Below are 57,509 nucleotides of genomic sequence, written 5' to 3'. Positions count from 1 at the left end.
GGGCAGCCGGCCGGGTGCGGCGGTCCGGTTGCCACCCCACGAATCTACCCGCGGGCACCGACACGGTCCGCGCACGGCCCCGCAGGCGGCGTTCCCACCCGCTCGCCTACCCACTCGGAGGGCTCACACCGCGCCCTCGTCGTCCTCCTCGTCGTCGGATTCCGCCAGGACGGGCGAACCGTGGTGGGACCAGACCTTCCAGCCCTCCGCGGTGCGGCGGAAGACGTTCGTGGCCACGACGAGCTGCCCCACCAGCGGGCCCAGCTCCGCGCCGTCCTCGGCGGGGCCGCCGCTGAGGATGTTCTCCGTACACGTCACCAGCGCCGTGTCGGCGACGACGGAGACCTTCACGTCGGTCAGGAAGAACTGGATGTACTCGGTGTTCGCCATGATCAGGGCGTACGAGCGCAGCACCTCGCCCCGTCCGGTCAGCACCGGCCAGCCCGGGTGGACGCACGAGACGTCGCCGTGCCGCTCGTCGAGCCACAGGTCGGCGATCTCCTCGAAGTCGCCCCGCTCCATCGCCTCGTAGAAGGCGGTGTTGGCCTGCTCGACGGCCTCGGTGTCGGTGCGCGCGCCGCCGCTCACGAGGCGGCGCCCTCGACGGCGCGGGCCACGCGGACCGCGTCCGCCGTCGCCCGCACCTCGTGGACGCGGACGGCCCAGGCGCCCTCGTGCGCCGCGATCGCGGAGACCGCGGCCGTGGCGGCGTCCCGCTCCCGGGCGGGCGGCGGGGCGTGCCCCTCCCCGGCCAGCACCCGGCCGAGGAACCGCTTGCGGGAGGCGGCGACGAGGAGGGGCCGGCCGAGGGCGCGCAGGTCGCGCAGGTGCGCGACGAGGGCCAGGTCGTGCTCCGCCTGCTTGGCGAAACCGAGCCCCGGGTCGACGATGAGCCGTTCGGGGGCGATGCCGCCCGCCACGACGGCCTCCACGCGCGCGTGGACCTCGGCGACGACCTCGGCGACGACGTCGTCGTACACGGCGAGGCTGTTCATCGTGTCGCTGAAGCCGCGCCAGTGCATCACCACGAACGGCGCCCCCGCGGCGGCGACCGCCGGGATCATGCCGGGGTCGGCCTGGCCGCCGCTGACGTCGTTGACCAGGGCGGCGCCGGCCTCGATCGCCGCGTGGGCGACCGAGGCGCGCATGGTGTCCACGGAGACGGTGACCCCCTCGGAGGCCAGGCCCCGCACGACCGGGACGACCCGCCGCAGCTCCTCTTCCTCGTCGACGCGGGTGGCGCCGGGGCGGGTCGACTCGCCGCCGACGTCCACCAGGTCGGCGCCCTGGGCGACCAGGTCCAGGCCGTGCTTGACGGCGGCGGTGGTGTCGAACCAGCGCCCGCCGTCGGAGAAGGAGTCGGGCGTCACGTTCACCACGCCCATGACCGCACAGCGGTCCCACTCCGGCAGGCCCTGGACCGTGCCCCGTCCGCGCAACGTACTCATGCACCCAGCCTAGGGGGTGTCGTCCCGGTGGGGTCGGGGCAGCGGGGTCCGGGCCGTGCCGGTGCAGGCCCGTCGTGGTGGTGGGGCGTCGGGGATCCCGGGGCCGGGTGGGGCGGGGTCCGTGACGGCGCCGGTGCCGGTCCGTCCGGCGGGTGGTCTCTCCGGGGCCGGTGGGGCGGGTAGGGGGGCGCATGGGGTCACCTCCGCAGGGCCGGCGGGCTCGGGCCCCGGCGGAGTCACCCGCCCGCCTCCGCCGACTCCTGGGGGGCGCCGCCCCCCGTACGACCCCTCCCGGCCGTCCGCGACCGGGGTGACCGCCCGCCGGACGGGCGGGATGCCGGCGCGGCCCGTCAGGCCGCGCGCATGCCCTGTTCGCCGGTGGTGGGCGTGATGTGGGCGCAGGGCCGGGCCGTGCGGGTCGCGGCGCGGCGGAACGGGCGGGGCGGCGTCAGGTTCACGAAGCCCTCGGCCTGCATGGCGGCGAAACCGATGCGGGGCAGGTCGCGGCTGCTGCGGTACACGACGAAGCGCGGCTCCCAGCGGGGCTGGAACTTCGCGTTGAACTTGTACAGCGACTCGATCTGGAACCAGCGAGACAGGAAGACCAGCAGGCCGCGCCAGAGGCGCAGCACCGGGCCCGCGCCCAGCTTCTCGCCGCGGGCCAGGGCGGAGCGGAACATCGCGAAGTTCAGGGAGACCCGTGCGACGCCGAGCTGCGGGGCCGCCTGGAGGGCGGCGACGATCAGCAGCTCGTTCATGCCGGGGTCGGCGGCGCGGTCACGCCGCATGAGCTCCAGCGACATCCCGTCCCGGCCCCACGGCACGAAGTGGATGATCGCCTTCAGGTCGCCGTAGGGGGAGGTGTCGGTGGTCTCGTCGGCCTTGTGGGCGGTGGCGATGACGGCGTCGCCGTCGCCCGGGTCGCCGATGCGGCCGAGGGCCATGGAGAAGCCCCGCTCGGTGTCCGTGCCGCGCCAGGCCGCCGCGGCCAGGCGGATGCGCTCCAGCTCGCCGTCGGAGAGGTCACGGACACGCCGGACCCGCGTCTCGTAGCCGTTGCGCTCGATGCGCTTGACCATCTGGCGGACGTTCCGCATGGCGCGCCCGGAGAGGGAGAAATCCGGGACGTCCACCACCGCCTCGTCCCCGAGCTCCAGGGCGTCCAGGCCCGTCTCGCGGGTCCAGACCTGGCCGCCGGTCTCGGAGCAGCCCATGACGGCGGGGGTCCAGGAGTGGGCCTTGGCCTCGTCCATGAACCGCTCGATCGCGCCGGGCCACGCCTCGACGTCGCCGATCGGGTCGCCGCTGGCGAGCATCACGCCGGAGACGACGCGGTAGGTGACGGCGGCCTTGCCGCTGGGCGAGAAGACGACCGCCTTGTCGCGGCGGAGGGCGAAGTGGCCGAGCGAGTCACGTCCGCCGTGCCGGGCGAGCAGCTCGCGCAGCCGCGCCTCGTCGTCCTCGGTGAGCCGGGCGACCGGGTGCTCGGGGCGGAAGGCGAGGTAGATGGTGGTGATGGCGGTGAGCAGGCCGAGGGCGCCGAGCGAGTAGCCGACGGTCCACGACACGCTGCCGCCGTAGGCGACGGGTCCCTCGACGCCGAACAGGCCCAGCAGGACGTGTTCCAGGCGGTCGCTCAGACCGGGGTCACCGACCACCTTGCCCGGGTGGGCGCTGACGATGACCAGGCCGAGGCCGATCGAGCCGGCGCCCATCAGGACGAAGTTGGCGAGGGCGCGCCAGCGGCTGCGCGGGTCGGGCAGCGCGGCGAACTCCTTGCGGTGGCGCAGCAGCAGGGCCAGCAGCGCGAGGGAGAGCAGCACGCCGACGACGGAGTGGCGGTAGAGGAACTGCGCCACGGCGCCCGCGGGGAGCAGGACGACCGCGGCCCGCCAGGCCCGCCGCTTGTGGCGCTTGAGTCCGTGGGCGAGGAGCAGCAGGAGGACGCCGACGCTCAGTGCCAGCGCGGCGGACAGCGGTCCCAGCGTGCCGGGCAGCACCTCCACGACGTCGTGGAAGCGGCTCGCCCGGAAGCGGGGGAAGACCCCGGCGGCGATGTCGATCAGGCCGATGAAGGTGCACGCCGCGCCGACGAGCGAGGGCACCTTCTCGGCACGCGGTCCGCGCAGGACCCGGCGTACCCGAGCCGGAACCGATCCCGACTTATCCCCATCTACCGTCACAGACATGGCTTCCCGTGGCTCCGCGAGAGATCGACGTGTCCCTTCGGCCCGAGCTTCTCGGCGCCGGACAACCGGACTATGTGCGCCTTCTAGGACGGCGTGCCCGGCCGGGGGGTTCACTCGCGGCCCGGAAAATCTCGACCGCTCGACTGAAGAAGAAGGCTTGGACGACGCATGGGTCTCACCAGTAACAAAGTCCTGGCGCTCGCCGTCCTCGTGGCCGTGGTGCTGTTCGCCCTGACGGTCCGGCTGTGGCCGCGGCTCGCGCGGCGGGGCCCGAAGGCGGTGCTCGGCAGGGTGGGCCTGCTCCTGGTGACCCAGCTGTCGCTCTTCGCGGCGGTGGGGCTGGCCGCGAACAACTACTTCCTGTTCTACGGCTCCTGGGCGGACCTGCTGGGCCAGGAGCAGGAGATGGGCGTGGTCGTCGACCACTCGGCGGGCAGCCGTGACGTCCGGGTCGTCGAGAAGCGCGGCATGGACGTGCCGGGCGGCCACCACCCGGCGACGGGCGGTCAGATACAGAAGGTCGTCGTGGAAGGGCCGCGCTCGGGCATCGAGAGCCCGGCCTACGTGTACCTGCCGCCGGAGTACTTCCAGCCCGCCCACGCCCGCCGCACCTTCCCGGCCGCCGTCGTGCTGACCGGCTACCCGGGCACCGCGGAGAACCTCCTCAAGGGACTGCGCTACCCGCGCACCGCGTACGACCAGGCCAAGGCGGGGAAGATGCAGCCGATGGTCCTGGTGATGCTGCGGCCGACGGTCGCGCCGCCGCGGGACACCGAGTGCGTCGACGTGCCGGGCGGGCCGCGGACGGAGACGTTCTTCGCGCGGGACCTGCCGGAGGCGATCTCGCGGACGTACCGGGTCGGCACGAAGCCGCGCAACTGGGGCTTCATCGGCAACTCGACCGGCGGCTACTGCGCGCTGAAGATCGCGCTGCACCACCCGGACCGGTTCGCGGCGGGCGCCGGGCTGTCCGCCTACTACAAGGCGGCCGAGGACGTCACGACCGGCGACCTCTTCCGCGGGGACGCGAAGCTGCGCAACCGCGCCGACCTGCTGTGGAGCCTGGACAACGTCCGGCAGGGGGCGTCGTCGTTCCTCGTGACGACGTCACGGCAGGGCGAGGGGAACCTGAGGGGGACGCGGGACTTCATCGCGAAGGTGAAGGCCCCCGCGCGCGTGTCGTCGATCACGCTGGACAGCGGCGGCCACAACTTCGGCACGTGGAACCGCGAGATACCGCCCGCCCTGGTGTGGATGAGTGGGCGTCTCAGCGCGGTCTGAGCGGCCCGAGCGGCTCGGGAGGGGGTGGGCGCGGGCGCGGTTCAGCGGGGTGCCGTGCCGTCCACCGAGCGGCGCAGGGCCTCGTGGAGCCGGTCCGGGGTGATGACCCCCGCGTAGCGCCCGCCGTCGGCCGGGTCCACGACGGCGACCCAGCCCGCGTCGTACCGGAGCATCGTCGAGAACGCCTCCTTCAGCGAGCCGCCGAGCGGCACGCGCGCGTCCATGGGCCGCGTCCGCTCGCGGACCGTGGCCGGGCCGGCCCCGGGGGCCGTCTCCGGGTCGGCGGGGAGCCAGCCGTACGGCCGGCCGTCGGCGTCCAGGACCACGCAACGGCCCTGCCCCGCGCGCGGGAGGGGGTCGTCGAGCCGGACGACCGGCGGGTGGTCCAGGTGGCCCTCCTCCACCGGCGTGACCGCGAGCCGCCGCAGGGCCCGGTCGGCGCCGACGAAGTCCGCGACGTACGGGGTGGCCGGGGCGCCGAGGACCGTGGCCGGCGTGTCGAACTGCTCGATCCGCCCGTGTCCGTAGACGGCCATGCGGTCGCCGAGCCGTACGGCCTCCTCCAGGTCGTGGGTGACGAACAGGACCGTCTTGCGCACCTGGGACTGCAGCTTGAGGAACTCCGTCTGCAGGCGCTCCCGCACGACCGGGTCGACCGCGCCGAACGGCTCGTCCATCAGCAGGACGGGCGGGTCGGCCGCCAGCGCCCGCGCCACGCCCACGCGCTGGCGCTGGCCACCGGAGAGCTGGTCCGGGTACCGGTCGCCGAAGGCGCGCGGGTCGAGGCCGACCAGGTCGAGCAGTTCCGCGGCGCGGGAGCGGGCCGCGGCGCGGCCGGTCCCGAGGAGGCGCGGCACGGTCGCGGTGTTCTCCAGGACCGTGCGGTGGGGGAAGAGGCCGACCTGCTGGATGACGTAGCCGATGCCGCGCCGCAGGGCCACCGGGTCGGTCGTGGCGACGTCCCGGCCGTCGACGAGCACCCGTCCGGAGGTGGGCTCGACCAGCCGGTTCACCATCTTCATCGTGGTCGTCTTGCCGCAGCCCGACGGACCGACGAGGGTGACCAACTCGCCCTCGGCCACCTCGAACGACAGGTCGTCGACGGCCGTGGTGCCGTCCGGGTACCGCTTGGTGACGTGCTCGAACCGGATCACTGCTGCTCCCCCTCGTGACGTACCGACCCTGTCACACGCCGGTTCCGCGACGTGTGGGGCTGTGTGGCGTGTGGTGACGCAGAGGCCCATGGTGCCCTCTTGGCGGGTTCTCCGGTGATTGTCGGTGGTGCGGGTTAGGGTCGTTTGCGGTCGAACACCACATCGAGGCGGGGAGGTGGGGGAGCGATGAGCGGATGTCTCGCGGCGAACGCGTGGATCTGCCCGGAGTACGTGAGCTCCCGTGCCCAGGAGCTCACGGACGCGACCGTCCAGCACGTGTGGATCACGGTCGTCTCGGTGCTCGTCGGGCTCGCCGTCGCCTTCCCGCTGGCGCTGCTGGTGCGCGCCCGGCCCGCCTTCGCGGGGCCCGTGCTCGGGCTGACGACCGTGCTGTACGCGGTCCCGTCCCTGGCGATGTTCTCCCTGCTGCTCCCGCTCTTCGGGCTGTCGGCGGCGCTGGTCGTGACCGGTCTGGTGCTGTACTCGCTGACGATCCTCGTGCGGAACATCCTGGCCGGCCTGGCGGCGGTGCCCGAGGAGACGCGTGAGGCGGCCCGCGGCATGGGGTACGGGCCGGGGCGGCTGCTGTGGGAGGTCGAGCTGCCGCTCGCGCTGCCCGCCGTGCTGGCGGGCGTGCGGATGGCGACGGTGTCGACGGTCGCCCTGACGACCGTGGGCGCGCTGGTGGACTACGGCGGTCTGGGCACGCTGATCACCAGTGGACTGAAGAGCTTCTTCAAGGCCCAGGTGCTGACCGCCTCGGTGCTCTGCGTCCTGCTGGCGGTCACCGCGGACGCGCTGCTGCTGGCGCTCCAGCGGCTGCTGACGCCCTGGACACGGGCGCCCCGCGCGCGGGGATGCGCGTCACCCGGCCCCGCGTCACCCGGCCCCGCGTCACCTGGCTTGGCGTCACCTGGTTCTGCTGCGGCCCGTGACGCCGTGGGGCGTGATGCTGCGGCCCGTGACGCCGTGGCGCGTGATGCCGTGCGGAAGGCGGACTGAGCGATGGGTGTGGTGGCCGACGCCTGGGCGTGGCTGGCGACGGGGGCGAACTGGCAGGGCGAGGCGGGAGTCTGGCACCGGCTGGGGGAGCACCTGTGGTTCAGCGGGGTCAGCCTGGCCCTCTCCTGCCTGATCGCCCTGCCGGCCGCCTTCTGGCTCGGGCACGTCGGCAAGGGCGGCGCGCTCGCCGTGAACGTCTCCAACGTCGGCCGGGCGGTCCCCACGCTCGCGGTGCTGGTGCTGTTGACGCTGACCCCCCTCGGCAGACAGGGCGGCGTGCCGACGATCGTCGCGCTGGTGCTCTTCGCCGTGCCGCCGCTGCTCACCAACACCTATCTGGGGATGCGGGAGGTGGACCGGTCGGTGGTCGAGGCGGCCCGCGGCATGGGCATGTCGGGCGGTCAGCTCTTCCGCACGGTCGAGCTGCCCCTGGCACTCCCCCTGGTGATGACGGGCCTGCGGCTGGCCGCCGTCCAGGTGATCGCCACGGCGACGCTCGCCGCGATGGCGGGCGAGGGCGGCCTCGGACGGATCATCACCGCGGGTTTCCACACGTACGACACCGCGCAGGTGTTCGCAGGGGCGCTGCTCGTCGGCGCCCTCGCCCTGCTCGTCGAGGGCGTGCTGGCGGCGGCGGGCAGGGCGCTCGCGGGCCATGGACGGAAACGGACGGAGACCTGAATCGTGAAGAGCAGAACCATCCGCGTGGCCGGGGCGGCCCTGGGCGTGCTCGGCATGACCGCGGGGCTGGCCGCCTGCGGCGGCAGCAGCCTGGAGGAGCGCGGCGGTGCGGCGGGGTCCGGTGAGCCCTCCGGCGCGGCGAGCGGCGGCACGGTCGTCGTCGGCTCGGCCGGGTTCACCGAGTCGCAGATCCTCGCGGAGCTGTACGCGCAGGTCCTCGCCGACGCCGGGTACCGCACGTCCATCAGGACGGTGGAGAACCGCGAGTTGTACCAGCCATCCCTGGAGAAGGGCGAGATCGACGTCGTACCGGAATACGCGGCTACGCTTGCGGAATTCCTCAACGCGAAGGTGAACGGCCCGAAGGCGCCACAGGAGAAGCCGGTCGCCTCCAGCGATGTCACGGCCACCGTCGCCGCACTGGAGAAGCTCGCCGGGCCGCGCGGACTGAAGGTCCTCCCGGCCGGCCGCGCGGTCGATCAGAACGCTTTCGCCGTCAGCCGCGAATTCGCCGCGCAGAACAAGCTGCGGACGCTTTCCGACCTCGGCCGGTCGAAGGTGAAGGTGAAGATCGCGGCGGGTGACGAGTGCACCGTACGGCCGTTCTGCGCACCCGGGCTCAAGTCCCGGTACGGGATCGACGTGACGGGTGTCGACCCCAAGGGCGTGGGCACCCCGCAGGCCAAGCAGGCGGTGAAGGACGGGGTCGACCAGCTGGTCCTCACCACCACGACGGACGCCACGCTCGACGCCTTCGGCCTGGTGATCCTGGAGGACGACAAGAAGCTCCAGAACGCCGACAACGTCCTGCCCGTCGTCAATGCGCGGGACGCCGGATCACCGGAGATCGCCGCCGCACTGGGCAAGATCACCAAAACGCTGACCACCGCCGACCTGGCCGAGTTGAACCGCAAGGTCGACGCCGAGCGCGCGAAACCGGTGGATGTCGCCAAGGAGTACCTGGGAGAGAAGGGGTTGCTCCGCCGGTAACTGCGAACGCCTTCCCGAGTACGCACGAGTCGGCCGGTCGGCCCGGCCCGCAGCACGTCGGCGAAACATTGCCGGGCCGACACCCCGAACGACGCCTACGCACGGTAAATTTCAGGCCATGCCACGTGGACGCCACCGCCATTCCCCGCCCCTGCACCGGCTTCTGCCGCCCTCCGCGGTGGCCGGAGCGTCCGTCCTCTGCGCGTCGGGCGCCTGGCTCCTGGCCGATCCGCTGGCGCTGCGCCTGCTCGTCGCGGCCACGGCGGCCGCCGCCGTCACGGGCGCCGTCCTCATGCGGGCCTGGGACCGCACGGCGGGCCGCCGCGTCGCCGAGCTGACCCGCGCCCGCGCGAGCGACCAGTGGAAGACCGACGAGCGCATAGCCGAGCTGGAGGCGGACCTGGAGGAGTCCCGCGCCCTGCGCGCGAAGCTCGACGCCAAGCTGCGCGCCAAGCGGGTCGAACTCGCGGGCCTGCGCAACGAACACGCCGGACTGCTCCGCCGGTACGCCACCGCCGAGACCGAGCGGGCCAGCGCCCTGGAGGGCCGCCGCCGACTCGCCCTGGGAACCGCGGCGGGCACGGCGGGCACCCCGGCCGCCGGCGCCTCCGGTCCGCAGGGGCCGGAGGCCGCGTCCACGGTGTCCACCGCGTCCACGGCGTCCGGCTCCCCGGAGTCCCTGGCGGCCTCGGCGTCGCCCGCCGGTTCGCCCTCCGCGCCGACCGGGGCCGACTACCTGCGCGCCGCCCAGGCCCTGCGCCGGCTGACGCGCAACGCCGCCGCGCAGGAGGCCCGCCGGATCGCGGAGACCGCGCCGCGCCCCACCGCCGGCACCCCCGAACGGGCCCCGGTGGCCACGCGCCCCGTGTCCGCCGCGGCCGCCATCGTCCCGTACGCCGCCCAGCGCCGTCCGGCCCCCCGGCTGGAGGGCGGCTTCGACTTCTTCGGCACGCAGAAGGGCGCCGGGGGACAGGCCGGTGGTACGGGAGCGGCCGGTACGGGGCAGGCCGGTAGCGGAGCGGCCGGTACCGGGCAGGGCGGTGCGGGACAGGGCGGTGCCGGCGGGCCCTCGGCCGCGCTGGAGGCCGCCGTCCAGCAGGAGGACCTGGCGGACGTGGTCGGCGCGGAGGCCCTCGCCGCCGAACGGCCGGACGGACGGCGCGACACGGAGCAGGCCGTCGGCCAGGTCATCGACCTGACCGCGCACGACGAGACCGAGCAGCTGGACGTGGTCGAACTGCGGGACGCCGTCAGCTCGTAGGCATCACCCATCGGGTGAGGCGGCGTCAGGAGGCGGCAGCGCCGTCAGGTGGCGCCCCGCGCGGCACGGACGACACGGCGGCGGCCGGGGAGGAATCCCTCCCCGGCCGCCGCCGTCCGCGCCTACTTGTCGATGTCGCCGACGACGAAGAAGAACGAGCCGAGGATCGCCACCATGTCGGCGACGAGCGTCCCCGGGAGCAGCTCCGCCAGCACCTGGATGTTGTTGTACGAGGCGGAGCGCAGCTTCAGCCGGTACGGGGTCTTCTCGCCCTTGGAGACCAGGTAGTAGCCGTTGATGCCGAGGGGGTTCTCCGTCCAGGCGTACGTGTGGCCCTCGGGGGCCTTGAGGACCTTCGGCAGGCGCTGGTTGATGGGCCCCGGCGGCAGCTCCGCGAGCCGGTCCAGACAGGCGTCGGCCAGCTCCAGCGCGTTGTGCGTCTGCTCCAGCAGGCACTCGAACCGGGCCAGGCAGTCACCCTCCTGCCGGGTGACGACCTTCAGCGCGTCCTGCAGCTCCCCGTACGCCAGGTACGGCTCGTCGCGCCGCAGGTCGAAGTCCACCCCGGAGGCGCGGGCGATCGGCCCGCTCACCCCGTACGCGTGCACGGCCTCCGGGGACAGCACGCCCACGCCGCGGGTACGGCCCCGGAAGATCTCGTTGCCGAGGACCAGCCGGTCGTACACGTCCATGCGGGAGCGGATGGCGGCCACCGCCTGGCGCGCCCGGCCGAGCCAGCCCGCGGGCAGGTCCTCCTTCAACCCGCCGACCCGGTTGAACATGTAGTGGATCCGGCCGCCGGAGACCTCCTCCATGACGTGCTGGAGGTCCTCCCGCTCACGGAAGGCGTGGAAGATCGGCGTGATGCCGCCCAGCTCCAAGGGGTACGAGCCGAGGAACATCAGGTGGTTGAGGACCCGGTTCAGCTCGGCGAGGAGCGTGCGCGTCCACACCGCCCGCTCGGGGACCTCCATGCCGAGCATCCGCTCGACGGCCATCACGACGCCCAGCTCGTTGGCGAAGGCCGACAGCCAGTCGTGCCGGTTCGCCAGCATGATGATCTGCCGGTAGTCACGGGCCTCGAAGAGCTTCTCGGCGCCGCGGTGCATGTAGCCGATCACCGGCTCGGCGTGCTGGATCAGCTCACCGTCGAGGACCAGGCGGAGGCGGAGCACACCGTGCGTGGAGGGGTGCTGGGGGCCGATGTTGAGCACCATGTCGGTGCTCTCCGCGGCACCGCCGATGCCGACCGTGGTCTCCCTGTGCTGGGTGGTCTCCGTCATGCCGGACAGTATCCCTCGGCGGGCGCCCGCTGGAGGAGCCAGGTGAACCCGCCGAGCCCGCCGCGCGCCGTCAGCTCCGCGGCCTCGCCCGCCGTGGCGAGGGCGCGGACGTACGCGGCCGGGTCGCGGGAGGCGAGCGCCGGCGGGGGCCGCTCGCCGGACACCCCGAGGCGGTGCAGCGCCTCCCGCTGGGAGAGCAGCCCGACGGGCCCGGCGGGCAGCACGGAAGCGGCACGCGCACCGGGCGGCTGGCCCGGGGTGCGGCACGCGTCGGGAGTGGCGTGGGTGTCGGTGGGGGTGTACGCGCCGGGAGTGGCGGGCGCGCCGGTGGGGCCCGTGGTGATGGGAGGCTCGCGTCGGCTGTGCGTGTCGGTGGCGGTGGCGGTGTCGGTGGCGTGGGCGTGGGCGTCGGTGGGGGCCGCGCCGGTGGGGCCCGCGCCGGTGCGGTGCGACGCGGCCGCCGCCGCGCAGGCGTCCACGGCGACGTGCGCCGTGATGTCGCACGAACCGTCCGGTACCGGCTCCACCTCCCGGCCCTCGCGGAACCCGGTCAGCGTGCCGAACGGCGGACGGGTCGCCGCCGTGTGCGCGTAGTCCACGGCGACCGCCAGCCCGGCCGCCAGGCTGCCCGCCGCGCGCGCCCACGCCTCGTCGCGGGGGCGGCCGATCTCGGCGCGCCCACCCGGCTCCCGCAACGGCCACCAACGGGCGAGCCACGCCGCGTCCGCCCCGGCCACCGGCGCGCCGAGCCGTTCGGTGCCGTCCCGCCGCACCTCCACGTACCGGGGCGTGCCGTCGTCATCCACCTGCGCGACGTCGACCGGGACGTTGTCCAGCCACTCGTTCGCGAAGAGCAGTCCCCGCACCCCGGCAGGCGGCCGCGCCACCCACTCCACGCGCGGATCCAGCCCGGGCGGGCGAGGGGCCTTCTCGACCGCGTACGCGCGGACACGGAGCCCGGGCGGCAGTGCCGCGAGCACAGCCGTCACCAGCTCGCCCCGCCCCGCTCCCACGTCGACGAACGCAACCTCGCCCCCCAGCCCCGCCGCGACCTCCGCCAGCAGGCGGGCGACGGCTGCCGCGTACAGCGGAGAGGCGTGCACGGAGGTGCGGAAGTGACCCGCGGGCCCTTCGGGACGGAGGTAGAAGCCGCCCGGCCCGTACAGCGCGACCTCCGTCGCGTCCCGCCAGCGACGCCAGGAGTGGTCGTCCCAGGTCACACCAGTGCGCTCAGCCGTCTCGTCCGTCACGGGCCCAGTGTCCACCTTGGGGAGTAGGAGCCTTCGCACCGGATCGCACTCCCGGTTGACCCATGCACCTATCCCGTTTCCCTACGCTTGCTACGTGCAGCGCCTCTACGACTTCCTCCGCAGGCACCCGACGGGCGTCGACAGCTTCTGGGCGGTGATGCTCTTCGGGTTCTCCCTGCTGTGGGTGGCCCAGGTCCCGGAAGGGCCCGACGACGTGATCGGCGCGCTCGTCGTGGCCACCTTCGGGCTGGTCGTCGCGCTGCGCCGCCGCGCGCCCGAGAAGATGCTGCTCCTGGCGGTCCTCCTCGGCGTCGTCCAGTTGCTGCTGGACTTCCCGCCGAACCCGGCGGACTTCGCGATGCTCGTCATCATCTACAGCGTCGCCGCCCACGACGGGCCCCGCTGGGCGTCCCGCCTGGCACTCGTCGGCGGGGCGTGCGCCGCCTCCATCTCCCAGGTGCGCTGGCCCGTGGAGAACGTCTCCGTCGCCGGCCAGATCTTCTTCACCGTCGTGATGTCCGTGCCGTTCGTGCTGGCCTGGGTGCTCGGCGACTCCATGCGCACCCGCCGCGCCTACCTCGCCCAGCTGGAGGAGCGCGCGGCCCGGCTGGAGCGGGAGCGGGAGGCCCAGTCCAAGGTCGCCGTCGCCGCCGAGCGCGCCCGGATCGCCCGGGAGCTCCACGACGTCGTCGCGCACAACGTCTCCGTCATGGTCGTCCAGGCCGACGGCGCCGCGTACGTGCTCGACACCTCGCCCGACCTGGCGCGGCAGGCGCTGGAGACCATCTCGTCCACCGGCCGGCAGGCCCTGGCGGAGATGCGCCGACTGCTCGGCATCCTCCGCACGGGGGAGCCGGAGGAGGCGGGGGAGTACGTGCCGCAGCCCGACGTCCAGCAGATCGAGGACCTGGTCGAACAGGTCCGCACCGCCGGCCTGCCCGTCGACTTCAAGGTCGAGGGCACCCCGCGCCGGCTCCCCAGCGGCGTCGAGCTCACCGCGTACCGCATCGTCCAGGAGGCGCTGACCAACACCCGCAAGCACGGCGGACCGGACGTCGGGGCGAGCGTGCGGCTGACGTACTTCGACGACGGGCTCGGACTGCTCGTCGAGGACGACGGGCGGGGCGCCGCGCAGGAGATGTACGTGGACGGCGGCGCCGACGGCCGGGGCCACGGCCTCATCGGCATGCGGGAGCGGGTCGGCATGGTGGGCGGCACGCTCGACGCCGGGCCCCGGCCGGGCGGCGGCTTCCGCATCAGCGCCCTGCTCCCCCTGAAACCCGCCCACTAGCCCCCACGGCCCCGACCACGGGCCCCCGCCACCACCGGCCACGGCTCTTCGCCCACGGGCCCGACCGCATCTCCTCGCCCACGGGCGGCCCCCCTCCGACCGCCCCCTCCGACCGCTCCGTAGCCCCCGCCACCACATCCCCCCTCAGGAAGAGGACCCGCAGAATGACGATCCGACTGATGCTCGTGGACGACCAGGTGCTGCTGCGCACCGGTTTCCGCATGGTGCTGGCCGCGCAGCCGGACATGGAGGTCGTGGCCGAGGCGGGTGACGGCGTCGAGGCCCTGCAGGTGCTGCGGTCGACGGCGGTCGACGTCGTGCTCATGGACGTCCGCATGCCGAAGCTCGACGGCGTGGAGGCCACCCGCCGCATCTGCTCCGAACCCGGCGCCCCCCGGGTCCTCATCCTCACCACCTTCGACCTGGACGAGTACGCCTTCTCCGGGCTGAAGGCCGGCGCGAGCGGGTTCATGCTGAAGGACGTGCCCCCCGGCGACCTCCTCGCCGCGATCCGCGCCGTCCACAGCGGCGACGCGGTCGTCGCCCCCTCCACGACCCGGCGGCTCCTGGACCGGTTCTCCCCGATGCTGCCCAGCAGCGGCACCTCACACCGGCCGGAGCACAAGGGCCTGGAACGACTCACCGACCGCGAGCGCGAGGTCATGCTCCTCGTCGCCCAGGGACTGTCGAACGGCGAGATCGCCGCCCGCCTCGTCCTCTCCGAGGCCACCGTGAAGACCCACGTCGGCCGCATCCTCACCAAGCTGGAGCTCCGCGACCGCGTCCAGGTCGTGGTCCTCGCCTACGAGACCGGACTGGTCCGCGCGGGCGGCGGGACGCTCCCCTGATGCTGCTGTGGATCAACGGGCCCTTCGGCGGCGGCAAGACCCAGACCGCCCACGAACTGCACCGCCGCCTTCCGGGCAGCGTCGTGTGCGACCCGGAGGAGGTCGGCTTCGGCCTGCACCGCATGACGCCCCGCCCGCTGCGCGGCGACTTCCAGGACCTGACCGCCTGGCGGCACGGCGTGCACGAGGTACTGGACCTGGTCCTGCGCCGCCACGACGGCGGCCCCGTCATCGCACCGATGACCCTGGTCGAACCGGCCTACTTCGCCGAGATCGTCGGACGACTCCGCGCCGACGGCCACGACGTGCACCACTTCGCCCTCCTCGCCCGGCGCGAAACGGTCCTGCGGCGGCTGACCGAACGCGGACTGGGACGCGGCGTGAAGAGGGAGAGCTTCGCCGTGGCCAAACTCGACCACTGTCTGGCGCGCCTCGCCCGACCCGAGTTCGCCCGACACCTCCACACCGACCGCATGACTGTCCCTCAGGTCGCGGAGGAGATCGCCGCCTCGGCGGGCGTACGACTGCTCCCCGACACGTACGGCCCGCTCCGCCACCGGCTGCACCGCCTCCGCGTCGGCCTGCGCCACATCCGCTTCGACTGACCGCCCCGGCCCCCACCCCCTCCCCCCGCCCCCGGCCCGTCCGCCCCCGACCCACCCCCGCCCCCATGCCCTACCGCAGCACCGCCTCCAGGAAGTCGCTGCCGATCCGGGCGACGGCCGCCACGTCGAGCTGGTGCAGCACGTACCGCCCCCTCCGGCGGACCGCGACCAGCTCCGCCTTCTTCAGAACCGACAGGTGGCGGGACACCTCCGGCGGCGTGATCCCGTACGTGTCGGCCAGCTCGCTCGTCGTGTACGAACCGCGCGCCAGCTGCCGGCACAGCCGCATCCGCAAGGGGTGCGCCAGCGCCTCCATCCGCCGCTGGAGCAGCTCCACCGACGCGGGCCCCGGCATGGCGGGCGCCCCGACCGGGTACTGCACGACGGGCCGCCAACCCGGCGCGTGCAGCACCAGCAGATGCGGCCAGCCGAAGCTGGTCGGCACGAACGTCACGCCCGGCCCGACCTCCGGGTCCACGGCCGTCGTCCGCCCGTGCGCCAGCTTGTCCACGTGGATCCGGCGCCGCGCCCCGTCCTCCTCCAGGGCGATCGCCGGGGACACCGCGCGCAGTGCCTCCGACAGGCCCCTGCGGCGCAGGAGCTCGCCCTTCTCCCGCGCGTCGGCCACGAGCCCCGGCCCGATCCGCCGCCACGTGTCGGCGAAGAACGCCTCGTCGCAGTCCTCGAACAGCCGGCGCAGCCACGCGCGGACACCACTCGGGTCGTCCAGCAGCCGGCGGGTGAAGTCCAGCTGCCGAGGGCCCCGGTTGGCGGCCAGCTCCAGGACGCGGGCCGGCCGTACCGGATCCCCGGAGGTGTACGTGGAGCAGTTGAACTCCAGCGCCGCCCTGACGAACCGCTCCTCGTCCAGCCGGTCGAGCAGGTCGAGCTCCTCCGCGAGCGTCGTCCCCGGCCGGCCGTCCCCGCCGCGCACTCCCGCGTACGGCAGGAACACGTCGGACATGGTCGCCGTCCACAGGAAGTTCGCCTCGTGGAGCCGGTCGGCGAGGTCGGGCTTCAACCCCGCCGAGGTCGCCGTGGCCCAGCCGTGCAGGCCGGGGTGGTGCGCCGGCTCGGCCAGGGCGTGCAGGGCGACGCCGAGCTCGGCGAGCGGTGAAAGATCGAAGGAGACGCGTTCGGACGGCAGGCCGGTGATGTCAATGGTCACGCTCACGCCCCCATGGTGCGGGGTGCCGCGGGGCAGTGGCGGCCACTTGACGACCCTCGTCAATCGACGCGCGACCCCGGCTCGGGCCGCTCCAGCCTGGACGCGTGAACGTGACGCAGCAGTACCTCCTCGACACCTATCGCGCCGCCCAGCACGGCACGCCCCACCCGCCCCCGCCCGGAGGCCGTCCCGCTCCTTCCTTCCGCGCGCTCCGGCGCCGGTGGGCACGGGCCGTGACCCCGGACCGGCCCGGACCCACCGCACCGCCTTCCGCTCAGTCCTCCCGCTCCACCTGACGCACGTACCCCATGAAGTCCACCACCGCCTCTCCCACCTCGTCGGCCGTCCACTCCAGCCCCGGTGCCGCGACCGTCACCTCGGTCACCGCGACACCGGGCGGACCGGCCGCGCTCCCCGCGAACCAGCGGCGGAACAACACCCGCCCCGTCGCCTCCGCCTGCCGCACGGCGGCCTCCGTCAGTACCTCCGGCGCGTAGGGCAGCCACACCTGGAACTCGTGCGTGTGCGGCACTTCCGGGTGCACCCGGGACCACGGCACGGCCGCCGCTTCGAACCCCTTCCGCAGCCCCGCCGCGACGACCGCCGCGTGCGCCACGTACGACGGCAGCCTCGGCAGCTCCCGCGCCAGGCCCAGCAGGGCGGCCACTGCCGCCGGGTGCTGCTGGAAGACGCTGCCTCCGTAGCGGTGGCGCCACGCCCGCGCCTCCTCCACGAACGACTCCGGCCCCACCAGCGCCGCACCGGACAGACCACCCAGCGACTTGTAGAACGACACGTAGACGCTGTCCGCCAGCTCCGCGATCTCCGGCAGCCCCCGCCCGAAGTGCACCGTGGTCTCCCACAGGCGGGCCCCGTCGAAGTGCACGAGGGCGTCCCGCTCCCGGGCCGCCTCCACCACCTCCTCCAACTCGTCCCAGGTCGGCAGGACGAACCCGGCGTCCCGCAACGGCAGCTCCACCATCAACGTCCCGAACGGCTCCTCCACCCCGCGCACCTCGTCCGCCGTCGGCAACCGCCCCTCCCGCGTCGGGTGCACCGTCCGCAGCCCGCTGACCGCCCCCAGCGCGCCCCGCTCGTGCACCTCCGGATGCGCCAGGGGGTGCAGCGCCACGACGGGGTTGCCCGTGCGTCCCGCCCAGCACCGCAGCGCCACCTGCTGCGCCATCGTCCCGGTGGGGAAGAACGCCGCCGCCGGGAACCCGAGCAGCTCCGCCACCCGCCGCTCCAGATGCTCGACCACCCCGTCCCCGTACAGATCGACGGCTCCCTCCAGGTCGTACACCGAGGGCCCCTCTTCTGCCAGCACCCGGAGCCACTCCGCAGGCGTCCCCTCCGCCGACCCCCTGGCCAGCACCCGATCGGCCCCTCGCCACGCGGCGATCCGTCGTTGCCGCTGCTCCTGCCCCTCCTCTCCTCCTCCTGGCTTCTGCCGCTCCGTGCTCTCGCCGTCGTCCGTCATCACATCAGCCATGCGCCGATCATCCGGTGCGTCGTCCACAAGCGCCCGCGATTATCGGACCGGGTGCTGTGGCCTGTGGACAGTGCGGAAGCGGCAGCGAAACGCTGGCGTAGCATGACGAGAAATCGTCCGGTACCCCCCGCGGACTGGAACGGAAGGCCGTCGCCACGTGAACCCATCAGCAGCGGAACCCCGCCCCGCCCGACTCGCCGTGGGCGTCGTGGGCGCGGGCCGGGTCGGGCCCGCCCTCGCCGCGTCCCTGCAGCTCGCCGGACACCGCCCGGTCGCCGTCTCCGGTGTGTCCGACGCGTCGCTGCGCCGTGCAGCCGAGCTGCTCCCCGGCGTGCCCGTCGTCCCGCCCGCGCAGGTGATGGAGCGGGCCGACCTGGTGCTGCTCACGGTCCCCGACGACGCCCTCCCCGGCCTGGTGCAGGGCCTGGCGGAGACCGGCGCCGTACGACCCGGGCAGCTCCTCGTCCACACCTCCGGCCGATACGGCGTCGGCGTGCTCGACCCGGCCCGGCGGGCCGGCGCGCTGCCGCTCGCCCTGCACCCCGCCATGACGTTCACCGGCACCAGCGTGGACGTGCAGCGGCTCGCCGGCTGCTCCTTCGGGGTCACCGCCCCCGAGGAGCTGCGTCTAGCCGCCGAGGCGCTGGTCATCGAGATGGGCGGCGAGCCCGAGTGGATCGCCGAGGCGGCGCGCCCGCTGTACCACGCGGCCCTGGCCCTGGGGGCGAACCACCTGGTCACCCTGGTGGCCCAGTCGATGGAGCTGCTCCGCCAGGCGGGCGTCGCGGCACCGGACCGGATGCTGGGCCCGCTGCTCGGCGCCGCCCTGGACAACGCGCTGCGGTCCGGCGACGCCGCCCTGACCGGCCCGGTCGCGCGTGGTGACGCCGGTACGGTGGCCGCGCACGTGGCGGAGCTGCGCAAGCACGCGCCGGCCACGGTCGACGGCTACCTCGCCATGGCCCGCACCACCGCGGACCGCGCCCTGGCGCACGGTCTGCTCAAGCCCGAGCTCGCCGAGGACCTGCTCGGCGTCCTCGCCACGGGCCCGGCCACCGAGGGACGCCCCGACAGCGGGGGCCCGGAAGGAGACGACGACCGATGAGCCCGACGACCCCCGCCACCCGGGCGCCCGGGGGTGCGCCGGGCGCGGCGCGCCCGGGCGTCGCGCTCGTCCACACCCGCGAGGCGCTGGACCGGCTCCGTGACGGCGCCCTGACGCCCACGGCCCGCCCCGCCCCCGCCCCGGCGGCCGCCCCCGCCCCGGCGGCCGCCCCCGCCCCCGCCATGCCCCCGGGCCCGGCAGCCCCGGCCCCGACTCCGCCGGCCGCCCACGGCCAGGCGGACCCGGCCGCCCGGGCCATCGACGCCACCCACCTCCCCGCCCCCCGCGTCGCGGTCGTCATGACGATGGGCGCCCTGCACGAGGGGCACGCCACGCTGGTGCGGACGGCGCGCGAGCACGTCGGCCCCACCGGCTTCGTCGTGGTGACCGTCTTCGTCAACCCGCTGCAGTTCGGCGCCGGCGAGGACCTCGACCGCTACCCCCGGACCCTCGACGCCGACGTCCGGATCGCCGAGGAGGCGGGCGCGGACGCGGTGTTCGCCCCCTCCGTCGACGAGGTGTACCCCGGCGGCGAGCCGCACGTCCGCATCACTGCGGGACCCATGGGACAGCGGCTGGAAGGCGCCTCACGCCCCGGGCACTTCGACGGCATGCTGACCGTCGTGGCCAAGCTGCTCCACCTCACCCGCCCCGACGTGGCGTTCTTCGGGCAGAAGGACGCCCAGCAGCTGGCCCTGATCCGCCGCATGGTCCGGGACCTCGACTTCCGCGTCGAGATCGTCGGCGTGCCGACGGTCCGCGAGGCCGACGGACTGGCGCTGTCCAGCCGCAACCGCTACCTGTCGCCCCGCGACCGCCGCACCGCGCTCGCCCTGTCCGCCGCGCTGTTCGCCGCGCGCGACCGGCTCGCCGCCCAGCAGGCGCTGGTCGCCCGCGCCGCCTCACTGCCCGCGTCGCAGAGCCGGGCCGACGCGCTGTCCAGGATCGGCGAGTCCCGCGCCGCGGCCGACACGCACGCCGTCGCCCAGGCGGCGCACGCCGCGGGCGGCGGCGCCGACGCCGTGCGCGCCGCGGCCGGCGCCGTACTGGAGGAGGCGGCCAAGGCCGAGCCGCCCCTCGTCCTCGACTACCTCGCCCTGGTGGACCCGGCCGACTTCACCGAGGTCCCCGACGGCCACACGGGCGAGGCCGTCCTCCTGGTCGCCGCCAAGGTCGGTACGACCCGGCTGATCGACAACCTGCCCCTGACCCTCGGAGCACCCGCATGACCGGCATACGACTGCAGGCCCCGGCGCCCGGCTGGGCCATCGACGCCGACGTGGTCGTCGTCGGCTCCGGCGTCGCCGGCCTGACCGCCGCCCTCCGCTGCACGGCCGCCGGGCTCCGCACGGTCGTCGTCACCAAGGCCCGGCTCGACGACGGCTCCACCCGGTGGGCGCAGGGCGGCATCGCCGCCGCGCTCGGGGACGGGGACACCCCCGCCCAGCACATGGACGACACCCTCGTCGCGGGCGCCGGGCTCTGCGACGAGGTCGCGGTGCGCACCCTGGTCACCGAGGGCCCCGACGCCGTGCGCCGCCTGATCGCGACCGGCGCCCGGTTCGACACGGACCCCGCCGGCACCATCGAGCTGACCCGCGAGGGGGGCCACCACCGCCGCCGCATCGCCCACGCGGGCGGGGACGCGACGGGCGCCGAGATCTCCCGCGCCCTGGTCGACGCGGTCCGCGAGCGCGCCGTCCGCACCATCGAGAACGCGCTGGTCCTGGACCTGCTCACCGACGCCGACGGCCGGACGGCCGGCGTCACCCTGCACGTCATGGGCGAGGGCCAGCACGACGGCGTCGGCGCCGTCCACGCCCCGGCCGTCGTCCTCGCGACCGGCGGCATGGGCCAGGTCTTCTCCGCCACCACCAACCCGGCCGTCTCCACGGGCGACGGCGTCGCGCTCGCACTGCGGGCCGGCGCTGAGGTCAGCGACCTGGAGTTCGTCCAGTTCCACCCGACCGTCCTGTTCCTCGGCCGTGAGGCGGAGGGCCAGCAGCCGCTGGTCTCCGAGGCGGTACGGGGCGAGGGCGCCCACCTGGTCGACGCGGACGGCGTGCGGTTCATGGTCGGGCAGCACGAGCTGGCCGAGCTGGCCCCGCGCGACATCGTCGCGAAGGGCATCATGCGCCGGATGCGCGAGCAGGGCGCCTCGCACATGTACCTGGACGCCCGCCACTTCGGTGCCCGGATGTGGGAGTCGCGCTTCCCGACCATCCTCGCCGCCTGCCGCGCGCACGGCTTCGACCCGGTCACCGAACCCATCCCCGTCGCCCCGGCCGCCCACTACGCCTCCGGCGGCGTCCGCACCGACCTGCGCGGCCGCACCACCGTGCCGGGCCTGTACGCGTGCGGGGAGGTCGCCTGCACCGGCGTCCACGGCGCCAACCGGCTCGCCTCGAACTCCCTCCTGGAGGGCCTGGTCTTCGCCGAGCGCATCGCCGACGAGATCGCCGCCGCGGCCGGGACGTCGCGGGCGGGCGCCCCGGCCCCGCACCCGGCCCCGCGGGTCCTGCCGCTCCTCGACCCGTCCGCCCGCGCCCGTGTCCAGCACGTCATGACGCACGGCGCCGGAGTGCTGCGTTCCGCCGCCAGCCTCGCCGAGGCGGCCGAGCAGCTGGACGCCGTGTACGCCGAGGCCGCCGGCGGACCGACGGCCGCCGCGACCGGCACCGAAGGCACGAGCACCACCCGCACCGAAGGCACCGACGGCACGAGCACCGGCGCGGACAAGACGGCCGAGCCCGGCGTGGAGTCCTGGGAGACCACCAACCTCCTGTGCGTCGCCCGCGTCCTGGTCGCCGCCGCCCGCCGCCGCGAGGAGACGCGCGGCTGCCACTGGCGCGAGGACCACCCGGACCGCGACGACACGGCCTGGCGCCGTCACCTCGTCGTCCGCCTCGCCCCGGACCGGAGCCTGGACGTCCGGACGACCGACACCCAGGAACTCCCCCCGACCACCCCCGGCGCCCGGACGCCCGGCACCCCCGGCCCGGCCACGCCCGGGACCACGACGCCCACCACCCCCGACCCCGCCGACAAGGCCGCCGCCCGCAGGGAGCCGCAAGCATGAGCACGCCCGAAGAACGCCCGCAGCCCGTGGACGTACCCCTGATCCAGATCGGCGCGCCCGCGTCGGCCCAGGAGGCGGCAGGAGGCGGCTGCGGCGACGGCTGCGGCTGCGCGGCCGGCCCGGAGGGCGACGACGAGGTGTACGAGTGCGGGCTCGACCCGGCGCTCGCCGCGCTCCTCGCCCAGGCGGGCCTCGACCCCGTGCTCGTCGAGGACGTCGCGTACCGCGCGGTGGAGGAGGACCTGGACGGCGGTGTGGACGTGACGACGGTCGCGACCGTGCCCGAGGACGCGGTCGCCACGGCGGACTTCACCGCGCGCGAGGCCGGTACGGTCGCCGGCATCCACGTCGCGGAGGCGGTGCTCTCCATCGTGTGCACCGCCGAGTTCGAGGTGGAGCGGCACGTCGCCGACGGCGACCGGGTCGAGGCGGGCCAGAAGCTGCTGTCCGTCACCGCCCGCACGCGCGACCTGCTGACCGGTGAGCGCAGCGCCCTCAACATCATGTGCCGCCTCTCCGGCATCGCCACCGCCACGCGCGCGTGGGCGGACGCCCTGGAGGGCCACAAGGCGGAGGTCCGCGACACCCGCAAGACCACGCCGGGCCTGCGTGCCCTGGAGAAGTACGCCGTGCGCTGCGGCGGCGGCGTCAACCACCGCATGTCCCTGTCGGACGCCGCGCTGGTGAAGGACAACCACGTGGTGGCGGCGGGCGGCGTGGCCGAGGCGTTCAAGGCCGTGCGGGAGCAGTTCCCCGACGTGCCGATCGAGGTCGAGGTCGACACGCTGCACCAGGTCCGCGAGGTCCTGGACGCGGGCGCCGACCTGATCCTGCTGGACAACTTCACGCCGCTGGAGACGGAGGAGGCCGTCGCGCTCGTCGCGGGCCGCGCCGTCCTGGAGTCGTCGGGCCGGCTCACCCTGGAGAACGCCGCCGCGTACGCCGCGACCGGTGTCGACTACCTCGCGGTGGGCGCCCTCACCCACTCGTCGCCGATCCTCGACATCGGCCTGGACCTGCGAGAGGCCCGGGGCTGACCGATGCTGCTCACCATCGACGTCGGCAACACCCACACCGTCCTCGGCCTCTTCGACGGCGAGGAGATCGTCGAGCACTGGCGGATCTCCACGGACGCGCGCCGCACCGCCGACGAGCTCGCCGTGGTGCTCCAGGGGCTGATGGGCATGCACCCGCTGCTCGGCGACGAACTGGGCGACGGCATCGGGGGCATCGCGATCTGCTCGACGGTCCCGTCCGTCCTGCACGAGCTGCGCGAGGTGACCAGGCGCTACTACGGCGACGTCCCGGCGGTCCTCGTCGAGCCCGGCATCAAGACGGGCGTCCCCGTCCTCACGGACAACCCCAAGGAGGTCGGCGCCGACCGGATCATCAACTCGGCGGCGGCGGTCGAGCTGTACGGCGGCCCGGCGATCGTCGTCGACTTCGGCACGGCGACGACGTTCGACGCGGTGAGCGCGCGCGGCGAGTACGTGGGCGGGGTGATCGCGCCCGGCATCGAGATCTCCGTCGAGGCGCTGGGCGTCCGCGGCGCGCAGCTGCGCAAGATCGAGGTGACGCGGCCGCGCGGCGTCATCGGCAAGAACACCGTCGAGGCGATGCAGTCGGGCATCATCTACGGCTTCGCGGGCCAGGTCGACGGCGTCGTCGCCCGCATGCGGCAGGAGCTGGTCGGCCCGGACGGCGACCCCTCCGACGTCACCGTCATCGCCACGGGCGGCCTGGCGCCGATGGTGCTCGGAGAGGCGAAGCTGATCGACGAGCACGAGCCGTGGCTGACCCTGATCGGTCTGCGCCTGGTGTACGAGCGGAACGTCTCCCGCCTGTAGCCGCCGTACCACCCGGCCGTCGTACGCCGCGCCGGCGCGGATCCCCGCCGATCCGTCCGCCGTACGCCCCCACCCCGCCCGGCCGCCCCACCCCGCCCGGCCGCCACACGGCGGCCGGGCGGAGCCGTGTCCGGCCAGGCACCCGGCAACGCGCCCGGCACCCTGCACGAACTTTGTCCGATAAGCACGTATTGTCAGTACATGCCCACGCCATACGGATCACGAGGCGGCCTGGCGTTCAGCGCAGACGAGCTGCGTGTGCTGCGACGCGCCCTGGGACACGCCCTGCACCCGACCCCGCTCGACGGCCAGGACGTCCGGGACTGCCTGCGCCTCTCCGCGGCCGTGGAGGAGGCGGCCCGCGAGGGGGACCGGCTGAGGGCCTTCGTCCTGGCCGACCTGGCCCGCTACCGCGCCTCCCTCCCCGGCGCCGCCGCGGGCTACCTGGAGTTGCTCCGGGACGCCCTGGCCGCCGGGTACGCCCCCCGCGCCGAGGACCTCGCCGCCCTGCGCGGCCTGCGCGCCACGCCCGCCGCGGCGGCGCTCCTCGCCCGCTGCGAGGCCCCCGCCGAGCGCTCCTCGCGCACTCGGCCGGCCCGCCCGCGCCCACCCGCGGCCACGACGGCGACCATCCCCGCCCCCGCCGGCCCCCGCACGCGGCTCTTCGTCCTGCCGGGCGGCCGCAGCGAGGAGGAGGGCGGGCCGAGGAAGCCGCAGCCGCCCAAGCCGTCGTCCCCCACACCGGCCGAGCGCCCCGTTCCCAAGCCGTCCGAGGTCTTCCCGCCGCGCCGGCGCCCCGCCCCGCCCCCGTCGGAGAAACGGGTCGCGGGGTAGCTAGTCTGGATGCCATGGACTACGTATCCGCGCTCCTTCCGCCCGTGGTGATGGCCGTCTTCTTCACCGCGGTCGTGGTGACGATCGTCAAGAGCCAGGGCGGCCCGAACAAGACCAAGGAGGACGCGGCCGTCGAGGCGGCGTTCGCGCGCGCCGAGTCGGTGCGCCAGGCCGACGGTTCGGCGGAGCCGGGCCAGGCCTGACCTCCTGACGGCCCCCGGTGGGCCTCGTTCGAGGACGTACGACGCGTTCCGCGTCGTACGTCCTTTTTGTCACGTCAATAGGTGTTCCTTCCGCGAAATCCCACTATGGTGGCGGTGTGCCCCGTCCCTTGGGAGAGCTGGAAGACGCCGTCATGACGCGCGTCTGGCAATGGAACCGTCCGGTCACCGTCCGGGAAGTCCTGGAGGATCTGCAGCGGGAACGGTCCATCGCCTACACCACGGTCATGACCGTGCTGGACAATCTCCACCAGAAGGGCTGGGTGCGGAGGGAAGTCGTCGGCCGGGCCTATCGATATACGGCGGTCTCCACGCGCGCGGCCTACTCGGCCGCACTGATGAACGAAGCGTGGTCCCAGAGCGACAACCCGGCAGCCGCGCTCGTCGCCTTCTTCGGCATGATGTCGTCCGAGCAGCGGGAAGCGCTGAACGACGCGATCCGGATCGTCCAGCGCGACGTCCCGGAAGGAGCGGGCGAAGTGCCGGAAGGCTCCGCCCGCCCCGAACGCGAAACAGCGGGAAATGCCGCCGGGCCGGAGCGCGGAGAACCGTCGAATGCGCCGGCGGAAGGCATTGGTCCGGACATCCCCGCACGTACGCCCCCGCACACGAACCCCGCACCCGGCGACGAGTCGTCACCGCCGCCGGCGGGATCGGACACCGCCACCGCTCCGGACGCGCCGGAATCCACCAACCGGTACGCCGGACAACCACCGCCCGGATCGCCGGCACCCCCGGAAAACGTTCCCACCGACGCCGGAACACCTTCCTCAGTGCCGGACGCCCCGGAGTGGCGCGGGGAAGTGGACCGGGACGGGGGCGGCACCCCACCGCCCGGCGCGACGGCGGCCCCGCCCCCCACGGCGGCCGCACCCCCCGGTGCAACTCCGTCTCCCGGGGCGCCTCCGCCCCACGCGCCGGCCACGGCCCCCGCTGCGGCACCGGCCGCGCCCCCCGCACCGGCCACGGCCCCCACCGCGGCTCCACCGCCCGACGCCCCGCCCCCCGCCGCCACCGCGCCGCCCGGTACGGCGGACGCCCGGCCCGGGGGAGGGTCCGACTCCGGCGGTCGCCCCGACACCGACGGCGCCGGACGGGGCCAGGGTGCCCAGCGGCCACCCGGCGCGGAGCGATAGCGTTCGCAGGCATGTCCTCCACGTCATCCGCGTCCGCCCCGACCCCGCCCTCCCCGGAGCCCTCCGGGAATGCCCGCGCGAAAGCCGTCACCGTCCGCCGGGCGAGGACCGCGGACGTCGCCGCGGTCCGCCGGCTCGTCGACCCCTTCGTCACGCGCGGCATCCTCCTCGACAAAGCGACCGTGACGCTTTACGAGGACATCCAGGAGTTCTGGGTAGCGGAACGCGACGAAGACGCTACGGTCGTGGGTTGCGGCGCACTCCACGTGATGTGGGAAGATCTCGCCGAAGTGCGCACTCTCGCCGTGGACCCCGACTTCAAGGGCGCGGGCGTCGGCCATCAGGTGCTGGACAAGTTGCTGCACACCGCCCGCTGGCTCGGGGTGCGCCGGGTATTCTGCCTCACCTTCGAAGTGGACTTCTTCGCGAAGCACGGCTTCGTCGAGATCGGCGAGACCCCCGTGGACGGAGATGTCTACAGCGAGCTGCTGCGTTCCTATGACGAGGGCGTCGCCGAGTTCCTCGGTCTCGAACGAGTGAAGCCGAACACCTTGGGTAACAGTCGCATGCTTCTGCACCTGTGACCCTGCCCGCAGGACGATCCCTATGTCCGAATCGCGTATGTTTCCCGCGTTCTCGCGGTTCTGAACCTGTGCCGAGGGTTTGTGTTTTCCAGAGAAAAGCGGTTTCCTTTCCGCGTACTGCATTTTCGATGAAAGGAAATCCGGTGGCACAGAAGGTTCAGGTCCTTCTTGTCGACGACCTCGACGGCGGCGAGGCGGACGAGACGGTGACGTTCGCTCTGGACGGCAAGACCTACGAGATCGACCTCACCACCGCCAACGCGGACAAGCTCCGCACCCTGCTCGAGCCGTACACCAAGAGCGGCCGGCGCACCGGTGGCCGTACCGCGGGTGGCCGCGGCAAGGGTCGCGCGGCGGCGAACGGCAGCCAGGACACCGCGAAGATCCGCGCCTGGGCCAAGGAGAACGGCTACAACGTGAACGACCGCGGTCGCGTGCCGGCCGAGATCAAGCAGGCGTACGAGGACGCCAACCGCTGACCCCGGGCGCACCGGCGCCGGGGGCGCGGCCCTGGATCCGGCCCTCGGGGTGGGCTCCGTCCCGGCCGCCGTCACCGGCACGGGCCCCGTCGCGGGCACGGGCGGCCAGCAGTCGGGCCCGGTGGCACTCCGCCGCGGCCACCGCGACGAGCCGTACGAGCCCGGAACCGCCCGAGAACCCCGCGACCCCCGTGATCCCCGCGAGCGTGGCCTCCACTTCGCGCCCCGGCACGGGTGGCCGCAGCCAGCCGGCGGCGCCGGGCACCTCCCAACCCGGCGGAGCGGGGGCGGCCATCCGGCCGCCCACCCCCCGGGCGGCCAGGTCCAGGCCCACGCCGCCCCACTCCAGCCACTCCAGGAGGCCGGGGAGCTCCTCCGCGCTCCCCGCCGCCACCAGGATCCGGGCCCGCCCGCCGGCGACGGCGACGGGCCACTCGCCCTCCACGCGCCGGACCACGGCGAGCCCCGCGGCGGCCGGCAGGTCCAGGACGTCGAAGCGGACCCCGGCGAGCAGCCCGGCCGGCGGCCCCGCCACCGCGGGCCAGCCCAGCCGCTCCGCGTACCAGCGGGCGACGCGCGGCCCGTCCACGGGGCGTCCGTCGAGCGGTGTGCGCGGGGGAGGGACGGTGGGCGTCATGCCCGGGGAACTCCCGGCACCCCACGGAAGTTACGCACGGTGGGACATGATCGCTGTGCGTGATCGGATGGGGGGCGTGCGGGCGCACTCGACGGCGCAAGGGTGTTCGCCCGTAGCTGAGGCGGAGGGGGTGCGCCGCATGGAGTGTCGGTGGTTCCGGGTAAGACATCCCTTGTGGGGAGGGGCGACACGCGGGCGCGGACGTCTCACGTTCGCCATCGGCGTACTGCCGGTGCGGGTATCTGCCTGGCCTGCGGGAACATCGTCTCGCACCATCGGGTTGGAGCATTTGTCGGCGTTCGGGTCCGGAGGCCATCGACGGGTGTCGGCAGTTGGAATGAGCGGTCCCCGCTTGCGGGACTAAGCTGCGGAAGGACAGGGAGGGGACCGACCCCTTACTGCCTGACCGCTCTGAGGAGCGATTAACGATGTTCGAGAGGTTCACCGACCGCGCGCGGCGGGTTGTCGTCCTGGCTCAGGAAGAAGCCCGGATGCTCAACCACAACTACATCGGCACCGAGCACATCCTCCTGGGCCTGATCCACGAGGGTGAGGGTGTCGCCGCTAAGGCCCTGGAGAGCCTCGGGATTTCGCTCGAGGCGGTCCGCCAGCAGGTGGAGGAGATCATCGGCCAGGGCCAGCAGGCCCCGTCCGGTCACATCCCCTTCACGCCCCGTGCCAAGAAGGTCCTGGAGCTGTCGCTCCGTGAGGCCCTCCAGCTCGGCCACAACTACATCGGCACCGAGCACATCCTGCTCGGCCTGATCCGCGAGGGCGAGGGCGTCGCCGCCCAGGTCCTCGTGAAGCTGGGCGCCGATCTCAACCGGGTGCGGCAGCAGGTCATCCAGCTGCTCTCCGGTTACTCCGGGGGCAAGGAGGCGGCCACCGCCGGCGGTCCCGCCGAGGGCACGCCCTCGACCTCCCTGGTCCTCGACCAGTTCGGCCGCAACCTCACGCAGGCCGCCCGCGAATCCAAGCTCGACCCGGTCATCGGGCGCGAGAAGGAGATCGAGCGGGTCATGCAGGTACTGTCCCGCCGGACCAAGAACAACCCGGTCCTCATCGGCGAGCCCGGCGTCGGCAAGACGGCGGTCGTCGAGGGCCTGGCGCAGGCCATCGTCAAGGGCGAGGTGCCCGAGACCCTCAAGGACAAGCACCTCTACACGCTGGACCTCGGCGCGCTCGTCGCCGGCTCCCGCTACCGCGGTGACTTCGAGGAGCGCCTGAAGAAGGTCCTCAAGGAGATCCGCACCCGCGGCGACATCATCCTGTTCATCGACGAGCTCCACACCCTCGTGGGTGCGGGCGCCGCCGAGGGCGCGATCGACGCCGCCAGCATCCTCAAGCCGATGCTGGCCCGCGGTGAACTCCAGACCATCGGCGCCACCACGCTCGACGAGTACCGCAAGTACCTGGAGAAGGACGCCGCGCTGGAGCGCCGCTTCCAGCCCATCCAGGTCGCGGAGCCGTCCCTGCCGCACACCATCGAGATCCTGAAGGGTCTGCGCGACCGTTACGAGGCGCACCACCGCGTCTCGATCACGGACGAGGCCCTCGTCCAGGCCGCGACGCTGGCCGACCGGTACATCTCGGACCGCTTCCTGCCGGACAAGGCGATCGACCTGATCGACGAGGCCGGTTCCCGGATGCGCATCCGCCGGATGACCGCGCCGCCGGACCTCCGCGAGTTCGACGAGAAGATCGCCTCCGTCCGCCGGGACAAGGAGTCCGCGATCGACGCGCAGGACTTCGAGAAGGCCGCGTCCCTCCGCGACAAGGAGAAGCAGCTCCTGGCCGCGAAGGCCAAGCGGGAGAAGGAGTGGAAGGCCGGCGACATGGACGTCGTCGCCGAGGTCGACGGCGAGCTGATCGCCGAGGTCCTCGCGACGGCCACCGGCATCCCGGTCTTCAAGCTGACGGAGGAGGAGTCCTCCCGTCTGCTCCGCATGGAGGACGAGCTCCACAAGCGCGTCATCGGCCAGAAGGACGCCATCAAGGCCCTGTCGCAGGCCATCCGCCGTACGCGGGCCGGCCTCAAGGACCCGAAGCGCCCCGGTGGCTCGTTCATCTTCGCCGGCCCGTCCGGTGTCGGTAAGACCGAGCTGTCCAAGACGCTCGCCGAGTTCCTCTTCGGCGACGAGGACGCGATGATCTCCCTCGACATGTCGGAGTTCAGCGAGAAGCACACCGTCTCGCGCCTCTTCGGCTCCCCGCCCGGATACGTCGGGTACGAGGAGGGCGGTCAGCTCACCGAGAAGGTCCGCCGCAAGCCGTTCTCCGTCGTCCTGTTCGACGAGGTCGAGAAGGCCCACCCCGACATCTTCAACTCCCTGCTCCAGATCCTGGAGGACGGTCGCCTGACCGACTCCCAGGGCCGGGTCGTGGACTTCAAGAACACCGTCATCATCATGACGACCAACCTCGGGACGCGGGACATCTCCAAGGGCTTCAACCTGGGCTTCGCCGCCCAGGGTGACGTCAAGACCGGCTACGACCGGATGAAGGCGAAGGTCAACGAGGAGCTGAAGCAGCACTTCCGCCCCGAGTTCCTGAACCGCGTCGACGACACCGTCGTCTTCCACCAGCTCAGCCAGGAAGACATCATCCAGATCGTCGACCTGATGATCGCCAAGGTGGACGAGCGCCTGAAGGACCGCGACATGGGCCTGGAGCTCAGCGGTGACGCGAAGATCCTCCTGGCGAAGAAGGGCTACGACCCCGTGCTGGGCGCCCGTCCGCTGCGCCGGACGATCCAGCGCGAGATCGAGGACATCCTGTCGGAGAAGATCCTCTTCGGCGAGCTGCGCCCCGGTCACATCGTGGTCGTGGACACCGAGGGCGAGGGTGAGGAGAAGAAGTTCACCTTCCGTGGTGAGGAGAAGTCGGCGCTGCCGGACGCCCCGCCGATCGAGGCGGCCGGCGGACCGGGCCCGAACCTCTCCAAGGACGCGTGACACCGGACGCGTGACACCCGGGGCGTGACACCGTCGCGCCGAGTGGTGGGAGGGCTGCCCCCTCGGACTGGATCTCCAGTCCGAGGGGGCAGCCCCTTTTCGTGCCCGCAGGCCCCCTCCGGGCCCCACGGGCCGCAGACCCTCCGGTCCTCGGCGCCGGCGGTGCTCGGTCCTCGGCGCCGGCGGCCCTGGTCCCCGGTCCGGCGGCCCTCCGGCCCCCGGAGCCGGCGGTCAGCAGAGGGCGTGCGGCTTCCGCCAGGCGCACTCCAGGCCGGTCGTCGCCGCATCGGCCTGCCGCCGTGCCCCCGCGTCGTCGGCGCGGGCGGCCCGGATCGTCCCCGCGGCCGTGTCGGAGGAGGCCAGCGTGACGACCACGGCGTCCTCGACGCTCTTCACCGACGACGCCAGGTGGTTGTTCAGCACGACGCCGTACACCAGGCGGCGGCCGGCGGCGTCAGTGACGTACCCGGCGAGGGCCGAGGCGCCGGTCAGGGTGCCGGTCTTGGCGCGGGCGTTGAGTGCCGCCGGGGTGCCGCACATGCGGCTGCGCAGGGTTCCGCCGACGGCCCGGTCCTGGGCGCAGGCCACCGGCAGGGAGGCGTACCAGTCGGCGAACCAGGGGGCGTCCTGCACGGCGAGGAGGAGCCGGGTCAGTTGGGCGGCGGGGAAGAGGTTCATCCGCGACAGACCCGAGCCGTCGACCTGGCGCAGTCGTCTGGTGTCGACGCCCTCCTTCCCCAGGTACGCGTCGATGGCGGCGAGGCCCGCCTCCCAGCTGCCGCTGCCGGAGACCTCGTACCCCATGGCCTTGGTGAGGGCCTCGGCGTGCATGTTGTTCGACAGCTTCATGAAGGGCAGCAGCAGCTCCCGCAGCGGCATCGACCGGTGCGCCGCCAGGGACCGGGCCGCGGTCGGCGTGGGCAGGCCCAGCCGGACGGGGCCGTCGACGCGTACGCCGTGGGCGGCGAGCGCGTCGGCGAAGACCGCCGTGGCGTACCCCGTCGGCTCGTCGACGGTGATCCACTCCTTGGTCGGGGAGGCCCCGACGGGGATCTCACCGGTGATCACGAGGGTGTTCGTGCCGTGGGCGCGGGTGATGGCGAGCGTGTCGGGGCGGCCGGCGGCGACGGTCGTGGCGCGGTTGTCGACGCGCACGTAGTCGGTGCGCGGTGTCAGGGTGACCGCGGGGCGCCGCCCGGCGGTGGCCGCGGCGGCCGCCTCGACGATGAGGGTGCCGGAGTCGTAGTCGGTGTCCGGGGCGAGGGTCAGCGGGGAGATCTGCGCGGAGTAGTACGACGACTCGTCGTCCGCGGCCCACGAGCGGCCCAGGCGGTGGGTGTCGAAGCGGGTGTCGTCCGCGACGAGGCGGCCGGTGACGCGCCGGACGCCCGTGGCGGCGACCCGCGCGGCGAGCCGGTCGTAGTCGGCGGCGAGGGTGGTCGGGTCGCCGGTGCCGCGCAGGTACAGGTCGCCGTGGAGCGTCCCGCGGTGGCTGCGGCCGGTGGCCAGCACCTCCGTGGTGAACCGGTGGTCGGGGCCGAGGACCGCCATCGCCGCCGCCGAGGTGGGGATCTTCGTGGCGGAGGCCGGCATGAGGCGGTCCCCGCCGTCGCGCTGGTACAGCGTGGCGCCGGTGGCGGCGTCGGCGACGACGACGCCCGCGGCGGCCCCGTCGAGGCGGGGGTCGGTGAGGATCCGGTCGATGGCGCCCTTCAGGCCGGTGTCGGACGGCCCGGCGTCCGCCGGCTCTCCCGCCAGGCCCTGCACGGTCCAGGTGAGGAGCGCGGCCAGGCCGAGGGCGGTGCCCCGGGCGGCGAGGGACTTGCGCGTCTTCGTGGTGCGCGTCACGGGTCTCATGCGACCTGAGGATCCCGGAGCCAGGGCCCCTCAGGAAGTAGGCGGAGCGGGTTCCCCGTGACGATGCGCACAGGGCAAACCGGACGTACTAGAGGGAATAGTGATCCGGCGACAGAAGTGATCTCGCGATGCGGGCTCCTGGCGAGGGGCGCGGCGTGGAGTGGTGGGGGCGGGCGGGGTCGGTGCGGCCACCAGGCGGGGTGGGGCGGGGCGCCGACCTTGGACATGGCGGTTGTTTGCGGCTTTTGTCCGCATTTTCCTGGGTGGGGTGCGGCCTCTCCGTCCGCGTCAAGTGTGCGCGTCACACCGTCGTCGCTACGACCGGACGTCGTAGAACGGGCGTTTGGGACATGCCGGGAGAAGCCGGTACCAAGGATGACCGAAGGCCCGGTGCGCCGCTCGCACCGGGTCGGTCCTTGTTCCCCGCCCCGGAGGTTCCCCTCGATGTCGCACGCCAAGCACCCCGCCCGTAACGCCGCCGTCGCCCTCGCCGCCGCCGGCATGGGAGCCACGATGGTGTTCGGTGCCGGTGCGTCGGCCGTCGCGGCCGAGGCACGGGCCCCGCTCGCCCTGGACACCGCCACCGCCGTCGCGGCCCAGGCGTCCGCCCAGGCCCAGGCCGCCCACCAGGCCGCCGTCGCGAAGGCCGCGCAGGCCGCGAAGGCGCAGGCCGCCCAGGCGAAGGCAGCGGCCGCGAAGAAGGCCGCCGTCGCCAAGGCCGCGGCCGCCAAGAAGGCCGCGGCGAAGAAGGCCGCCGCCGCCAAGGCCGTCGACTGGGTCAAGCCGGTCAGCGGCTACAAGCTCACCGCCGGCTACGCGCAGGGCGGCGCCATGTGGACGAACAAGCACTCCGGCCAGGACTTCGCCGTCCCCGTCGGCACCCCCGTCAAGGCCACCCACTCCGGCGTCGTCGTGAAGGCCGGCCCCAACGGCGGCGGCGACGGCCCCGCGTACGGCAACGCCGTCGTGATCAAGCACGCGAACGGCACCTACTCGCAGTACGCGCACCTGTCGAAGATCAACGTGCACGTCGGCGCCAAGGTGAAGACCGGCCAGCAGATCGCCCGCTCCGGCAACACCGGCAACTCCTCCGGCCCGCACCTGCACTTCGAGATCCGTACGACCGCCGACTACGGCTCCTCCGTGAACCCGGCGAAGTTCCTGCGCGCCGAGGGCGTCGTCATCTGACGCACGCGGTCATCCGATCCACGCGGCCGTGGGTCCACGCGGTCACGTGATCCACACGGTCACCTGACGGGAGGCGTCGCCTGACGGGCGGCGCCTCCCGGCGTCCCGCCGGGCGGCGGCTCAGGTCTCGTCCGGCGGGAACTGCATCATGGGGAAGCTCCCCGTGTTGGTGGGGGCGTGCTCCGGCAGCCACAGCACCGCGATGGCACCCCCCGCGCCCGGGGCGGTGCCCTCCGGCGCCGCGTTGCGGAAGGTGAGCCGGGCCCCCAGGACCCGCGCCTGACCCGCCGCGATCGTCAGGCCCAGACCGTGACCGGCGCCCGCCCGGTCGCTCGCGCCGGTGCGGAAACGGCTCGGCCCCTCGCGCAGCAGCGCCTCCGGGAAGCCCGGACCGTGGTCGCGCACCCGCACCACCCGCCCCTCGACGGTGACCTCCACCGGCGGCTTGCCGTACTTGGCGGCGTTGCTCAGCAGGTTCCCGAGGATGCGCTCCAGCCGGCGCGGGTCGGTGTTCACCCACGACTCGTGCACCACCCGCACCACCGCGTCCGGGTTCACCACCCGCACGCGCCGGCTGACGAACTCACCGAGGGTGATCTCCTGGAGCTCGGCCCGCTCCGACGCGCTGTCCAGCCGGGCCACCTCCAGGACGTCCTCGACCAGCGTCCGCATCGCCCGCGCCCGGTCCCTGACCAGCTCCGTCGGGCGGCCGGGCGGCAGCAGCTCCGCCGCCGTCAGCAGCCCCGTCACGGGGGTGCGCAACTCGTGCGCGATGTCCGCGGTGACCCGGCGCTCCGCCTCGATCCGCTCGTGCAGGGCGTCCGTCAGGGCGTCCACCGCCCGCGCCAGCTCGTCCGTCTCGTCCCGGACGACGCCGCCGATCGCGTCGCGCACCCGCACGTCCGTGTTCCCCTGGGCGACCTTCCCCGCCGCGGTCGCCGCCTTGCGCAGCCGGCGGGACAGCTGGCCGCCGATCAGCACGCCGAGCGCCGAGCCGACGAACACCACGGAGACCGAGCCGACGACGAGCGCCTCGTCGAGCCGCTTCATGACGGTCGCGCTGCGGTCCGCGAACGGGGTGTGCAGCGACAGCACGTCGCCGTTGCCGAGCGGCACGGCCGCCCAGACGTCGGGCGCGCCGCTCGCGTGCTCCTGCACGTAGGTGCCGCGGTGCCTGCGGTCCACGAGCCGCTTCAGCTCGCGCGGCAGGCTCGGGTCGTTCAGCTTGGTGCCGAAGCGCGGCTCCTTCGGCTTCGACGCCTCGTACACGCGCTGCGCGAACAGCAGCCGCTCCATCTGGACCTCGCGGGCGTTGTCGAGCATCGACACGCGGGCGGCGTTGTGGACGACCAGGCTCAGCGCGACCGTGATGAGGGCGCCCACGGCGGCGATCGCGATGGAGATCTTCCATCGGACACCGGTCCGCAGTGCGGGCTGCTTCATCGGACGTCGTCCTGTTCTGTGCGGGGAGGTGCGGAGCGGAGCTGTACGGAGCGGGTCGGGGAGGAGCGGTACGGGCCGGCGGAGGCGTCCCCGGGCGGTGCGTCCGCGCGGTACGGGGGCTGCGGTACGCGGCGGAGCCGTGCGGGGGCGGGGCCCGGCGCGGCGGGGCTACGCCCGGAGCTTGTACCCGAAACCGCGGACCGTCTCGATCCGGTCCTGTCCGATCTTCGTCCGCAGCCGCTGCACGTGGACGTCCACGACGCGGGTGTCGCCGCCCCAGCCGTAGTCCCAGACGCGTTCCAGCAGCTTGTCGCGCGACAGGACCGTGCCCGGCGCGGAGGAGAACTCCAGCAGCAGCCGCATCTCCGTGGGCGTCAGCGCGACCGGCGCGCCGCCCTTGCGGACCTCCATGCCCTCCGTGTCGACCTCCAGGTCGCCGAAGAGCAGCAGGCCGCGCTCGCCCGGCCCGCCCCGGTCGCCGCCGTCGCCGGCGGCACCGCCGGCGTGGCCGAAGCGCCGCAGCACGGCCCGGATCCGGGCCACCAGCACCGCGCCGTCGAACGGCTTGGTGACGTAGTCGTCCGCGCCCGCCTCCAGGCCCAGCACCACGTCGATCGAGTCGGCGCGCGCCGACAGCATGATGACCGGCACCGTCGACTCGTCGCGGATGCGGCGGCACAGGCTGACGCCGTCCATCCCGGGGAGCATCACGTCCAGCAGCGCGATGTCCGGCTGCCGCGCGCGGAACGACTCCAGCCCGGACAGGCCGTCGGGCATCGCCGTCACGGCGAACCCGTCCCGCTCCAGGGCCAGCTGCGTGGCCTCCCGGATCACGTCGTCGTCCTCGACGAACAGCACACGCGTCTCCGCCATACCCCGTCCTCCCGCGCCCTCAGTCCTCACCCGGGCCGGTCGGCGCGGGACCGCTGATGTCCCCGCCCTCGACGGCCTTGCTGTACTCGTTGCGCACCACGTAGTGCTCCGTGAACCTGTCCGACGACCACCGGTAGGTGATCACCTCCTCGCCGGACGGATACGCGATCGGATCGCCCTTCGCGTACACCTGCTTGGTCACGACGAGGTCGCCCCGGTCGATCGCCGAGTACACGGCGGGCTCCTCCAACGCGAACACGTTCTCGAACTTCTGCTCCCGCTTCCGGTACACATACGTTCCTACGCCGACGGCGTCGCCGCACGTCAGTACGTTGACGACGACGTCGGCCGCGGTGGTTCCGGTGAGGTTGCCGTACGAGGTGTCGACCGGGTACGCGTCCGGGCCGCAGGGCCGGAGGTCCTTCTTCACCCGGTCGCTGACCTTCGGGTCGTTCTTCAGCAGCTCGACCGCGTCGACCCGCTCGAAGGGCGAGGAGGCCGAGGGGGAGGGGGCCGCGGCGCCGGAGGGCCCGCCCTGTTCCGTGGGGGCCGCGCCCTCGTCGCGGGTGCCGGTGCCCCCGGTGGAGCAGCCGGCGGCGAGGAGCCCGAGCAGACCGACGGCGGCGAGGCCGGCCATCGCCGCCGTCCCCGCCGCCCGTCCGCTCCCGGCCGTCGTCCCCTTGTCGGCCCCGGCCGTCGTCCCGGTCCGGGCCTCGGCAGCCGTCCCGGCCGCCGTGCCCGCTCCCGCCCCGGCCGCCGTCCCGGCCCCGGCCGTCATCGGGGCCGCCGCGCCGGGGGCGGCGGCCCGTGCCGGGCCGCCGTTCCCGCGTCTACCGCTCAGGCCGCGCACCGCTCCTGCTCCCGTCCCTGACCCCGCCCGTCGCCGCGCACCCCGCTCCGGGCGCGCCGGTCGAGGGCGCGGGCGTCGATGTCCCGGTTCTCCAGCTCCTGGCGGAGCCGGGCGAGCGCGCGGTGCAGTGTGCTCTTCACCGTACCGGTCGACATGCCGAGCGCGGCCGCGGTCTCCTCGGTGCTCATCTGCTCCCAGTGCCGCAGGACGACGACGCTGCGCTGCTTGGGCGCCAGCACCTTCAGCACGTCCATGAGCAGGGCCCGGTCCGCGTGCTGCTCGGTCGCGTCGTCGACGGACGCGTCGGGGAGCTGCTCGGTGGGCACCTCCTCCAGCTTGCGGGCGCGCCACCACTCGGTCCGCGTGTTGATCATGACGCGGCGCAGGTAGGCGTCGGCGAGGGACTTGTCGGCTATGCCGTCCCAGCGGCCGTACGTACGGGCCAGCGCGGTCTGCAGCAGGTCCTGGGCGTCGACCGGATCGGGCACCAGTCGCCGGGCGCTGCGCAGCAGGGCGTCCTGCCGTGTGCGGACGTACTCCTCGAATCCGAGCACCTCGCCGTGCGACATCCCGAACCGCCTCCGTTTCCCCGTGACAAGCCGTGGTCCCGCAGCGCCGCCGGCCACTCCGGCCGGCTTCCCCGCGCTGACACCACGAGAAGTTACGGAGCGCTTGTCACGGCACTGTCCGATCCACCCTGCGGCGGGCGCACGGCTGTCCATCGGTTGTGTAACAGCGGTGGTGTGACAGCGGTGTGTGAGGACGGGGACGCGCAGCGGTACGGCCGCGGCGGCCCCGAGCGGCCACGGGCTCGGGGCCGCCGGGAGGGCGAGTCGGGGCCGCCGGAAGGGCAGGGCGGGGCCCCGCGGAGGACGGGACGGGGCCGCCGGGAGGGGGCACGGGGCCAGGGGAGCGGGGAGCGGGGCGGCGCCGGGCCCGGGCGGGGAGACCCCCGCCGGGCCCCGACCGTCAGGCCGACGGGAGGCGGTAGCGTCCGCCGTCGAGGGGCTCGACGAGGCCGTCCGCGACCAGGCCGTCCAGGGCGCGGGCCCGCTGCACGGGCTCGTGCCAGACCGCGTCCAACGCGGCCTGCGGGACGGGGCCGTGCGCCTCGCGCAGCACCGCGAGGAGCTTGCCGCGCACCTGCCGGTCGGTACCGGCGTACGTCTGGCCGCGGCGCGCCGGGCCCTCGTGGGCGGGCTTCCCGGCGAGCCGCCAGGCGCACTCGCGGGCGATCGGGCAGCGTCCGCAGTCCTCGTTGCGGGCCGTGCACACCAGTGCGCCGAGCTCCATCGAGGCCGCCGCCCAGCGGGCCGCCCGGGCCTCGTCGTCCGGGAGCAGGGCACGCGCGATGCGGCGCTCGGCGGCGGTCGTGGCGTTCGGCGGGTACTGGACGCCCGACACCGCACGGGCGATGACGCGCCGGACGTTGGTGTCCAGGACGGCGTGGCGCTGCCCGTACGCGAACGAGGCGACCGCCGCCGCCGTGTACTCCCCGATGCCGGGCAGGGCGAGCAGCTGCGCGTGGTCGCTCGGCACGTCACCGCCGTGCCGTTCCGTTATGGCGACGGCCGCGCCGTGCAGCCGCAGGGCCCGGCGCGGGTAGCCCAGGCGCCCCCAGGCGCGGACGGCCTCGCCGGGCGCCTCGGCCGCCAGTGCGGCCGGGCGGGGCCAGCGCGCCAGCCACTGCTCGTACACCGGCAGGACCCGGCTGACCGGGGTCTGCTGGAGCATGAACTCGCTGACCATCACCCCCCACGCGCCCGCTTCGGGGCGCCGCCAGGGCAGGTCGCGGGCGTGCTGGTCGAACCACGCGAGGACGGGGGTGTGGAGTCGGTCCGGTGAGGGGGCGGGGGCCGCTTCGGGAGTCTCGATCGCAGTCATGGCACGACGATCCTGACACGTCCCGCCGTCGTTTCCCGCGTTACCCCGGACCACGGCCCGGACGCGGCGCCGCCGGACGCCCCGGGAGATCGCCGGGTGCGCCGGGGCGACCCCGAACACCCCGGGGCGGCGCCGGGCACCCCCAAGGCGCCGGGCACCCCCAAGGCCCCGGGCACCCCCAGGGCCCCGGGCGCCGCAGGGGACACGCCGGTGCGCCGCAGGGGATCGGGACGCCCCGGACCCCCGGTGTGCCTCAGCGAAGTCGGCGCGGCCGGTACGCCCGTCGCGCCTCCGGACCCCCGTGCGCCTCGGCGAGGTCCGGGCGCCCGCACATCCGGCGCGCCTCCGGGCCCGGGCACCCGGTACGCCTCAGGAGACGCGCCGGTGCGCCGCCTCGCGCCGTCCGCGTCGTCCGCGCTGCTGGGGGACCACCGGCCGGGCGTCACCGTGGGCGTCGCCGTGGAAGCCGCTGCCGGGTCCGCCGTGGAGGGCGCCGCCGGGCACGCCGTGGGCGGTGCCCGACCGCTCGGCGCCCGCCGCCACCGCGCCGACCCGGGCGTCGGGACCGGGGCCCGCGAGCCACCGCGCCGCCGACGACCCGCTCGTCCGCATCGTCCCCACCAGTCGCGCGGTCGGGCCCGTCAGCACCCGGACGAACAGGACCACGGCCAGCGCGCCCACGACGAGACCCGCCGCCACGTCGTGCGGGTAGTGCACGCCCACGAAGACCCGGGAGAACGCCATCAGCACGGCCAACGGCGCCGTCAGCCACGCGATGCGGCGCCACGCCAGCGCGAGCGCCATCGCGGAGGCGCCGGCGATGGCGGAGTGGTTGCTCGGGAACGACCAGTCCCCGTACGGGGGGCACTCGGCGATCGACGCGACGGCGCCCACCACCGCCCGGCACGGCCTCTCCTCGTCCACCAGTGACTTGAGGGTCTCGCTGACGACGTAGCCGAAGGCGGTGGCGACCGGGGCGAGCGCGGCGACCGCCACGGCCCGCGGGTCGGCGGGGCGCACCCGCCACCAGGCGACGACGAACAGCGCACCGAAGACCAGCAGTCCGGCGTCGGTGCCGATCTCGAAGAAGACCTGCACCCAGTGCGGGGTGTCCTGCGCGAAATCGGTGACGGAGCGATAGAGGTCCTGACTCATGAGGAGCGACGGTACCCGGCCGCCGGAACCGCTCGTTCGGCGCCTTCCCCCCGACGCACCGCCGCCGATCGCCGCCAACGACCCCACGGATGTGTGATCATCGGCAGAATTTGGCGCAGGAGCGGCGGGTGGGGCGGGAGTTGGCGTCGATCTCTCGTACAGTTTTCGCGTGGGATCTCTGCGCAATCCGGTCGGGCCGCTTCCCTCCTCCATCTACTGGCGGCGGAGGGCGGTCCTCGCGGGCGTGGTCGCGCTGCTCGCGCTGCTCGTCGCCTGGTTCGTCAGCTCCGGTGACGGCGACGGCGGCAAGGGCGGCGACGGTGCCAACGGTGCTTCGCCCGCCCCGTCGATCACGCCGGGACCCTCACCGTCGGGCCCGGCCATCAGCGCCGCGCCGGGCGGCCGCGACGACACCGGCGGTTCCGGCGGCACGGGCGGAACCGGCGGTACGGCGGGTTCCGGCGGTACGGCGGGCGCGGGCGGCTCCGGCGGTACGGCCTCCGGCGCGGGCGGTCCGGGCGGTACGGGTACCGGCGGCGCGGGTTCCGGTGGCGGCGCGGCCGCGGGCGGCGCCGGCGGCGGACAGGGCGGTGCCACGGGCTCGGCCCGGCTGGTCCCCGCCGACTCCCCGCTACCCCACTGCGTCCCGGGCGCGCTCCAGCTCACCCTCAGCAGCACCAAGGTCTCGTACGCCCCCGGCGAGGAGCCCCGCTTCCGGCTGACCGCGCGCAACACGTCGGCGACCGGCTGCAAGACCGACCTGGGCCCGGCGACGGCCGTCCTGACCATCAGCGACGGGAAGGACGAGGAGATCTGGTCGTCCGACGACTGCCTCCGGGGCGACGGCCGCGCCTACGTCTCCGTCCCCGCGGGCGGCACCGCCACGTACACCGTCGCGTGGGACCGCCGCCACAGCGCGCCCCGCTGCGGCACCCCCTCCCCCCGGGTCGCGGGCCCCGGCACCTACCTCGCGGAGGCGACCGTGCCGGGCGTGAAGGGCGTGCTGCGCTCCTCCATCACGCTGGCGAAGGACTGACGGACGGCGCCGGGCGGGCCGGACGCGCCGCTCGCCGGGCGGGTCAGACGTACCGCTCCAGGATCGACGACTCGGCCAGCCGCGACAGGCCCTCCCGCACGCTGCGGGCGCGCGCCTCGCCGACGCCGTCGACGGTCTGGAGGTCGTCGACGCTCGCGGCGAGCAGCTTCTGCAGTCCGCCGAAGTGCTCCACCAGCCGCTCGATGATCGCCCCGGGCAGGCGCGGCACCTTCGCGAGGAGGCGGTAGCCGCGCGGCGACACGGCCGAGTCGAGGGTCTCCGGCGATCCGCTGTAACCGAGCGCGCGGGCCACGGTGGGCAGCTCCAGCAGCTCGGCGTGGGACAGCGCGTCCAGCTCGGTGAGCGCCTCCGCGACGGTACGGGACCGCTTCGCGGTCGGCTCGGGGACGTAGTCCCGCACGACGAGCTCCCGCTCCGGCTCGACGCCCGCGATCAGCTCGTCCAGCTGGAGGGCGAGGAGGCGGCCGTCGGTGCCGAGCTCGACCACGTACTCGGCGATCTCGGTGGCGATCCGGCGGACCATCTCCAGCCGCTGCGCCACGGCGGTCACGTCCCGGACGGTCACCAGGTCCTCGATCTCCAGGGCGGAGAGCGTGCCGGCGACCTCGTCCAGGCGCAGCTTGTACCGCTCCAGCGTGGCGAGGGCCTGGTTGGCGCGCGACAGGATCGCCGCGGACTCCTCCAGGACGCGCCGCTCGCCGTCGACGTACAGGGCGATCAGCCGCATCGACTGCGACACGGAGATCACGGGGAACCCGCACTGCTTCGACACCCGGTCCGCGGTGCGGTGCCGGGTGCCGGTCTCCTCGGTGTGGATCGACGCGTCGGGCACCAGCTGGACGCCCGCGCGCAGGATCTTGGTGCTGTCCTTGTCGAGGATGAGCGCGCCGTCGAGCTTGCACAGCTCGCGCAGGCGGGTCGCGGTGAACTCCACGTCCAGCACGAAGCCGCCGGTGCACATCGACTCGACGGTCTTGTCCATGCCGAGGACGATCAGACCGCCCGTGTTGCCGCGGAGGATGCGCTCCAGTCCGTCCCTCAACGCCGTGCCCGGGGCGACCGCGCTGAGCGACGCGCGCATGAGCGCTTCGTTGCCGGAGCCTCCGCCCGACTTTCCGGGTGTTCCCCGGTCGTTGGCTGCCACTGCACTCCTCCGGCTCGTACGGGTGGGCGAGACCAGGCCAAAGTCTAGCGACCCCCACCGGGCCGAGGGCTGCGGCCGTGAATCCGCCCGGGACGGAGGGCCCCCGTACCCCGGGCCCCACCCCTCTCGATGATGCCCTGCGGCACGCCGCAGTGACCCACCCGCGGTCCACCCGCGGTAAGCCTGCGGTCCACCCGCGGTCCGTCCGCGGTCCACCCGCGGTAAGCCTGCGGTCCACCCGCGGTGCGTCCGCGGCCCGCTCGCGACGGTCGGAGCGCCGCCCGCGCCTCGGTCACCCCCGCCGAGCGCGCCCCACCGGTCGCGCCCGCCCCGCGGCCCGCGCCCGGCCTCAGCCGGACGGCGCCCGAGCCCCCGCCCGGCCCGCGGGGCCCGGCGGGGGCTCGGCCTCAGTCGGCCTCAGTCGGCCTCAGTCGGCCTCAGTCGGCCTCGGTCGGCCTCAGTCGGCCTCAGTCGGCCTCAGTCGGCCTCGGTCGCGCCCGGGGCCGGGGCGGTGGCGCGGCGACGGCGGGGCAGGACGCTCAGCGCCTCACCCATGTCCGCCACCTCCAGCACCCGCATCCCCGCGGGCACCTTCCCCGGGTCGGACGGCACGAGGGCGTGCGTGAAGCCGAGCCGGTGGGCCTCGGCGAGCCGCCGCTGCACGCCCGTCACCCGCCGCACCTCTCCGGCGAGGCCGACCTCACCGATCGCCACGAGGTTCTTCGGCAGCGGCGTGTCGCTGGCCGCCGACGCCAGCGCCAGCGCGATGGCGAGGTCCGCGGCGGGCTCGGACAGCCGCACGCCGCCGACCGTCGCGCTGTAGATGTCCCGCTTGCCCAGCGCGCTGATCCGCCCCCGCTGCTCCAGCACCGCCAGCATCATCGACACCCGGGAGGTCTCCAGACCGGACGTCGTCCGCCGGGGCGAGGGGATCTGGGAGTCGACCGTCAGCGCCTGCACCTCGGCCACGAGCGGACGCCGCCCCTCCAGCGTCACCGTCAGGCACGTGCCGGGCACGGGCTCGGCGCGGCGCGTGAGAAACAGCCCGCTGGGGTCGGCGAGGCCCGTGATGCCCTCGTCGTGCAGCTCGAAGCAGCCCACCTCGTCCGTCGCCCCGTAGCGGTTCTTCACGCCCCGCACCAGCCGCAGCCGGGCGTGCCGGTCGCCCTCGAACTGCAGCACCACGTCCACGAGGTGCTCCAGCAGCCGGGGCCCCGCGATGGCACCGTCCTTCGTGACGTGCCCGACCAGCAGGGTCGCCATGCCCCGCTCCTTGGACGCCCGGATGAGCGCCCCGGCGACCTCCCGCACCTGCGCCATGCCGCCCGGCGCCCCGTCGATCTCCGGGGACGCCACCGTCTGCACCGAGTCCAGCACCAACAGGGACGGCTTCACCGCGTCCAGGTGTCCCAGCACCGCCGACAGGTCCGTCTCGGCGGCCAGGTACAGGTGGTCGTGGACGGCCCCGATCCGGTCCGCCCGCAGCCGCACCTGGCTCGCCGACTCCTCACCCGTCACGTAGAGGGTCGGGTGCTCGGCGCTCGCGGCCTTCGCGGCCACGTCCAGCAACAGCGTCGACTTGCCGACGCCGGGCTCGCCCGCGAGCAGCACCACCGCGCCCGGCACCAGCCCCCCGCCGAGCACCCGGTCCAGCTCGTCGACCCCCGTCCCGCGCGCCTCGGCCTGCCGGCCGTCGACCTGACCGATGGGCAGCGCGGCCGTCGACACCCGCCCGGCCGCCGTCGTGCGCACGGCGGGCGCGCCGTACTCCTCCACCGTCCCCCACGCCTGGCACTCGGGGCAGCGGCCGAGCCATTTGGCCGTCGTCCATCCGCACTCGGTGCAGCGGTAGGACGGCCGGTCCTTGGTGGATTTCGTACGGGCAGCCATGCGCCACACCGTAGCGGCCGCCACTGACAACCCCGTCCGCACCGGCGTCGCCCGGGACGGCCGCGTTAGGGGGGTCACGCGCCATTGGCAAATCCCACTGTCCCCTTTCGAGGGATACGTTCACCCGTAAGGCTTAAAAGAGCCGGAGGGGTACGGAGAGTGTGCCTGTGGCCGCCTACGGTCGCCGGGTGATGAGCAGCAGGCTGGAGCCCCCCACGTACACCACCGGCGCACACCGGGTGGAGCGCCGTGCGCCCCGGAGCGGTCCCGGGACGCTCACGCAGCGCCCGCCCGCGCGGTACGAGCCGTACGTCGACGGTCTGTTCACCTACTGCCTCTCCGTCCTGTGCGACCACGACGCGGCGACGTCCGTGCTCGGCGAGGTGCTGGCCGTCGCCGAGCGCCAGCACGGGCGCGGGCCCGCGGACGAGTCGCGCCGCCGTGCCTGGCTGTACGCCCTCGCCCGCTGGTCCTGCCTGCGCGAGCTCGGCGAGCAGCGGCGCGGGCGCCAGGGCGCCCACTCCGCTCGGCGGCCCGGCGCGGAGGAGGCGCCGCGCGTGTCCGAGGAGACCGCCGAGCGGCGCCGCCGCGAGCTGGCCACGCTCGCCTGGCCGGAGGCCGCCGGGACCTCGCCGGAGCAGCGGGAGGCGCTGGAGCTCGCGGTGCGCCACCGGCTGGGCGCCCCGGAGGTGGCCGCCGTGCTCGGCATGGCCCCGCAGGCGGCCCGCGAGCTGCTGTCCGCCGCGGCCTGCGAGGTCGAGCGGACCCGCGCCGCGCTCGCCGTGGTCGAGACGGGCACGTGCTCGGCGGTGGCCCGGCTCACCGGCGACCACCAGGTGCTGCTGTCGGCGGCCCTCCGCCGCGAGCTGGTGCGGCACGTCGACGACTGCCCGCTGTGCCGCCGCGCCGCCGAGCGGGCCGAGGCCGCGGGCCCGTGGCCCGGCTCCACGGTCACGCCCGCGACGCTCCCCCTCGTACCGGCGCCGCGCGCCGCGGCGTGCGCGGCGATGCTGCACGTCCGGCGCACCCGCTCCGCCGGCCCCCGCTTCGGGCGGGACGGGTTCCCCCTCGACCCCAAGGACCACGCGGCGCGCCGGGACCGGATGCGCGCCCGCGCGGTGACCACCACGGTCGTCGCCACCGTCATCGCGGCGCCCGTCCTCGCCCTGTGGGCCGCCTACCGCGGGGACGTGTCGATCGGCGACGGACGCGACGACCCGGCGGTCACCGCCGCCGACGGGGCCGGTGCCCAGCCCGCGGGCAACCGCCACTACGAGAACACCGGCAACGCCCGCACCGGCGCGGCGGACCCCCGCTTCCGTACCCCGAGCCAGGCGCCGGACGTCTCCGTGGAGGTCATCAGTCCCGGTACGGCAGGGTCCCCGTCCGCCCCGGGCGGTCACGGACCCGGTCGCGTCACGGTCGCCGCGCAGCCGTACGGCGACACGACGATGCTCACCCTCACCGCGTCCGGCGGCGGCCCCGTCGCGTGGTCCCTGTGGAGCGACGCGCCCTGGCTGTACGCCAGCCGCACCTCGGGCACGCTGGAGCCTGGCCGCTCGGAGCGGGTGTTCGTCTCCGTCGACCGCGCCCGCGAACCGCAGGGGCCCTGGAGCGCGCGCGTCGGCGTCAACCCCTCGGGCGCCGTCGTCGGCATCGACGGGCACGGGCCGAAACGCCCGCCGTCCCACACCGCGAAACCACGCCCCCCGGCGCCGCCGGCGTCCCGGCCGACGCAGCCGTCCACGCCGCCCGGCGGCCCGCCCCCGTCGACGACCGAACCGCCGGCGACGCAGCCGCCCCCGTCGACGCAGCCACCCCCGTCCTCGGATCCGCCGCCCGCGTCGGAGCCCCCGCCCCCGGCCCCCGGCGACCCGGACGCCCCCTCCCCGGGCGGGGAGCCCACCGGCTAGGCCGGAGCCGGGACCGAACCGCTCCTCACGCCCGCGGCACCGGGTACGGCAGGTCCACGGGCCCCGGACCCGCCGGGCCCGTGCCCGGCCCCGGCGCCCGCGCCGGCACGGGGTCCGCCGGGTGCGGCGCCATCAGCGGCAGCGCGGACGCCAGCCGCGCCTCGCACAGCCCCACCAGCACGTCGTACGCCGCCTTGCCCATCAGCTCCGTCAGCTCCGGCCGGTACGTCACGTACACCGGGTCGCCCGCGCCGTGCGCCGACGTGGCCGACGTGCACCACCAGTGCAGGTCGTGGCCGCCCGGGCCCCAGCCCCGGCGGTCGTACTCGCCGATCGAGATCTGGAGCACCTTCGTGTCGTCCGGGCGCTCGATCCAGTCGTACGTGCGCCGCACCGGCAGCTGCCAGCACACGTCCGGCTTCGTCTCCAGCGGCTCGCGTCCCTCCCGCAGCGCCAGGATGTGCAGCGCGCACCCGGTGCCGCCCGCGAAACCGGGGCGGTTCTGGAAGACGCACGAGCCCTTCCAGCGCCGCGTCTGGCGCTCGCCGTCCTCGTCGAGCTGCACCCAGCCCGACTCGGTGCCCACGTCGTGGAACTGCCACAGCTCCGGCGTCAGCCGCCCCACGTGCTCCGCGACGCGCCGCTCGTCGTCCTCGTCCGAGAAGTGGGCGCCCAGCGTGCAGCACCCGTCGTCGGCCCGGCCCTCCCGGATGCCCTGGCAGCCGCTGCCGAAGATGCACGTCCAGCGCGACGTCAGCCACGTCAGGTCGCAGCGGAACACCTGGTCCTCGTCCGCCGGGTCGGGGAACTCCACCCACGCGCGCGGGAAGTCCAGGCCCTTCTCGTCCTCGTACGGGACGTCCGCCGCGGCGGCCCCGCGGGCGTCTCGCTTCTTGCCGGGTCCGGTTTCGCCCGGCTTGACCTTCTTCGTCTTTGGCACCCCTCCAGCGTAGGCGCAGGACGGAACGGGGGAGCAGTAGCGTTCGGGCATGAGACTCGGAGTCCTCGACGTCGGTTCGAACACGGTGCACCTGCTGGTGATGGACGCCCACCCGGGCGCCCGGCCGCGCCCCGCGCACTCGCACAAGGTCGAGCTGCGCCTCGCCGAACTGCTCGACCCGGACGGTGCGATCGGCGCCCGCGGCATCGACCGGCTCGTCGCGGTCGTCGGGGACGCCGTGCACACCGCCGAGGAGAAGGGGTGCGAGGCGGTCCTCCCCTTCGCGACCTCCGCGATCCGCGACGCGTCCAACGCCGACGCCGTCCTCGCGCGCGTGCACGAGGAGACCGGCGTCACGCTCCAAGTCCTCACCGGCGAGGAGGAGGCGCGCCTCACCTTCCTCGCCGCCCGCCGCTGGTTCGGCTGGTCCGCCGGCACGCTGCTGCTCCTCGACATCGGCGGCGGCTCGCTGGAGATCGCGTACGGGATGGACGAGGAGCCCGACGCGGCGGTCTCGCTCCCGCTCGGCGCCGGGCGGCTCACCGCCGGCTGGCTGCCCGGCGACCCGCCGGACCCCGCCGACGTGAAGGCGCTGCGCCGGCACGTGCGGGCGCGGATAGCCCGGACCGTCGGCGAGTTCGCCCGCCTCGGCAGGCCGGACCACGTCGTCGCCACGTCCAAGACGTTCAAGCAGCTCGCCCGGATCGCCGGTGCCGCGGGTTCCGGCGAGGGGCTGCAGGTGCAGCGGGTGCTGAGCCGTACGTCACTGGAGACGTGGGTGCCGAAGCTCGCCTCCATGACCACCGAGCAGCGCCGCGGCCTGCCCGGCGTCTCCGAGGGCCGGGCCGCCCAGCTGCTGGCGGGGGCGCTGGTCGCGGAGGCCGCGATGGACCTGTTCGGGGTCGACGAACTGGAGATCTGCCCCTGGGCGCTGCGCGAGGGCGTCATCCTGCGCCGCCTCGACCACCTCCCCGAGTGACGGGAGGGGACCGTACGCTGTCCTTCGTGGGAGATCTGGCAGACGTGGCGCAGCAGGCGGAGCGGGCGGTGGTGCTCCCGCCCCCGGTGAAGGTGGCCCTGTCGACGGCGTCGGTCTACCCGGAGTCGACGGCCACGGCCTTCGAGGTGGCCGCCCGCCTCGGGTACGACGGCGTCGAGGTCATGGTGTGGACGGACCCCGTCAGCCAGGACCTCCAGGCGCTGCGCCGGCTCTCCGACTACCACCAGGTGCCCGTCCTCGCCGTGCACGCCCCCTGCCTGCTGATCACCCAGCGGGTCTGGTCGACCGACCCGTGGGTCAAGCTCCAGCGCGCCAGGGCGGCGGCGGAGGAGCTCGGCGCGTCGACGGTCGTCGTCCACCCGCCCTTCCGCTGGCAGCGGCAGTACTCCCGCGACTTCGTCGAGGGGATCTGGCGGATGGCGAACGAGACGGACGTCCGCTTCGCCGTCGAGAACATGTACCCCTGGCGGTACCGCGACCGCGAGATGCTCGCCTACGCGCCCGAATGGGACGTCACGAAGGACGACTACCGCCACTACACCGTCGACCTCTCCCACACGGCGACCGCCCGCACCGACGCGATGGCGATGGTCTCCCGGATGGGCGACCGGCTCGGCCACGTCCACCTCGCCGACGGGCGGGGCTCCGCGAAGGACGAGCACCTCGTGCCGGGGCGCGGTACGCAGCCGTGCGCCGAGCTGCTGGAGCACCTGGCCCGTACCCGCTTCGACGGGCACGTCGTCATCGAGGTCAACACCCGGCGCGCGATGTCCGCCGCCGAACGCGAGGCCGACCTCGCCGAGGCGCTGGCCTTCACCCGGCTGCACCTGGCGTCGGCGGCCCGCCTCCCCTGACCGGCACAGCGCGACCGGCCGGCACTCCTCGCCGCGGGCCCGGAGGCCGGTGGGCGGGGCCGGGGCCGGGGCCCGCGGCGGGTCACCTCCTCGGGGTCGGCGGCCTCGGGCACCGCAGGAGTGAACCCGCTGTCGCCGCCGACCGGGGGTGACCCACCACGGCCCCGCCCGATGTCCGGGACGGGCCGGCGGTGCCCCGGGCCGGGAGTGACCGACAGGCGACCCTCGCGTCCCGGTATGCGGACGGGCTGTCCAGATCTTGGAGTGGCGGCGTACGCTCGAAGGAGCCAGATCTCATCGACGAGGAGCGAGCGACGATGCCCGAACTGAGGTCCCGCACAGTCACCCACGGCCGCAACATGGCGGGCGCCCGCGCCCTGATGCGCGCCTCCGGTGTACCGGGCGAGGACATCGGGCGCAAGCCCATCGTCGCGGTCGCCAACTCCTTCACGGAGTTCGTCCCCGGGCACACGCACCTCCAGCCCGTGGGCCGGATCGTCAGCGACGCGATCAAGGCGGCCGGGGCGATCCCGCGCGAGTTCAACACCATCGCCGTCGACGACGGCATCGCGATGGGCCACGGCGGCATGCTGTACTCGCTGCCCTCCCGCGACCTGATCGCCGACTCCGTCGAGTACATGGTCGAGGCGCACTGCGCCGACGCGCTGATCTGCATCTCCAACTGCGACAAGATCACCCCGGGCATGCTGATGGCGGCCCTGCGCCTGAACATCCCCACGGTCTTCGTCTCCGGCGGCCCCATGGAGTCGGGCCGGGCCACGCTGGTCGACGGCACGGTCCGCACGCTCGACCTGGTCGACGCGATCTCCGACGCCGTGAACGACCGGATCTCGGACGAGGACATCCTCCGCATCGAGGAGAACGCCTGCCCGACCTGCGGCTCGTGTTCCGGCATGTTCACCGCCAACTCGATGAACTGCCTGACCGAGGCGATCGGCCTGTCCCTCCCCGGCAACGGCTCGGTCCTCGCCACCCACACGGCCCGCCGCGCCCTGTACGAGAACGCGGGCCGCACGGTCGTCGAGCTGACGAAGCGCTACTACGAGCAGGACGACGCCTCCGTCCTGCCGCGCAACGTCGCCACCTTCGCCGCCTTCGAGAACGCGATGGCGCTCGACATCGCCATGGGCGGCTCCACCAACACGATCCTGCACCTGCTGGCCGCCGCCGAGGAGGCGGGCGTCCCCTTCGGCCTGGAGGAGATCGACGCCGTCTCGCGCCGCGTGCCCTGCCTGGCGAAGGTCGCGCCGAACGTCGCCAAGGACCGCACGTACTACATGGAGGACGTGCACCGCGCGGGCGGCATCCCCGCCCTGCTGGGCGAGCTGCACCGGGCCGGCCTGCTGAACGAGGACGTCCACGCCGTCCACAGCCCCTCCCTCGCGGACTGGCTCAAGACGTGGGACGTCCGCGGCGGCTCCCCGTCCGCCGAGGCGGTCGAGATGTGGCACGCGGCGCCCGGCTGCCGCCGCTCGGCGGAGGCGTTCTCCCAGTCGGAGCGGTGGGAGGCCCTGGACGACGACGCGGAGAACGGCTGCATCCGCTCCGCGGAGCACGCCTACTCCCAGGACGGCGGCCTCGCGGTCCTGCGGGGCAACCTCGCGGTGGACGGCTGCGTCGTGAAGACGGCCGGCGTCGACGAGTCGATCTGGACCTTCGAGGGCCCGGCGGTCGTCTGCGAGTCGCAGGAGGAGGCCGTCGAGAAGATCCTCAACAAGCGGGTCCGCGACGGCGACGTCGTCGTCATCCGCTACGAGGGCCCCAAGGGCGGCCCCGGGATGCAGGAGATGCTGTACCCGACGTCGTTCCTCAAGGGCCGCGGCCTCGGCAAGACGTGCGCGCTGATCACCGACGGCCGGTTCTCCGGCGGCACGTCCGGCCTGTCCATCGGCCACGCCTCGCCCGAGGCGGCGTCCGGCGGCACGATCGCCCTCGTCGAGGACGGCGACCGCATCCGCATCGACATTCCGAGCCGCGCGATCGAGCTCCTGGTCGACGACGCGACCCTCGCCGTCCGCCGTGAGGCGCTGGGCGGGGTGTACGCGCCGAAGGACCGCACCCGCAAGGTGTCCGCGGCGCTGCGCGCGTACGCGGCGATGGCCACCAGCGCCGACCGCGGCGCGGTCCGGGACGTGAACAAGCTCGGCTGACGCGGCGCCCCGCGCCCGCCCGGCCCCGGCCGCCGTCCCGCCCACCCCGGCGGGACGGCGGCCGCGGTGTTCCGCGGGGCGTCGGGTCGGGGTTGGGGCCGTCGTGGGCGGGTCGGATCGCTCCGCGGCTGGGGCGGGTGGCTCCCGGGGCGGGTCGGGTCGGGTCCGTCCGGGGCCGTGGGCGGGCTCCTGCGGGTGGGCGGGCGGGCGTGGGGCGCGTGGCGGGGCGATGCGGCGAGGCGGGCGTGCCGGTGCGGGGCGCGCCGCATGCGGCGTGGGCCTGGCGTGGGCGCATGGCGCGGGTGCGTCCGCCGGCGGGACGTCTCCGGAACGTCTCCGGCCGGACGGGACGCGGGCGCACCGGAGTGGCGGGGGCGCGCTCACCACCCGGCCGGGTCGACCGCGAACACCACCCCGTCCGGAGCTCCCGCGAACACCTTCCCGTCGACCACGACCGGCGCGGGCAGTAAGGGCACGAACGTCCGTCCCCCGCCCGCCATCCGCGGCGCGGTCTGCCCCACCAGCACGCCCCGTGCGGCGTCCACCGCCAGCAGCCGTCCGTCCCCGGCCATCAGCAGGACGCGTCCGTCCGCGACGACCGGCCGCGACACCCGGGCCGCTTCCGTCCCCAGCCGCCACCGCTCGCGCCCGGCGGCCAGGTCGACCGCCGTGAGCGACCCGCCCGAGCCGACGACGTACACGGTGTCGCCCTCCGCCACGGCCTGGGCCTGGTCGACGGGGCCGCCGAGGGCCACCCGCGTCACCACCCGCCGCGCCGCCCGGCCGTCGGAGCCGCCACCCGCACCCGCACCCGCACCGGCACCGGTGTGCGTGCCGGCGGCGACGGTCAGGCGTACCACCGCGTCGGTGTACAGATCCGCGTCGGCGGAGAGCAGCACGAGCCCCCGGCCCGTCGCCTGTACGGGTGTCAGCGAACCCCGCAGCCGCTCCCGCCACAGCACACGGCCGTCGGCGGGGTCGACGGCGGCGACGAGGGTGGTCGCCCCGTCGGCCGCGACCTCCGCGGCGAACAGCGGCCCGTCCGGACCGCCCACCCACTGCGCCCCGCGCGCCGCCGGACGCCCCGTCCACCGCTCGGCGCCCGTCGCGGCGTCCAGCGCCCGCACCCGCCCGTCGGGGTGGACGGCCAGCACCGTGTCGCCACCCGGTACGACCTGGGCGTACGTGCCGAGCGCGGCCTGCCACCGGACGGCGCCGGTCGCGGGGGCCAGCGCCTCCAGCCGGGCGCCGGCCTCCGCGCCCGCACCCACCACGAGCACCAGCCCGCCGGCGGGCACCACGGCGGCGCCCTGTCCGGGCACGGCGGCACCAGCGGCGGGCACCGACCAGGCGCGCGCCCCGTCGGCCACGGCCAGTCGGGCGGCCTTCACCCCGGGCGCGGCGCAGTACAGCGCGTCCCGCGCGGCGGCGCACACCGGCGGCCGCGCGCCCCCGCCCGCCGTACCCAGCGGTGCCGCCCAGGGCCGGAAACCCGCCGCGACGACGGCGGGCCCGCCGTCACGCGCGCCGCCCCGCTCGCCGAAGCCCGGCAGGGCGAGGACCGCACCGGCGACGGCCGCCGCGAGCGCCACCGCGGCGGCGCCCCACACCAGACGGCGCCGCCCCCACGGCACGGCGCCCCCGCGCGCACCCTCCCGGCCGCCGGGGGCCGCGCCCCCGCGGGCCGCCTCCGCACGGGCCGCCCGGCCGTCGCCATCCGCCCCGGCCGCGTCGTCCACCGGCCCGCGCTGCGCCGGCACGCGCGCGTCCCGTCCCGCCGGGGAGTCACCGTCCCCCGCCACGGACCCGCCCCGGCCGGCTACCGGCCCCGGCCCCGATCGCGGCCCCGGCGCTCCAGCGGACCCGGCCCCGTCGCCACCGGCCGCCGGCACGTCGCCGCCCGGCACCCGCAGCGCGCCCATCACCTCCTCCGGCGTGGGCCGGTCGGCGGGGTCCTTCGCCAGGCAGCGCACCAGCAGCGGAGCCAACTCGCGCGGCACGCCCGCACAGATCCGGTTCGTTGTGCACGACCTGGTACGCCACCACGTACGGGCTGTTCGAGTCGAAGGGCCCCCGCCCGGTCGCCGCGTGCACCAGCACCGCGCCCATCGCGAAGACGTCCGCGGCCGGCCCGACGTCCCGGGGCCGCTGGAACTGCTCCGGCGCCATGAACGGCGGCGTGCCGATGAGCTTCCCCGTCTCGGTGCGCACGTCGCTGTCGGTGGGCCGCGAGATCCCGAAGTCGATGACCTTCGGTCCGTCCGCCGCGAGGAGCACGTTGCTCGGCTTCAGATCGCGGTGGACGACGCCCGCCCGGTGGATGTCGCGCAGCGCCTCCGCCAGGCCCGCCCCGAGCCTGCGCAGCTCCTCCGCGTTCAACGGCCCGTTCCGCTTGACCCGCTCCGAGAGCGTCGGGCCGTCGATGTACAAGGTGGCCATCCACGGGCGCGCCGCCTGCGGATCGGCGTCCACGACGGGCGCCGTGAAGGCCCCGCTCACCCGCCGCGCGGCACTGACCTCCTGCCGGAACCGCGCCCTGAACTCGGGATCCGCCGCGTGTTCACGGTGCACGACCTTCACCGCGAGGCGCAGCCCGGAGTCCGAGGCCGCCAGCCGGACGACCCCCATGCCGCCGGACCCCAGCCACTCCCCGAGCCGGTACCTGCCGGCGTACTCCGGATGCTCCGCTTCCGGTACGGGACCGGAGCTGCGCAGCGGCGGCATCATCCACCCCCGTGTGTGCTCGCTCGGACGCGCGGCGCGCGACCGGCGCACGACCGGCGCACGGCGCGACGCACGGAGCCTAGTCGATGATGCGTGCGACGGCGGTGGGGCTTGTTAGCCTCCGGTCCACAGTCACGCCCCGCGTCCCGCGGGCGTCTCCCAGGGGGGATTTCGGCATGGAGACCCACTCCGTCAAGCGCTATCCGGTGGCACCGGGGGTCCGGCTCAACGTCCGCAGCGGACCGGGCACCCAGTACGGCATCGTGAAGATGCTGCCCGAGGGCGTCAGCGTCCCGATCAACTGCCAGATGCCGGGCACCCGCGTCACCGGCCCGTACGGCACCTCCAGCATCTGGGACAACATCGGCAACGGCCAGTACGTCGCCGACGCCTACGTGCGGACCGGCAGCGACGGCTACGTCGCCGTCCGCTGCGGCTGAGCACCCACCCGCCGCCGCGGCCGGGCACCCGCCCCCGGCAGCGAGCCCCCGCCCGCGGTGCGAGCCCCCGCCCACCGGCCCCCCGCCCACCGGCCCCGCCGACCGGGCCGGAGGCGCCCGGCGCGCGCGGGGGGATAATCGCCCCGTGAGCGACGACCCCACCGACACCCCGGGCACGCCCGGCGGACCGCGGCCCGAGCCCCTCCGCTTCTTCGGCACGACCTGGGTCGACCACGACGGCGGGTACGGGCCGCGGCGCGCCGGCCTCGCCGTCGGCGCCCTCGCCGCGGCCGTCGCGGGAGCCTTCCTCCTCCGCTTCGCCTACGAGGGGCTGGCCATCGCGCGCGTGGGCGGCTTCGCGAACGGCCTGGTCGTCGCCATGTTCGCCGTCTGCACCGCCATCGCCTTCCAGCGCACCTGGTCGGGCTTCACCCGGCGCCCCGCCGACCCGGCCCGCGAGGAGGCCCTGCGCAGCCTCAAGGCGATCGGCTTCGTCGGCACCCTCGTCGCGTACGGTCTGCGCTGCCTCGTCGAGGCCCCCGGCGAGAAGCTCGTGCGCGGCGAGTACGAGACGGCCCGCGCCCGGTACGAGAAGCGCCGCGGCACCCGGGCCGGCAACCCGGCGGCCCGCGCCCGCACCAAGCGCCGCCGCCGCCCCTGACACCCCCGTCCCGGCCGAGCGCCCCGCCGCCCGCCACACCCCGCCCCACCCGTACCGCCCTTCGGACGGCGGCACCGCCGCCCCCGCGCCGGTGCGAGGATGACGCCAGGCACGTCCCCCCACGGCGAGGTGAGCAGAGCAATGACCCAGACAGTCGCGGTCCTCGGCACCGGAAAGATCGGCGAGGCGCTCCTCAGCGGCATGATCCGGGCGGGCTGGCCCGCCGCCCACCTCCTCGTCACCGCCCGCCGTCCCGAACGCGCCGAGGAGCTCCGCACCCGCTACGGCGTCGAGGCCGTCTCCAACGCCGACGCCGCCAAGCGCGCCGACACCCTCATCCTCGCCGTCAAGCCGCAGGACATGGGCCGACTCCTGGACGAGCTCGCCCACCACGTCACCCCTGACCGCCTCGTCATCAGCGCCGCCGCCGGCATCACCACCGCGTTCATCGAGGAGCGCCTCGCCGCCGGCACCCCGGTCGTCCGCGTCATGCCGAACACCCCCGTCCTGGTCGACGAGGGGATGTCGGTCATCTCCGCCGGCAGCCACGCCACCGCCGGACACCTCAGCCACACCGAGGAGATCTTCGGCGGCGTCGGCAAGACCCTCCGTGTCCCCGAGTCGCAGCAGGACGCCGCGACCGCCCTGTCCGGCTCCGGCCCCGCCTACTTCTACTTCCTCGTCGAGGCGATGACCGACGCCGGCATCCTCCTCGGCCTCCCCCGCGCCCAGGCCCACGACCTCATCGTCCAGGCCGCCATCGGCGCCGCCGTGATGCTCCGCGACAGCGGCGAGCACCCCGTCAAACTGCGCGAGGCCGTCACCTCCCCGGCCGGCACCACCATCAGCGCCATCCGCGAGCTGGAGAACCACGGCGTACGCGCCGCCCTCATCGCCGCCCTGGAGGCCGCCCGCGACCGCAGCCGCGAACTGGCCTCCGGCAACGGCTGACGCCCGCCGACACCGGGTGGGGACGCACGCCCCGCCCCCACCCGGTCGCGCCACCGCGGACCGTCAGACGGGCGGCAGCAGTCCCACGGCCCGGTAGGCCCGGTCCACGACGGGGCGGGCGACCGCCCGGGCCCGCGCCGCGCCCTCCCGCAGCACCCCGCCCACGTACGACGGGTCGGCCACCAGCTCCGCGTGCCGCTCCCGCACCGGCCGCAGCAGCTCCACCACGGCCTCGGCGACGTCCCGCTTCACCGCCCCGTACGAGGAGTACCCCGCCGCCAGCTCCGCCGGGTCGCCCCCGCCGGTGCACGCGGCGAGCACCTCCAGCAGGTTGGCGAGCCCCGGCCTCCCCGCCGGATCGTGGACGACGTCCCGTCCGCCGTCGGTGACGGCCCGCATGACCTTGCGGCGCACCGCGTCCGGTTCGTCGAGCAGGTGGACGACGCCCGGCCCGCCGCCGTCGGACTTGCCCATCTTCGCCGTCGGGTCCTGCAGGTCCATGACCCGTGCCGCCACCACCGGACGGGTCGCGCGCGGCACGGTGAAGGTGTGCCCGTACCGCTGGTTGAACCGCACCGCGAGGTCCCGCGTCAGCTCGACGTGCTGCGCCTGGTCGTCGCCCACCGGCACCTCGTCCGTCGCGTACGCCAGGATGTCCGCCGCCATCAGCACCGGGTACGTCAGCAACGACAGCCGCACACTGCCGCCCCTGCCGCGTTCACGCGCCGCCTTCTCGCGGTACTGGATCATGCGCCGCATCTCGCCGTCGGTTGCGGTGCACTCCAGCAGGTACGACAGCCGGGCGTGTTCGTCGACGTGGCTCTGCACGAAGAGCGTGCACCGCTCCGGGTCGAGCCCCGCCGCCAGCAGCAGCGTCGCCGCCTGCCGGCTGAGCCGCCGCACGCGCGCGGGCTCGTGCTCGACGGTCAAGGCGTGCAGGTCGACCACCGAGAAGAGCGCGTCCGCCCGGTACTGGTCCTCCCGGACCCAGCGCCGTACCGCCCCGAGGTAGTTGCCCAGCGTCAGGTGGCCGGTCGGCTTCACACCACTGAAGACCCGTGTCACGTTCGTCCTCTCCCTCTCGCTCCTGGCCGACCACCGCCCCGGCGGCCGGCCCTCACGGGGGAGGGGAAACACGAACGGCCGCCGGGGGCGGCGGCCGTCTGTCTGCATGCGTGTCAGCGCGGCCGCCCTCAGGCGGCCCACCACTGGAGGGTGCGCGCACACGCTGTCATGCCCCGAGCGTACGGGGCCGGGACCAGGGTTGACAGTGGTTTGCGTGCTGCGTAGTGTTCTCCGAGTTGTCCGACGTGAGCGCCGACCCCGGTCGGTCCCCGGACAGCCATTCCGCAAGACCCACCTCCAGCGAGCGACATTCCGTCGCGCCGCCAGGCGTGCGCTTTTGCGAAATGCAGAATCCACGTTCGAAAGAGCGGGACCCGATTAGCGTCGGAGCCGGGGATTCGCTAGTGTTCACGACGTCGGAACGGCCGAAGGGCCGGAAAGACAAACCCCTCTGACTGGGAATCAGGCCCGAAAGGATCTGATAGAGTCGGAACCGCCGGAAAGGGAAACGCGAAAGCGGAGAACGGCCCGGCAACCCGCTCCAGCGGGTGGCAGGAACGAGAAATCGGATCTGCTAGACTGGAAACACGAAAGACCGAAGGGAAGCGCCCGGAGGAAAGCCCGAGAGGG

At 74.6% G+C, this 57,509-nt stretch carries 47 protein-coding genes and 2 pseudogenes; 28 read left to right on the top strand and 21 right to left on the bottom strand.

Annotation, left to right across the window (positions count from 1 at the left end):
* Positions 1-123: 123 nt before the first annotated feature.
* The 3 genes from ACF053_RS09005 to ACF053_RS08995 form a co-directional block, all read right to left on the bottom strand.
* Positions 124-588 carry a nuclear transport factor 2 family protein gene (locus tag ACF053_RS09005; RefSeq protein WP_391953261.1) on the bottom strand — a complete coding sequence of 155 codons (465 nt, stop codon included), beginning with the start codon at positions 586-588 and terminating at the stop codon, positions 124-126.
* Positions 585-1,448, bottom strand: a complete 864-nt coding sequence (gene folP, locus ACF053_RS09000) for a dihydropteroate synthase (protein ID WP_391953260.1) — start codon at positions 1,446-1,448, stop codon at positions 585-587. The genes ACF053_RS09005 and folP overlap by 4 nt, the downstream gene beginning before the upstream one ends.
* A gap of 350 nt (positions 1,449-1,798) precedes the next feature.
* The gene (locus ACF053_RS08995; protein WP_391953259.1) at positions 1,799-3,637 is read right to left on the bottom strand and encodes a phosphatidylglycerol lysyltransferase domain-containing protein; all 1,839 of its coding nucleotides are present in this window, start codon (positions 3,635-3,637) and stop codon (positions 1,799-1,801) included.
* 168 nt (positions 3,638-3,805) lie between these two features.
* On the opposite strand from ACF053_RS08995, the gene ACF053_RS08990 reads away from it, so the two are divergent.
* A complete protein-coding gene (locus ACF053_RS08990) occupies positions 3,806-4,918 on the top strand; it encodes an alpha/beta hydrolase (RefSeq protein ID WP_391953258.1) in 1,113 nt (370 codons plus the stop codon).
* A 41-nt stretch (positions 4,919-4,959) separates the two neighbouring features.
* Here ACF053_RS08990 and ACF053_RS08985 read toward each other — a convergent pair whose 3' ends face one another.
* Positions 4,960-6,072 (bottom strand): ABC transporter ATP-binding protein, encoded by a 1,113-nt coding sequence (locus ACF053_RS08985; RefSeq protein ID WP_391953257.1) that lies wholly within the window; start codon positions 6,070-6,072, stop codon positions 4,960-4,962.
* A 186-nt stretch (positions 6,073-6,258) separates the two neighbouring features.
* Between ACF053_RS08985 and ACF053_RS08980 the strand changes: the two genes are divergently transcribed.
* From ACF053_RS08980 to ACF053_RS08965, 4 genes are all read left to right on the top strand, one after another.
* Complete coding sequence (locus ACF053_RS08980) at positions 6,259-7,074, top strand: ABC transporter permease (RefSeq protein WP_391953256.1); 816 nt, start codon at positions 6,259-6,261, stop codon at positions 7,072-7,074.
* A 3-nt stretch (positions 7,075-7,077) separates the two neighbouring features.
* Positions 7,078-7,755, top strand: coding sequence for an ABC transporter permease (locus ACF053_RS08975; RefSeq protein WP_391953255.1), 678 nt, complete (start codon positions 7,078-7,080; stop codon positions 7,753-7,755).
* Between the two features lie 54 nt (positions 7,756-7,809).
* Positions 7,810-8,745: an ABC transporter substrate-binding protein gene (locus ACF053_RS08970; RefSeq protein WP_391953684.1), complete on the top strand. Its 936-nt coding sequence runs from the start codon at positions 7,810-7,812 to the stop codon at positions 8,743-8,745.
* Between the two features lie 118 nt (positions 8,746-8,863).
* Positions 8,864-10,006, top strand: a complete 1,143-nt coding sequence (locus tag ACF053_RS08965) for a hypothetical protein (protein WP_391953254.1) — start codon at positions 8,864-8,866, stop codon at positions 10,004-10,006.
* 122 nt (positions 10,007-10,128) lie between these two features.
* Here the strand turns inward: ACF053_RS08965 and ACF053_RS08960 are convergent, their stop codons facing one another.
* Positions 10,129-11,289 carry an NADH-quinone oxidoreductase subunit D gene (locus ACF053_RS08960; protein ID WP_391953253.1) on the bottom strand — a complete coding sequence of 387 codons (1,161 nt, stop codon included), beginning with the start codon at positions 11,287-11,289 and terminating at the stop codon, positions 10,129-10,131.
* Positions 11,286-12,539 carry an SAM-dependent methyltransferase gene (locus ACF053_RS08955; RefSeq protein ID WP_391953252.1) on the bottom strand — a complete coding sequence of 418 codons (1,254 nt, stop codon included), beginning with the start codon at positions 12,537-12,539 and terminating at the stop codon, positions 11,286-11,288. Before ACF053_RS08955 ends, ACF053_RS08960 begins: the two co-directional genes overlap by 4 nt.
* A gap of 94 nt (positions 12,540-12,633) precedes the next feature.
* Here ACF053_RS08955 and ACF053_RS08950 point away from each other — a divergent pair, with 94 nt between their 5' ends.
* The 3 genes from ACF053_RS08950 to ACF053_RS08940 all read left to right on the top strand — a co-directional run bounded on the left by ACF053_RS08950 (position 12,634) and on the right by ACF053_RS08940 (position 15,283).
* Positions 12,634-13,830, top strand: a complete 1,197-nt coding sequence (locus ACF053_RS08950) for a sensor histidine kinase (protein WP_058942836.1) — start codon at positions 12,634-12,636, stop codon at positions 13,828-13,830.
* A gap of 164 nt (positions 13,831-13,994) precedes the next feature.
* Entirely contained in the window at positions 13,995-14,678 is a 684-nt protein-coding gene (locus ACF053_RS08945) for a response regulator transcription factor (RefSeq protein ID WP_391953251.1), read from the top strand.
* Positions 14,678-15,283 (top strand): AAA family ATPase, encoded by a 606-nt coding sequence (locus tag ACF053_RS08940; RefSeq protein ID WP_391953250.1) that lies wholly within the window; start codon positions 14,678-14,680, stop codon positions 15,281-15,283. Before ACF053_RS08945 ends, ACF053_RS08940 begins: the two co-directional genes overlap by 1 nt.
* Before the next feature lie 70 nt (positions 15,284-15,353).
* Here ACF053_RS08940 and ACF053_RS08935 read toward each other — a convergent pair whose 3' ends face one another.
* Both ACF053_RS08935 and ACF053_RS08930 read right to left on the bottom strand, forming a co-directional pair.
* Positions 15,354-16,451, bottom strand: coding sequence for a DUF5937 family protein (locus ACF053_RS08935; RefSeq protein WP_391953683.1), 1,098 nt, complete (start codon positions 16,449-16,451; stop codon positions 15,354-15,356).
* A 274-nt stretch (positions 16,452-16,725) separates the two neighbouring features.
* Positions 16,726-17,931 (bottom strand): threonine aldolase family protein, encoded by a 1,206-nt coding sequence (locus tag ACF053_RS08930; protein WP_391953682.1) that lies wholly within the window; start codon positions 17,929-17,931, stop codon positions 16,726-16,728.
* A gap of 169 nt (positions 17,932-18,100) precedes the next feature.
* Here ACF053_RS08930 and ACF053_RS08925 point away from each other — a divergent pair, with 169 nt between their 5' ends.
* From ACF053_RS08925 to ACF053_RS08880, 10 genes and pseudogenes are all read left to right on the top strand, one after another.
* Positions 18,101-19,048: a Rossmann-like and DUF2520 domain-containing protein gene (locus tag ACF053_RS08925; RefSeq protein WP_391953249.1), complete on the top strand. Its 948-nt coding sequence runs from the start codon at positions 18,101-18,103 to the stop codon at positions 19,046-19,048.
* Between the two features lie 299 nt (positions 19,049-19,347).
* Positions 19,348-20,277 (top strand): pantoate--beta-alanine ligase, encoded by a 930-nt coding sequence (panC, locus tag ACF053_RS08920; protein WP_391953681.1) that lies wholly within the window; start codon positions 19,348-19,350, stop codon positions 20,275-20,277.
* Positions 20,274-22,127 carry an L-aspartate oxidase gene (locus ACF053_RS08915; protein WP_391953248.1) on the top strand — a complete coding sequence of 618 codons (1,854 nt, stop codon included), beginning with the start codon at positions 20,274-20,276 and terminating at the stop codon, positions 22,125-22,127. Before panC ends, ACF053_RS08915 begins: the two co-directional genes overlap by 4 nt.
* Positions 22,124-23,164: a carboxylating nicotinate-nucleotide diphosphorylase gene (gene nadC, locus ACF053_RS08910; RefSeq protein ID WP_391953247.1), complete on the top strand. Its 1,041-nt coding sequence runs from the start codon at positions 22,124-22,126 to the stop codon at positions 23,162-23,164. The genes ACF053_RS08915 and nadC overlap by 4 nt, the downstream gene beginning before the upstream one ends.
* Before the next feature lie 3 nt (positions 23,165-23,167).
* On the top strand, positions 23,168-23,974 hold the full coding sequence (locus tag ACF053_RS08905; protein ID WP_391953246.1) for a type III pantothenate kinase: 807 nt from the start codon (positions 23,168-23,170) through the stop codon (positions 23,972-23,974).
* Between the two features lie 201 nt (positions 23,975-24,175).
* Entirely contained in the window at positions 24,176-24,808 is a 633-nt protein-coding gene (locus ACF053_RS08900) for a hypothetical protein (protein ID WP_391953245.1), read from the top strand.
* A 14-nt stretch (positions 24,809-24,822) separates the two neighbouring features.
* Entirely contained in the window at positions 24,823-25,011 is a 189-nt protein-coding gene (locus tag ACF053_RS08895; protein WP_391953244.1) for a hypothetical protein, read from the top strand.
* A gap of 116 nt (positions 25,012-25,127) precedes the next feature.
* Positions 25,128-25,601 (top strand): annotated as a pseudogene (locus ACF053_RS08890) (BlaI/MecI/CopY family transcriptional regulator); the annotation flags it as partial.
* A 575-nt stretch (positions 25,602-26,176) separates the two neighbouring features.
* Positions 26,177-26,749, top strand: coding sequence for an amino-acid N-acetyltransferase (locus tag ACF053_RS08885; RefSeq protein WP_391953243.1), 573 nt, complete (start codon positions 26,177-26,179; stop codon positions 26,747-26,749).
* 143 nt (positions 26,750-26,892) lie between these two features.
* On the top strand, positions 26,893-27,228 hold the full coding sequence (locus ACF053_RS08880) for a histone-like nucleoid-structuring protein Lsr2 (RefSeq protein ID WP_058942847.1): 336 nt from the start codon (positions 26,893-26,895) through the stop codon (positions 27,226-27,228).
* On the opposite strand, the gene ACF053_RS08875 is transcribed toward ACF053_RS08880, so the two are convergent.
* On the bottom strand, positions 27,197-27,865 hold the full coding sequence (locus ACF053_RS08875; RefSeq protein ID WP_391953242.1) for an SCO3374 family protein: 669 nt from the start codon (positions 27,863-27,865) through the stop codon (positions 27,197-27,199). The genes ACF053_RS08880 and ACF053_RS08875 overlap by 32 nt on opposite strands.
* Positions 27,866-28,293: 428 nt before the next feature.
* Here ACF053_RS08875 and ACF053_RS08870 point away from each other — a divergent pair, with 428 nt between their 5' ends.
* The gene (locus ACF053_RS08870) at positions 28,294-30,819 is read left to right on the top strand and encodes an ATP-dependent Clp protease ATP-binding subunit (protein ID WP_391953241.1); all 2,526 of its coding nucleotides are present in this window, start codon (positions 28,294-28,296) and stop codon (positions 30,817-30,819) included.
* Between the two features lie 231 nt (positions 30,820-31,050).
* Here the strand turns inward: ACF053_RS08870 and dacB are convergent, their stop codons facing one another.
* Positions 31,051-32,676, bottom strand: coding sequence for a D-alanyl-D-alanine carboxypeptidase/D-alanyl-D-alanine endopeptidase (gene dacB / locus ACF053_RS08865; protein WP_391953240.1), 1,626 nt, complete (start codon positions 32,674-32,676; stop codon positions 31,051-31,053).
* 444 nt (positions 32,677-33,120) lie between these two features.
* On the opposite strand from dacB, the gene ACF053_RS08860 reads away from it, so the two are divergent.
* Entirely contained in the window at positions 33,121-33,864 is a 744-nt protein-coding gene (locus ACF053_RS08860; protein WP_391953239.1) for a M23 family metallopeptidase, read from the top strand.
* 120 nt (positions 33,865-33,984) lie between these two features.
* Here the strand turns inward: ACF053_RS08860 and cseC are convergent, their stop codons facing one another.
* From cseC to ACF053_RS08830, 6 genes are all read right to left on the bottom strand, one after another.
* A complete protein-coding gene (cseC, locus tag ACF053_RS08855; RefSeq protein ID WP_391953238.1) occupies positions 33,985-35,307 on the bottom strand; it encodes a two-component system sensor histidine kinase CseC in 1,323 nt (440 codons plus the stop codon).
* Between the two features lie 168 nt (positions 35,308-35,475).
* Positions 35,476-36,180 (bottom strand): two-component system response regulator CseB, encoded by a 705-nt coding sequence (gene cseB / locus ACF053_RS08850; protein WP_391953237.1) that lies wholly within the window; start codon positions 36,178-36,180, stop codon positions 35,476-35,478.
* Between the two features lie 19 nt (positions 36,181-36,199).
* The gene (locus tag ACF053_RS08845; protein WP_391953236.1) at positions 36,200-36,958 is read right to left on the bottom strand and encodes a hypothetical protein; all 759 of its coding nucleotides are present in this window, start codon (positions 36,956-36,958) and stop codon (positions 36,200-36,202) included.
* A 59-nt stretch (positions 36,959-37,017) separates the two neighbouring features.
* Positions 37,018-37,599: a SigE family RNA polymerase sigma factor gene (locus ACF053_RS08840; protein ID WP_391953235.1), complete on the bottom strand. Its 582-nt coding sequence runs from the start codon at positions 37,597-37,599 to the stop codon at positions 37,018-37,020.
* 400 nt (positions 37,600-37,999) lie between these two features.
* Positions 38,000-38,914, bottom strand: a complete 915-nt coding sequence (locus ACF053_RS08835; protein WP_391953234.1) for an A/G-specific adenine glycosylase — start codon at positions 38,912-38,914, stop codon at positions 38,000-38,002.
* Positions 38,915-39,283: 369 nt separating this feature from the next.
* The gene (locus ACF053_RS08830) at positions 39,284-40,069 is read right to left on the bottom strand and encodes a phosphatase PAP2 family protein (protein ID WP_391953233.1); all 786 of its coding nucleotides are present in this window, start codon (positions 40,067-40,069) and stop codon (positions 39,284-39,286) included.
* Positions 40,070-40,238: 169 nt separating this feature from the next.
* On the opposite strand from ACF053_RS08830, the gene ACF053_RS08825 reads away from it, so the two are divergent.
* Positions 40,239-41,105, top strand: coding sequence for a hypothetical protein (locus ACF053_RS08825; protein ID WP_391953232.1), 867 nt, complete (start codon positions 40,239-40,241; stop codon positions 41,103-41,105).
* Between the two features lie 43 nt (positions 41,106-41,148).
* On the opposite strand, the gene disA is transcribed toward ACF053_RS08825, so the two are convergent.
* Both disA and radA read right to left on the bottom strand, forming a co-directional pair.
* A complete protein-coding gene (gene disA / locus ACF053_RS08820) occupies positions 41,149-42,270 on the bottom strand; it encodes a DNA integrity scanning diadenylate cyclase DisA (RefSeq protein WP_058942855.1) in 1,122 nt (373 codons plus the stop codon).
* A gap of 477 nt (positions 42,271-42,747) precedes the next feature.
* Positions 42,748-44,160 (bottom strand): DNA repair protein RadA, encoded by a 1,413-nt coding sequence (gene radA / locus ACF053_RS08815; RefSeq protein ID WP_391953231.1) that lies wholly within the window; start codon positions 44,158-44,160, stop codon positions 42,748-42,750.
* Between the two features lie 191 nt (positions 44,161-44,351).
* Between radA and ACF053_RS08810 the strand changes: the two genes are divergently transcribed.
* Positions 44,352-46,073: a BACON domain-containing protein gene (locus ACF053_RS08810; protein ID WP_391953230.1), complete on the top strand. Its 1,722-nt coding sequence runs from the start codon at positions 44,352-44,354 to the stop codon at positions 46,071-46,073.
* A 25-nt stretch (positions 46,074-46,098) separates the two neighbouring features.
* On the opposite strand, the gene ACF053_RS08805 is transcribed toward ACF053_RS08810, so the two are convergent.
* Entirely contained in the window at positions 46,099-47,013 is a 915-nt protein-coding gene (locus ACF053_RS08805; RefSeq protein ID WP_391953229.1) for a hypothetical protein, read from the bottom strand.
* Positions 47,014-47,062: 49 nt separating this feature from the next.
* Between ACF053_RS08805 and ACF053_RS08800 the strand changes: the two genes are divergently transcribed.
* The 3 genes from ACF053_RS08800 (at position 47,063) to ilvD (ending at position 51,038) form a co-directional block, all read left to right on the top strand.
* Positions 47,063-47,992, top strand: a complete 930-nt coding sequence (locus tag ACF053_RS08800) for a Ppx/GppA phosphatase family protein (RefSeq protein WP_391953228.1) — start codon at positions 47,063-47,065, stop codon at positions 47,990-47,992.
* 35 nt (positions 47,993-48,027) lie between these two features.
* Positions 48,028-48,867 (top strand): sugar phosphate isomerase/epimerase family protein, encoded by an 840-nt coding sequence (locus tag ACF053_RS08795; protein WP_391953680.1) that lies wholly within the window; start codon positions 48,028-48,030, stop codon positions 48,865-48,867.
* 317 nt (positions 48,868-49,184) lie between these two features.
* Positions 49,185-51,038 (top strand): dihydroxy-acid dehydratase, encoded by a 1,854-nt coding sequence (ilvD, locus tag ACF053_RS08790; protein ID WP_391953227.1) that lies wholly within the window; start codon positions 49,185-49,187, stop codon positions 51,036-51,038.
* A 380-nt stretch (positions 51,039-51,418) separates the two neighbouring features.
* Here the strand turns inward: ilvD and ACF053_RS08785 are convergent.
* Positions 51,419-53,762, bottom strand: a pseudogene (locus ACF053_RS08785) (protein kinase domain-containing protein).
* A 176-nt stretch (positions 53,763-53,938) separates the two neighbouring features.
* Here ACF053_RS08785 and ACF053_RS08780 point away from each other — a divergent pair.
* The 3 genes from ACF053_RS08780 to proC all read left to right on the top strand — a co-directional run bounded on the left by ACF053_RS08780 (position 53,939) and on the right by proC (position 55,814).
* Entirely contained in the window at positions 53,939-54,202 is a 264-nt protein-coding gene (locus tag ACF053_RS08780) for a peptidase (protein ID WP_391953226.1), read from the top strand.
* Between the two features lie 145 nt (positions 54,203-54,347).
* Positions 54,348-54,863, top strand: coding sequence for a hypothetical protein (locus tag ACF053_RS08775; protein ID WP_391953225.1), 516 nt, complete (start codon positions 54,348-54,350; stop codon positions 54,861-54,863).
* A gap of 141 nt (positions 54,864-55,004) precedes the next feature.
* Positions 55,005-55,814 (top strand): pyrroline-5-carboxylate reductase, encoded by an 810-nt coding sequence (gene proC, locus ACF053_RS08770; RefSeq protein WP_058942863.1) that lies wholly within the window; start codon positions 55,005-55,007, stop codon positions 55,812-55,814.
* A 63-nt stretch (positions 55,815-55,877) separates the two neighbouring features.
* Here the strand turns inward: proC and trpS are convergent, their stop codons facing one another.
* Positions 55,878-56,879, bottom strand: a complete 1,002-nt coding sequence (gene trpS, locus ACF053_RS08765; protein WP_391953224.1) for a tryptophan--tRNA ligase — start codon at positions 56,877-56,879, stop codon at positions 55,878-55,880.
* Positions 56,880-57,509: the final 630 nt, after the last annotated feature.

Origin of the sequence: Streptomyces kanasensis, from assembly GCF_043077165.1 — a bacterium.
Lineage (GTDB): Bacteria > Actinomycetota > Actinomycetes > Streptomycetales > Streptomycetaceae > Streptomyces > Streptomyces changanensis.
This window is presented reverse-complemented; position numbering and strand designations above follow the sequence as displayed.

Excerpts from the sequence above, each read along its gene's own strand:
- ACF053_RS08860 (WP_391953239.1), top strand. The coding sequence starts at position 33,121 with ATGTCGCACGCCAAGCACCCCGCCCGTAACGCCGCCGTCGCCCTCGCC.
- ACF053_RS08975 (WP_391953255.1), top strand. The coding sequence starts at position 7,078 with ATGGGTGTGGTGGCCGACGCCTGGGCGTGGCTGGCGACGGGGGCGAAC.
- cseC (WP_391953238.1), bottom strand. The coding sequence starts at position 35,307 with ATGAAGCAGCCCGCACTGCGGACCGGTGTCCGATGGAAGATCTCCATC.
- ACF053_RS08875 (WP_391953242.1), bottom strand. The coding sequence starts at position 27,865 with ATGACGCCCACCGTCCCTCCCCCGCGCACACCGCTCGACGGACGCCCC.
- panC (WP_391953681.1), top strand. The coding sequence starts at position 19,348 with ATGACGATGGGCGCCCTGCACGAGGGGCACGCCACGCTGGTGCGGACG.
- ACF053_RS08965 (WP_391953254.1), top strand. The coding sequence starts at position 8,864 with ATGCCACGTGGACGCCACCGCCATTCCCCGCCCCTGCACCGGCTTCTG.
- ACF053_RS08840 (WP_391953235.1), bottom strand. The coding sequence starts at position 37,599 with ATGTCGCACGGCGAGGTGCTCGGATTCGAGGAGTACGTCCGCACACGG.
- ACF053_RS08900 (WP_391953245.1), top strand. The coding sequence starts at position 24,176 with ATGCCCACGCCATACGGATCACGAGGCGGCCTGGCGTTCAGCGCAGAC.
- ACF053_RS08845 (WP_391953236.1), bottom strand. The coding sequence starts at position 36,958 with ATGACGGCCGGGGCCGGGACGGCGGCCGGGGCGGGAGCGGGCACGGCG.
- ACF053_RS08885 (WP_391953243.1), top strand. The coding sequence starts at position 26,177 with ATGTCCTCCACGTCATCCGCGTCCGCCCCGACCCCGCCCTCCCCGGAG.
- dacB (WP_391953240.1), bottom strand. The coding sequence starts at position 32,676 with ATGAGACCCGTGACGCGCACCACGAAGACGCGCAAGTCCCTCGCCGCC.
- ACF053_RS08930 (WP_391953682.1), bottom strand. The coding sequence starts at position 17,931 with ATGACGGACGACGGCGAGAGCACGGAGCGGCAGAAGCCAGGAGGAGGA.
- ACF053_RS08940 (WP_391953250.1), top strand. The coding sequence starts at position 14,678 with ATGCTGCTGTGGATCAACGGGCCCTTCGGCGGCGGCAAGACCCAGACC.
- ACF053_RS08830 (WP_391953233.1), bottom strand. The coding sequence starts at position 40,069 with ATGAGTCAGGACCTCTATCGCTCCGTCACCGATTTCGCGCAGGACACC.
- ACF053_RS08835 (WP_391953234.1), bottom strand. The coding sequence starts at position 38,914 with ATGACTGCGATCGAGACTCCCGAAGCGGCCCCCGCCCCCTCACCGGAC.
- ACF053_RS08980 (WP_391953256.1), top strand. The coding sequence starts at position 6,259 with ATGAGCGGATGTCTCGCGGCGAACGCGTGGATCTGCCCGGAGTACGTG.
- radA (WP_391953231.1), bottom strand. The coding sequence starts at position 44,160 with ATGGCTGCCCGTACGAAATCCACCAAGGACCGGCCGTCCTACCGCTGC.
- proC (WP_058942863.1), top strand. The coding sequence starts at position 55,005 with ATGACCCAGACAGTCGCGGTCCTCGGCACCGGAAAGATCGGCGAGGCG.
- ACF053_RS08810 (WP_391953230.1), top strand. The coding sequence starts at position 44,352 with ATGAGCAGCAGGCTGGAGCCCCCCACGTACACCACCGGCGCACACCGG.
- ilvD (WP_391953227.1), top strand. The coding sequence starts at position 49,185 with ATGCCCGAACTGAGGTCCCGCACAGTCACCCACGGCCGCAACATGGCG.
- ACF053_RS08960 (WP_391953253.1), bottom strand. The coding sequence starts at position 11,289 with ATGACGGAGACCACCCAGCACAGGGAGACCACGGTCGGCATCGGCGGT.
- cseB (WP_391953237.1), bottom strand. The coding sequence starts at position 36,180 with ATGGCGGAGACGCGTGTGCTGTTCGTCGAGGACGACGACGTGATCCGG.
- ACF053_RS08870 (WP_391953241.1), top strand. The coding sequence starts at position 28,294 with ATGTTCGAGAGGTTCACCGACCGCGCGCGGCGGGTTGTCGTCCTGGCT.
- ACF053_RS08800 (WP_391953228.1), top strand. The coding sequence starts at position 47,063 with ATGAGACTCGGAGTCCTCGACGTCGGTTCGAACACGGTGCACCTGCTG.
- folP (WP_391953260.1), bottom strand. The coding sequence starts at position 1,448 with ATGAGTACGTTGCGCGGACGGGGCACGGTCCAGGGCCTGCCGGAGTGG.
- ACF053_RS08915 (WP_391953248.1), top strand. The coding sequence starts at position 20,274 with ATGACCGGCATACGACTGCAGGCCCCGGCGCCCGGCTGGGCCATCGAC.
- ACF053_RS08945 (WP_391953251.1), top strand. The coding sequence starts at position 13,995 with ATGACGATCCGACTGATGCTCGTGGACGACCAGGTGCTGCTGCGCACC.
- nadC (WP_391953247.1), top strand. The coding sequence starts at position 22,124 with ATGAGCACGCCCGAAGAACGCCCGCAGCCCGTGGACGTACCCCTGATC.
- ACF053_RS08895 (WP_391953244.1), top strand. The coding sequence starts at position 24,823 with ATGGACTACGTATCCGCGCTCCTTCCGCCCGTGGTGATGGCCGTCTTC.
- ACF053_RS08780 (WP_391953226.1), top strand. The coding sequence starts at position 53,939 with ATGGAGACCCACTCCGTCAAGCGCTATCCGGTGGCACCGGGGGTCCGG.
- ACF053_RS08990 (WP_391953258.1), top strand. The coding sequence starts at position 3,806 with ATGGGTCTCACCAGTAACAAAGTCCTGGCGCTCGCCGTCCTCGTGGCC.
- ACF053_RS08970 (WP_391953684.1), top strand. The coding sequence starts at position 7,810 with ATGACCGCGGGGCTGGCCGCCTGCGGCGGCAGCAGCCTGGAGGAGCGC.
- ACF053_RS08995 (WP_391953259.1), bottom strand. The coding sequence starts at position 3,637 with ATGTCTGTGACGGTAGATGGGGATAAGTCGGGATCGGTTCCGGCTCGG.
- ACF053_RS08905 (WP_391953246.1), top strand. The coding sequence starts at position 23,168 with ATGCTGCTCACCATCGACGTCGGCAACACCCACACCGTCCTCGGCCTC.